At 66.4% G+C, this 57671-nt stretch carries 51 protein-coding genes (2 of these 51 running past the window's edge); 22 read left to right on the forward strand and 29 right to left on the reverse strand.

Annotated features, from left to right (window positions below):
- The 3 genes in view from V3G39_00895 to V3G39_00905 are tightly spaced (each overlapping or abutting the next) and all read left to right on the forward strand, a layout consistent with a single transcriptional unit that may run on beyond the window.
- Window positions 1-169: the final stretch of a (Fe-S)-binding protein gene (locus V3G39_00895; GenBank protein ID XAS76618.1), read on the forward strand. The gene continues 569 nt to the left of window position 1, outside the view; the window shows 169 of its 738 coding nt (coding positions 570-738); its start codon lies off the left edge, out of view; it ends in the stop codon at window positions 167-169.
- Window positions 166-1671 carry a LutB/LldF family L-lactate oxidation iron-sulfur protein gene (locus tag V3G39_00900; protein ID XAS76619.1) on the forward strand — a complete coding sequence of 502 codons (1506 nt, stop codon included), beginning with the start codon at window positions 166-168 and terminating at the stop codon, window positions 1669-1671. The genes V3G39_00895 and V3G39_00900 overlap by 4 nt, the downstream gene beginning before the upstream one ends.
- Entirely contained in the window at window positions 1668-2273 is a 606-nt protein-coding gene (locus V3G39_00905; GenBank protein XAS76620.1) for an LUD domain-containing protein, read from the forward strand. Before V3G39_00900 ends, V3G39_00905 begins: the two co-directional genes overlap by 4 nt.
- On the opposite strand, the gene V3G39_00910 is transcribed toward V3G39_00905, so the two are convergent.
- Complete coding sequence (locus V3G39_00910) at window positions 2274-4121, reverse strand: NHL domain-containing thioredoxin family protein (protein XAS76621.1); 1848 nt, start codon at window positions 4119-4121, stop codon at window positions 2274-2276.
- Window positions 4122-4344: 223 nt separating this feature from the next.
- Here V3G39_00910 and V3G39_00915 point away from each other — a divergent pair, with 223 nt between their 5' ends.
- A complete protein-coding gene (locus V3G39_00915; protein ID XAS76622.1) occupies window positions 4345-5310 on the forward strand; it encodes a type IV toxin-antitoxin system AbiEi family antitoxin domain-containing protein in 966 nt (321 codons plus the stop codon).
- A 99-nt stretch (window positions 5311-5409) separates the two neighbouring features.
- On the opposite strand, the gene V3G39_00920 is transcribed toward V3G39_00915, so the two are convergent.
- Both V3G39_00920 and V3G39_00925 read right to left on the reverse strand, forming a co-directional pair.
- Window positions 5410-6249, reverse strand: coding sequence for a carbon-nitrogen family hydrolase (locus V3G39_00920; protein XAS76623.1), 840 nt, complete (start codon window positions 6247-6249; stop codon window positions 5410-5412).
- Window positions 6246-8255, reverse strand: a complete 2010-nt coding sequence (locus V3G39_00925) for a cytochrome c oxidase assembly protein (protein XAS76624.1) — start codon at window positions 8253-8255, stop codon at window positions 6246-6248. Before V3G39_00925 ends, V3G39_00920 begins: the two co-directional genes overlap by 4 nt.
- 69 nt (window positions 8256-8324) lie before the next feature.
- On the opposite strand from V3G39_00925, the gene V3G39_00930 reads away from it, so the two are divergent.
- The 4 genes from V3G39_00930 to V3G39_00945 all read left to right on the forward strand — a co-directional run bounded on the left by V3G39_00930 (window position 8325) and on the right by V3G39_00945 (window position 14665).
- A complete protein-coding gene (locus tag V3G39_00930; protein ID XAS76625.1) occupies window positions 8325-9212 on the forward strand; it encodes a maleylpyruvate isomerase family mycothiol-dependent enzyme in 888 nt (295 codons plus the stop codon).
- Window positions 9213-9312: 100 nt separating this feature from the next.
- Window positions 9313-9840 carry a MarR family transcriptional regulator gene (locus tag V3G39_00935; protein ID XAS76626.1) on the forward strand — a complete coding sequence of 176 codons (528 nt, stop codon included), beginning with the start codon at window positions 9313-9315 and terminating at the stop codon, window positions 9838-9840.
- Entirely contained in the window at window positions 9837-11705 is a 1869-nt protein-coding gene (locus tag V3G39_00940) for an MDR family MFS transporter (GenBank protein XAS76627.1), read from the forward strand. The genes V3G39_00935 and V3G39_00940 overlap by 4 nt, the downstream gene beginning before the upstream one ends.
- A 116-nt stretch (window positions 11706-11821) precedes the next feature.
- Window positions 11822-14665, forward strand: coding sequence for an FAD-binding and (Fe-S)-binding domain-containing protein (locus V3G39_00945; protein XAS76628.1), 2844 nt, complete (start codon window positions 11822-11824; stop codon window positions 14663-14665).
- Window positions 14666-14729: 64 nt separating this feature from the next.
- On the opposite strand, the gene V3G39_00950 is transcribed toward V3G39_00945, so the two are convergent.
- The 11 genes from V3G39_00950 to V3G39_01000 all read right to left on the reverse strand — a co-directional run bounded on the left by V3G39_00950 (window position 14730) and on the right by V3G39_01000 (window position 27065).
- Window positions 14730-16172 carry a dihydrolipoamide acetyltransferase family protein gene (locus tag V3G39_00950; GenBank protein XAS76629.1) on the reverse strand — a complete coding sequence of 481 codons (1443 nt, stop codon included), beginning with the start codon at window positions 16170-16172 and terminating at the stop codon, window positions 14730-14732.
- 27 nt (window positions 16173-16199) lie between these two features.
- Window positions 16200-17183: an alpha-ketoacid dehydrogenase subunit beta gene (locus V3G39_00955; protein ID XAS76630.1), complete on the reverse strand. Its 984-nt coding sequence runs from the start codon at window positions 17181-17183 to the stop codon at window positions 16200-16202.
- A complete protein-coding gene (pdhA, locus tag V3G39_00960) occupies window positions 17183-18373 on the reverse strand; it encodes a pyruvate dehydrogenase (acetyl-transferring) E1 component subunit alpha (protein XAS76631.1) in 1191 nt (396 codons plus the stop codon). Before pdhA ends, V3G39_00955 begins: the two co-directional genes overlap by 1 nt.
- A 209-nt stretch (window positions 18374-18582) precedes the next feature.
- Window positions 18583-19785 carry an MFS transporter gene (locus tag V3G39_00965; protein ID XAS76632.1) on the reverse strand — a complete coding sequence of 401 codons (1203 nt, stop codon included), beginning with the start codon at window positions 19783-19785 and terminating at the stop codon, window positions 18583-18585.
- A 12-nt stretch (window positions 19786-19797) separates the two neighbouring features.
- On the reverse strand, window positions 19798-20847 hold the full coding sequence (gene hisC, locus V3G39_00970; GenBank protein XAS76633.1) for a histidinol-phosphate transaminase: 1050 nt from the start codon (window positions 20845-20847) through the stop codon (window positions 19798-19800).
- Between the two features lie 44 nt (window positions 20848-20891).
- The gene (locus tag V3G39_00975) at window positions 20892-21404 is read right to left on the reverse strand and encodes a general stress protein (GenBank protein XAS76634.1); all 513 of its coding nucleotides are present in this window, start codon (window positions 21402-21404) and stop codon (window positions 20892-20894) included.
- A 54-nt stretch (window positions 21405-21458) separates the two neighbouring features.
- Window positions 21459-22478 carry an NUDIX hydrolase gene (locus V3G39_00980; GenBank protein ID XAS76635.1) on the reverse strand — a complete coding sequence of 340 codons (1020 nt, stop codon included), beginning with the start codon at window positions 22476-22478 and terminating at the stop codon, window positions 21459-21461.
- Between the two features lie 143 nt (window positions 22479-22621).
- The gene (locus V3G39_00985; protein ID XAS76636.1) at window positions 22622-23389 is read right to left on the reverse strand and encodes a hypothetical protein; all 768 of its coding nucleotides are present in this window, start codon (window positions 23387-23389) and stop codon (window positions 22622-22624) included.
- A 39-nt stretch (window positions 23390-23428) separates the two neighbouring features.
- On the reverse strand, window positions 23429-24334 hold the full coding sequence (locus V3G39_00990; GenBank protein ID XAS76637.1) for a L,D-transpeptidase: 906 nt from the start codon (window positions 24332-24334) through the stop codon (window positions 23429-23431).
- An 84-nt stretch (window positions 24335-24418) separates the two neighbouring features.
- On the reverse strand, window positions 24419-24898 hold the full coding sequence (locus V3G39_00995) for a hypothetical protein (protein XAS76638.1): 480 nt from the start codon (window positions 24896-24898) through the stop codon (window positions 24419-24421).
- Window positions 24899-25097: 199 nt separating this feature from the next.
- Complete coding sequence (locus V3G39_01000) at window positions 25098-27065, reverse strand: S53 family serine peptidase (protein XAS76639.1); 1968 nt, start codon at window positions 27063-27065, stop codon at window positions 25098-25100.
- 363 nt (window positions 27066-27428) lie between these two features.
- Between V3G39_01000 and V3G39_01005 the strand changes: the two genes are divergently transcribed.
- On the forward strand, window positions 27429-28088 hold the full coding sequence (locus V3G39_01005; protein ID XAS76640.1) for a TetR/AcrR family transcriptional regulator: 660 nt from the start codon (window positions 27429-27431) through the stop codon (window positions 28086-28088).
- A 25-nt stretch (window positions 28089-28113) separates the two neighbouring features.
- Here the strand turns inward: V3G39_01005 and V3G39_01010 are convergent, their stop codons facing one another.
- Window positions 28114-28719 carry a DivIVA domain-containing protein gene (locus V3G39_01010; protein XAS76641.1) on the reverse strand — a complete coding sequence of 202 codons (606 nt, stop codon included), beginning with the start codon at window positions 28717-28719 and terminating at the stop codon, window positions 28114-28116.
- 91 nt (window positions 28720-28810) lie between these two features.
- On the opposite strand from V3G39_01010, the gene galE reads away from it, so the two are divergent.
- A complete protein-coding gene (gene galE / locus V3G39_01015) occupies window positions 28811-29833 on the forward strand; it encodes a UDP-glucose 4-epimerase GalE (GenBank protein XAS76642.1) in 1023 nt (340 codons plus the stop codon).
- A 17-nt stretch (window positions 29834-29850) separates the two neighbouring features.
- Here the strand turns inward: galE and argS are convergent, their stop codons facing one another.
- Window positions 29851-31614 (reverse strand): arginine--tRNA ligase, encoded by a 1764-nt coding sequence (gene argS / locus V3G39_01020; protein XAS76643.1) that lies wholly within the window; start codon window positions 31612-31614, stop codon window positions 29851-29853.
- Between the two features lie 121 nt (window positions 31615-31735).
- On the opposite strand from argS, the gene V3G39_01025 reads away from it, so the two are divergent.
- Both V3G39_01025 and V3G39_01030 read left to right on the forward strand, forming a co-directional pair.
- A complete protein-coding gene (locus V3G39_01025; GenBank protein ID XAS76644.1) occupies window positions 31736-32632 on the forward strand; it encodes an undecaprenyl-diphosphate phosphatase in 897 nt (298 codons plus the stop codon).
- A 113-nt stretch (window positions 32633-32745) separates the two neighbouring features.
- Window positions 32746-32967, forward strand: coding sequence for a hypothetical protein (locus tag V3G39_01030; GenBank protein XAS76645.1), 222 nt, complete (start codon window positions 32746-32748; stop codon window positions 32965-32967).
- Window positions 32968-33018: 51 nt separating this feature from the next.
- Here the strand turns inward: V3G39_01030 and V3G39_01035 are convergent, their stop codons facing one another.
- Entirely contained in the window at window positions 33019-33273 is a 255-nt protein-coding gene (locus V3G39_01035) for a hypothetical protein (GenBank protein XAS76646.1), read from the reverse strand.
- A gap of 59 nt (window positions 33274-33332) precedes the next feature.
- Window positions 33333-34634 (reverse strand): C45 family peptidase, encoded by a 1302-nt coding sequence (locus V3G39_01040; protein XAS76647.1) that lies wholly within the window; start codon window positions 34632-34634, stop codon window positions 33333-33335.
- A gap of 94 nt (window positions 34635-34728) precedes the next feature.
- Between V3G39_01040 and V3G39_01045 the strand changes: the two genes are divergently transcribed.
- Window positions 34729-35640, forward strand: a complete 912-nt coding sequence (locus V3G39_01045; protein XAS76648.1) for an NAD(P)-dependent oxidoreductase — start codon at window positions 34729-34731, stop codon at window positions 35638-35640.
- 122 nt (window positions 35641-35762) lie between these two features.
- On the opposite strand, the gene V3G39_01050 is transcribed toward V3G39_01045, so the two are convergent.
- Both V3G39_01050 and V3G39_01055 read right to left on the reverse strand, forming a co-directional pair.
- Entirely contained in the window at window positions 35763-36473 is a 711-nt protein-coding gene (locus tag V3G39_01050; GenBank protein XAS76649.1) for a spermidine synthase, read from the reverse strand.
- A 101-nt stretch (window positions 36474-36574) separates the two neighbouring features.
- Window positions 36575-36877, reverse strand: coding sequence for a DUF427 domain-containing protein (locus V3G39_01055; GenBank protein ID XAS76650.1), 303 nt, complete (start codon window positions 36875-36877; stop codon window positions 36575-36577).
- Between the two features lie 315 nt (window positions 36878-37192).
- Here V3G39_01055 and V3G39_01060 point away from each other — a divergent pair, with 315 nt between their 5' ends.
- Window positions 37193-38098 (forward strand): EamA family transporter, encoded by a 906-nt coding sequence (locus tag V3G39_01060; protein ID XAS76651.1) that lies wholly within the window; start codon window positions 37193-37195, stop codon window positions 38096-38098.
- Window positions 38099-38208: 110 nt separating this feature from the next.
- Window positions 38209-38826 carry a DedA family protein gene (locus tag V3G39_01065; GenBank protein XAS76652.1) on the forward strand — a complete coding sequence of 206 codons (618 nt, stop codon included), beginning with the start codon at window positions 38209-38211 and terminating at the stop codon, window positions 38824-38826.
- 4 nt (window positions 38827-38830) lie between these two features.
- Here the strand turns inward: V3G39_01065 and V3G39_01070 are convergent, their stop codons facing one another.
- From V3G39_01070 to V3G39_01090, 5 genes are all read right to left on the reverse strand, one after another.
- Complete coding sequence (locus V3G39_01070; GenBank protein XAS76653.1) at window positions 38831-39736, reverse strand: haloalkane dehalogenase; 906 nt, start codon at window positions 39734-39736, stop codon at window positions 38831-38833.
- 5 nt (window positions 39737-39741) lie between these two features.
- A complete protein-coding gene (locus V3G39_01075; GenBank protein ID XAS76654.1) occupies window positions 39742-40707 on the reverse strand; it encodes an FAD-dependent oxidoreductase in 966 nt (321 codons plus the stop codon).
- A gap of 91 nt (window positions 40708-40798) precedes the next feature.
- Window positions 40799-40987, reverse strand: a complete 189-nt coding sequence (locus V3G39_01080) for a hypothetical protein (GenBank protein XAS76655.1) — start codon at window positions 40985-40987, stop codon at window positions 40799-40801.
- 270 nt (window positions 40988-41257) lie between these two features.
- On the reverse strand, window positions 41258-41881 hold the full coding sequence (locus tag V3G39_01085; GenBank protein ID XAS76656.1) for a response regulator transcription factor: 624 nt from the start codon (window positions 41879-41881) through the stop codon (window positions 41258-41260).
- Complete coding sequence (locus V3G39_01090) at window positions 41878-43113, reverse strand: sensor histidine kinase (protein ID XAS76657.1); 1236 nt, start codon at window positions 43111-43113, stop codon at window positions 41878-41880. Before V3G39_01090 ends, V3G39_01085 begins: the two co-directional genes overlap by 4 nt.
- A 233-nt stretch (window positions 43114-43346) precedes the next feature.
- On the opposite strand from V3G39_01090, the gene V3G39_01095 reads away from it, so the two are divergent.
- The 6 genes from V3G39_01095 (at window position 43347) to V3G39_01120 (ending at window position 51426) form a co-directional block, all read left to right on the forward strand.
- The gene (locus tag V3G39_01095; GenBank protein ID XAS76658.1) at window positions 43347-44366 is read left to right on the forward strand and encodes an ABC transporter permease; all 1020 of its coding nucleotides are present in this window, start codon (window positions 43347-43349) and stop codon (window positions 44364-44366) included.
- A gap of 26 nt (window positions 44367-44392) precedes the next feature.
- Entirely contained in the window at window positions 44393-45082 is a 690-nt protein-coding gene (locus tag V3G39_01100; protein XAS76659.1) for an ABC transporter ATP-binding protein, read from the forward strand.
- A 103-nt stretch (window positions 45083-45185) separates the two neighbouring features.
- Entirely contained in the window at window positions 45186-46652 is a 1467-nt protein-coding gene (locus tag V3G39_01105) for a cytochrome ubiquinol oxidase subunit I (GenBank protein XAS76660.1), read from the forward strand.
- Window positions 46653-46680: 28 nt separating this feature from the next.
- Window positions 46681-47769 carry a cytochrome d ubiquinol oxidase subunit II gene (cydB, locus tag V3G39_01110; protein XAS76661.1) on the forward strand — a complete coding sequence of 363 codons (1089 nt, stop codon included), beginning with the start codon at window positions 46681-46683 and terminating at the stop codon, window positions 47767-47769.
- Window positions 47769-51065 carry a thiol reductant ABC exporter subunit CydC gene (gene cydC / locus V3G39_01115; protein ID XAS76662.1) on the forward strand — a complete coding sequence of 1099 codons (3297 nt, stop codon included), beginning with the start codon at window positions 47769-47771 and terminating at the stop codon, window positions 51063-51065. The genes cydB and cydC overlap by 1 nt, the downstream gene beginning before the upstream one ends.
- On the forward strand, window positions 51034-51426 hold the full coding sequence (locus V3G39_01120) for a BlaI/MecI/CopY family transcriptional regulator (GenBank protein XAS76663.1): 393 nt from the start codon (window positions 51034-51036) through the stop codon (window positions 51424-51426). The genes cydC and V3G39_01120 overlap by 32 nt, the downstream gene beginning before the upstream one ends.
- An 82-nt stretch (window positions 51427-51508) precedes the next feature.
- On the opposite strand, the gene V3G39_01125 is transcribed toward V3G39_01120, so the two are convergent.
- The 4 genes from V3G39_01125 to V3G39_01140 form a co-directional block, all read right to left on the reverse strand.
- On the reverse strand, window positions 51509-52456 hold the full coding sequence (locus V3G39_01125) for an alpha/beta hydrolase (protein XAS76664.1): 948 nt from the start codon (window positions 52454-52456) through the stop codon (window positions 51509-51511).
- A 46-nt stretch (window positions 52457-52502) separates the two neighbouring features.
- A complete protein-coding gene (locus tag V3G39_01130) occupies window positions 52503-53369 on the reverse strand; it encodes a M56 family metallopeptidase (protein ID XAS76665.1) in 867 nt (288 codons plus the stop codon).
- 78 nt (window positions 53370-53447) lie between these two features.
- Window positions 53448-54164 (reverse strand): phenylalanine--tRNA ligase beta subunit-related protein, encoded by a 717-nt coding sequence (locus tag V3G39_01135; GenBank protein XAS76666.1) that lies wholly within the window; start codon window positions 54162-54164, stop codon window positions 53448-53450.
- A gap of 207 nt (window positions 54165-54371) precedes the next feature.
- Window positions 54372-56759, reverse strand: coding sequence for an MMPL family transporter (locus V3G39_01140; GenBank protein XAS76667.1), 2388 nt, complete (start codon window positions 56757-56759; stop codon window positions 54372-54374).
- 258 nt (window positions 56760-57017) lie between these two features.
- Here V3G39_01140 and V3G39_01145 point away from each other — a divergent pair, with 258 nt between their 5' ends.
- A protein-coding gene (locus V3G39_01145) for a DUF4282 domain-containing protein (GenBank protein XAS76668.1) crosses the window boundary here: on the forward strand, window positions 57018-57671 show its 5' portion. Its footprint extends 306 nt past the window's final position; the window shows 654 of its 960 coding nt (coding positions 1-654); it begins with the start codon at window positions 57018-57020; its stop codon lies beyond the right edge, outside the window.

The following is a 57671-nucleotide window of genomic DNA, read 5'->3' on the forward strand; positions in this document are numbered from 1 at the left end:
GATGCTCGCCGACAAAATACGCGCGATCCAGTCGACCGATGCACAGATGTGCGTAGCCGGCGACGCGTCCTGCCTGATGCATATCGGCGGCGGAATGTCGCGCCTGAGCATCGGTACAGAGACTGTCCATCTGGCACAAATTCTTGCTTCGACCAAGGACGCGCGATGACCACCTTCCTCGGCATGCCGACCGCCTCCCCCACCACGCATCTACGGACCAGTGAATCATTTCCGCAAGCCGCGCGATCCGGGCTCGCCAACTCCCAGCAGCGCCACAACCTGCGCGCCGCAACGACCACCATTCGCGCCAAGCGCGCTGATGTCGTGGCCGAGCTCGATGACTGGGAAGAACTACGGGCGGCGGGTGCCGCGATCAAAGACCACACCCTTGCCCAACTGCCGCACTACCTCGAGCTGTTCGAAGCTGCGGTGATCGCCAACGGTGGAACCGTGCACTGGGCACGCGACGGCGACGAAGCCAATGAGATCGTCACCCGTCTCGTTCGGGCTACCGGTGAAACCGAAGTCGTCAAGGTCAAATCGATGGCTACCGAAGAGATCGGGCTCAACGAAGCGCTGACCGCCGCCGGTATCACCGCCACTGAGACCGACCTCGCGGAGCTGATAGTCCAGCTCGGCGACGACCGACCCAGCCACATCCTGGTGCCCGCAATCCACCGCAACCGCAGTGAAATCCGCGACATCTTCCTGGGGAACATGCAAGACGTCGACCCAGCTCTCACCAACGACCCAGAGGTGCTGGCGGGCGCTGCCCGGGTGCACCTGCGGCGCAAATTCTTGTCCGCAAAGGTCGCGATCAGCGGCGCGAACTTCGGTGTCGCGGACACCGGCACCCTGTGCGTGGTGGAATCCGAGGGCAACGGACGGATGTGCCTGACGCTGCCGCGCACTCTGATCACCGTGATGGGCATCGAGAAGCTGGTCCCGACCTGGCGCGACCTGGAGGTCTATTTGCAGCTGCTGCCGCGGTCCTCCACCGGTGAGCGGATGAACCCGTACACCTCGATGTGGACCGGCGCCACCGAAGGGCAGGACTTCCACGTCGTCCTGCTCGACAACGGACGGACCGCGACGCTGGCCGACCCACGCGGCCGTTCGGCGCTGCGCTGTATCCGCTGCTCGGCCTGCCTCAACGTCTGCCCCGTCTACGAGCGGGCCGGCGGTCACGCCTACGGATCCGTCTATCCAGGGCCGATCGGTGCTGTGCTGTCCCCGCAACTGACCGGCGTGAAGGACAATCCGTCGCTGCCGTTCGCATCGTCGTTGTGCGGCGCCTGCTACGACGTCTGCCCGGTAGCGATCGACATCCCGACCATGTTGGTGCATCTACGCGAAGAGGTTGTGTTGTCGAAACGGACGCAGCACCGGTTGCCGACTGCTGAGTCCGCGAGCATGAGTGCCGCCGCGTGGACGATGACTTCCAGGAGACGGTGGACCGCCGCGTTGCGGGCGATGTCTCTGGGCCGGTCGGTGACCCGGCTACCCGCTCTGCCTCCGCCACTGTCAGCCTGGGTGCGCTCACGGGACCTGCCACAACCGCCGCGGGAGAGCCTGCGGGACTGGTGGGTACGCGAAGGGTCGACCGACTCGGCAGCCGACACCGCTGCCGACCCGGATGCAGGAACGTCGGATGCGCGGGGTCCGCGATGAACGCGCGCCAGGAGATTCTGCAGCGCATCCACACCGCCCTGGCGGACCGACCCGAAGCGGTGAGCATCGTGCGCGACTACCACCTGGCGGGCTCGCGGCCGGTGGATGTGGATATTTTCGCCGAGCGGGTGGCCGACTACCGCGCCACCGTCTACCGATGCGCGGCAGCCGACGCCCGGGACTGTATCGACGAGATGCTGCGGTCTCACTCGATCACCGAAGTTGCCCTGCCGCAGGGATTTCCCACTCACTGGGAGCCGTCGGTGCAGCTCACCGCCGAACCGGTGAGCGTGCCCGAGCTGGACCGGATCTCCGCCGTGATCACCACCTGCAGCGTCGGCATCGAGCAGACCGGAACGATCGTGCTCGACGCCGGGCCGGGTCAGGGCGCGCGAATGCTCACCCTCGTGCCCGACTACCACCTCATCGTGATCACAGAGGATCAAGTGGTCGCGGCGGTCCCCGACGCGATCGCAGCACTCGATCCGACTCGCCCACAAACCTGGATCAGCGGCCCGAGCGCCACCAGCGATATCGAGCTACGCCGCGTGGAAGGCGTACACGGCCCCCGCACACTCGACGTCCTGCTCGTCGCCCGCTGATCAGACGCCGCGTAGGTCCAGGTGCAGCTCGGTGGACGCGCCGGCTGCCAACACGACAGGGATGCCCCAGTCCTGTTGATAGAGATGACAAGCCGCGTATTCCGGGAACTCCCCGGTCACCGGGTCTCCGTCGCAGGCTGCCGCCCGCACCGAGATGTGCAGGGTGCCATCGCCCACCGCTGGGTCGAGCACGAGCGTCCTTGTCAGGCCGGGAGCGGTGCCATCACCTTCCCGGATCAGCGCCTGCGGGGTCGCAGACACCATCAACTGCGTCGGATCGCCATATCTGTTGTCGAGTTTCTGTCCGGTAGGCGGTTCGAACGCGATCCGCAGCGTCACCTCGCCCGGTGCCAGCAGCGTCACAGGTCGCTGAGTGCGGTGCGCCCCTCCCTGCACCTGCTGGGCCTGTGCGGGTACCGCTACCCGGGTCACCTGGTGCGCGCCGGACTCGACAACGAGTAGTCGCGTTCCCTCGTCACCTCGCTCGATGAGCACGTCGCTCGGCTCAGCCAGATCCGTGGCCAGCGTGCTGACCTGGCCGGTCTCCGGGTCGTAGCGTCGGATCGCCCCGTTGTAGGTGTCGGCGAGCGCAACGCTGCCGTCGGGTAGCTCGGTGACCCCGAGCGGATGCTGCAGCAGCGCCCGGTCGCCGGGTCCGTCGACGTGACCGAAGTCGAAGAGGCCCTGACCGATATGAGTCAAGACCTCGAACCCGCTGTCCTGCAGCGTGATCGAGCGAAGAGCCGATGATTCGGCATCCGCGATCCAGACCTTCGTGCCATCTGCGGAGGTCGCCAGGCCAGAGGGCTGCGCGAACCACGCGTCGTGCGCTGCACCGTCCCGCACGCCCTCCGCGCTGGTGCCCGCCAACACTGCGACAGTGCTGTCTGCCGGGTCCGTGCCCAGGTGCAACACCCACAACTGGTGCGTGCCGGCCATCGCGATCACCGCCCGGTCGATCCACCACGTGATGTCCCACGGTGTCGAGAGGTCCTGCCTGCTCGCTGCGCCCCCACCGGAACGCTCCCGCAACTGCCGACCGGTGCCCGCTTCCACGCGAATTCGTGCATCCGACAATCGGATCGATGCAATCTGGTGGTGGACACTGTCAGCCACCAGGACGTCATAACCGACTCGCTGCGCCACCTCGGGCGGGAGCACGCAGAGGCCTTGTGGCTCGGCGAATACGTCGGGCCCGCCATACCTCGCGCGCTCGGTCGTCAGGTCGCTCTCGAGATGGACGACTTCGTGGTGAGCCGTGTCAGAGATGAGATAACTGCCGTCATGCAGGACCTCCATCTTGCCCGGGAAGCGCAACGCCGTAGGTGCTGCTGACGGAGCGACATATGGTGAATCTCCGCGCGTCAGTGTGCCTTTGGCGTCATGCTCAACGATCAGTTCGTCGATCAGCACGCGGAGCCCGTGCGCGTGCCCCTCACCCGACAGTTGAGCGACGATGTACCCCTGCGGGTCGATGACCACGAGCGTCGGCCACGCGCGCGCCGCGTACGCCTGCCATGTCGTCAAGTCGGGATCGTCGAGCACCGGGTGCTCGACGGAGTACCGCTCGACGGCCGCTTCCACTGCAGCGGGCTCGCCCTCATGCTCGAACTTGGGTGAATGAATGCCGAGGAGCACGACTTCATCCGCGAATTCGCCCTCCAGTGGGCGCAGTTCGTCGAGCACGTGCAGGCAGTTGACACAGCAGAACGTCCAGAAGTCCAGGACGACGATCTTGCCGCGCAGGCTTTTCAGGGTGATGTCGACTCCCCCGGTGTTCAACCACCGTCGGCCGGCCAACTCCGGCGCCCGCACCGCTATCTTCGACCTTCCCACTGCTTCGCTCACAAATCCCTTAACGCACCGAGGGCGCACTGTCATCCCGCCGGATTCTCAGCTGGGCGGGCGGTTTGCGTTCGTGACCCTCCCTATTGCAACGGCCACCGACGTAAACCGGCCACCTCGCCCGGAATCGTGCACCTCGTCCACACCCCGTTTCCGCGACCGCAACCATCCACACCCCGGGTGCATCGGCGCCGCGCCTTCGCCGGCGGCAGTGCAGGGTCCTGCAATGAGCACCGAAATGCGCGAGCAGCAGTCACACCTTCCGATGACGATGAGTTATCCACTGCGCCTTCGGGTGCGCCATCAGGGCTACGTCTTCTCGCGTCGCGACGCACGTGAGTTCGGGGTTGCCGATGAACAGCTTCGCGCCTGGACCGCGAGTGGCGAGGCAGTCCGAGCAACACAGGGCGTCTATTACATCCCGTGCGAATCACTGACCGATGCCGCCTTCGACACCGAAACCGGCCGCCGGAAGGTTCGCGCCACCCTGCTCGCTATCGGTAAAAGCCATTTTGCCACCCATCAATCGGCACTGCTGGCCTGGGGACTACCGTTCGACGCTTCTCGCGACGCGCATGATGTGCACGTCGGGCGCCAGGCTGATCGCCATTGGTCGCGGCGGCGCGGCGTTCGACTGCATCGCGTGCCACCGGGCGCGACCATCGCCGAATGCTATGGGATCAGCGCAATCTGCCCTGCCTTCGCCATCGTTCAGGTGGGCGCAACCATCGGCATCGAGGCGGCTGTGATCGCTGCGGACTCTGCCCTCCACAACCGCCTGATATCGCTCTGCGATCTGAAGGAGGCAGTGCGATGGCTGAGTGGCACACCCGGTTGCGCTGCTGTCGCGCCGTTGTCGGACCTCGTCGACGCCCGGTCTGAATCTCCTGGCGAAAGTCGGCTACGGCTGATTCTCCGGGCGGCCGGGGTGCAGGTGACTCCCCAGGCCGTCATCCGCAACGAAGCAGGCACGTTCATCGCACGCGTTGACCTACTGGTGGACGACAGCTTGGTGATCGTGCAATTCGACGGGTTGCTGAAGTACCGCGGCGAAGCCAACCGGGAGGCACTCGTCCACGAGAAGCGCCGCGAGGTGGCCCTGCAGCGGCTCGGGTACCGCGTACTGCGCTTCGTCTGGGCTGATCTGTCCGACCCGCAGCAGATGTTGAGCTTGCTGCGCGATCTGACCTGACGTAGCCGGATTACGGTCGCGTGGTCATTTTGCGTCGTTGCCCTTCGCTGTTGCGAGGGATAACGACGCAAACCGCCCACCTCGTAGGGAAAGGGAAGGTCAGAGGCGGCGGTCGGTGAGGACGGGGAAGGACTCGCGGGTCGCGCGTACGAGATCAGGGTCGACCTGCACGCTCAGCACCTCTTCGTCGATGCCCGCCTCGGCGAGCACCTCTCCCGTCGGTGCTATGACGGCGGAGTGGCCGCCCATCTGCATCTTCGCGTGAGTGCCTGCGGTGTTACAGGCGAACACGAAGCACTGGTTCTCGATCGCCCGGGCCTGCAACAGCAACCGCCACGCTTCGACGCGTGGCATCGGCCAAGCCGCCGGGATGACGAAGGCTGTAGCGCCACGGTCGGTTTGCGCGCGGTACAACTCGGGGAACCGAAGGTCGTAACAAGTGGACAGTCCCGCTGACAGGACCGCCCCAGCACCAGCACCAGCACTGACATCGGTACGTGGTGCGGAAGGTATCTGCACCTGCACGAGTTCGGTGCCTGCGTCCATCAACTTCGGCTCACCGCCGGCGAAACCGAACCGGTGGATCTTGCGGTAGCTGGCAACGAGCCGGCCGGAGGGGTCGTAGACGACGGAGGTGTTCCACAGGTCATGGCCGTCGGCGCCGCGCTCACCGGACGCAGGCCGTTCGACCAGCGAACCGCCGTGCAGCCACACCCCGGCGTCGCGAGCGGCTGCGGCGAGAGCGGACCCGATCGGCCCGCTCACGTCCTGCGCTCGACTCGACCACTCACGGTAGGAGAAGCCGCCCGCGCCCCACAGTTCCGGCAGCACCACGAGGTCGTGCCCGGCAGCGGCGCGCACCAGGCCCGTCACGCGGGAGACCCGGGCCGACACAGACTCTTCGTCGTCGTACCCCAGTTGAATCAACGCAACCTTCACGATGTACTCCCTCCTCGCCCAGATCGGGTGGCCAGATAGTCGTTGTAGGCGCGCAGCTCGGCGTCACCGTCGCGATCGGCCTGTCGGGACTGCCGCTCACCTTCCGCAGTGTCCTTGCGGTACCACTCCCACGCAATCAGCATCGCGAGCATGAAGGTCGGAACCTCACCGGAGCCCCAGGCGATGGTGCCGCCACGTTGCTGGTCATTGATGACGTCGGTGACGTAAGGCAGGTGCAGCAGCGTGAAGAAGTCGCCGCCCAACAGCGCGGTTCCGGTCATCAGGGCGACCCCGAAGAACGCGTGGAAGGTGATCGCGATCAGCAGTACCGCCAGTCGGGCGGGCGGCGGCCAACGCTTCGGACCCGGATCGATCCCGACGAGCGCCCACGCGTACAGGTAGCCGGAAGACATGAAGTGCACGATCATCAGCAGGTGACCGGTATGGGTCGAGAGCGCGAATCGGAAGAGGGGGGAGTAGTAGAAGACGATCAGCGAGATGAAGACGAATGACGCTGCGACAGCTGGATTCGCGAGGATCGCCACCGGGCGCGAGTGCACGAGCAGGAGAATCACCTCACGCGGGCCGAGGGTGAGGTCATGGCGTTTGCGCAATGCCCGCAGCGCGAGCGTCACGACCCCACCACGCACCAGCAGGATGGGCACCAGCATCGATATCGCCATATGCCCGAGCATGTGCACGGAGAACATCACCGGGCCGTAGATCGCGGGGGCGCCGTCGACCATGTAGAGAAAGATCAGCCAGCCCAGGCACCACGAAACCGTCCGGATGACCGGCCAGCGGTCGCCACGCCGCGCAAGTCGCACGACCCATGCCAGGTAGACGGCGATACCGACCACCGCGACGGCGGTGAACAACCATTCCACCCGCCATGCGCCGACCCACGTCGAGATGTGCGGTGCGGGCGGGGTCGCGTACCCCGTCAGGTTGTAGGCGATGTCCGCCTTGCCCAGGTCGACCTGGACGACCGGCGGCGCCGACCGCGACAGCGCAACACCTGCAGCTATCGCCGCTCCCATCACCAGCGACTCGACACCGGCGAGACGCGCAAAGAGCATTCGCCCCGCAGAGGCGCCCCCGTCGTCCAGGCGCGCGATCACCCGGGCGCGGTACACAGCGCCGAACGTGCCGAGTCCGACCAGCAGCACACCCTTGAACAACACGAGCACGCCGTACCGCGACGCCAACCCGGAGAAGCTACCGACCCGTAAGGCGGCGTTCAGCACACCGGACCCGGCGACCGCGACGAAGCACCAGAGCGCGACAGAGGAGTAGCGGCGCACCACAACGGCAGTCCCCTTACCCAGGCGTCCCCACATCAGGAGCAGAGCCAGCAGCCCGCCAACCCAGATCGTGACCGCGAGCAGGTGGACCAGGAGGGAGTCGACGGCCACCTCATGCCCGTCGGAGCCCGCCGCGTGGCCGATGAGCGCGAGGGGGTACAGCGCGACGAGGGAGAGTCCGAACAGCCACGCCATGCCCTTCGCCTCGGGCCCCAGATAGGCCAATACCGCGATGACCGCGGCTATCAACGCCATGATTGCGGGAGCGCGCAGTAGCTCGATCTGCCAGATGGCCGCCCACGCCTGCTGGGTGAACCCCGCCGCGCCGAGCGGCGTGCCGGCCACGTCGGCGAAGGAGAGCACGACGCCTGCTGCGCCGATGAGGGCCCACCCCGTCGCCGCCCAGGCCGCGTAGCGGGCCAGCCGCGCGCGCCGCCTGGACGCGGCACCCTCCGGGACGAGGAAACCGCCCAGCAGCAACGAACCGACCGTCAACGCAGCACACAGATCACGCAGGACATTGGCGACGGGAATACCCCAGCGCACGAACGCGCCGGGGTCGCCGAGCTCGAGCGGTGCGGCTGCGCGGGAGAAGAACAGACACCCCACGACGACCGCGAGAGCTACCGGCGCGACCGCCCGCACCCAGTACGCCCGCACCGGCGCCGCCGGCGCGGGGTTCGCGTGCTGCTCGACAGACATACCCCAAGGGTAGGCAGTGCCGGTGACGGACCCGCTGCCGCAGGCGGGCGCGCCCACTAGATTGGGTGAATGCTGACCCATCCCAGGCCCCCGGTTGAACTGCCCGAGCTGGTCGACGCGTACGCCGAGACCGGTCAGGCGATCCTCGATCTGGGCATGACCTGCCACCCGGACGATTTCGACAAGCCGTCGCCACTGCCCGGCTGGAGCGTCAAGGACGTCCTGTCCCATGTCACCGGCACCGAACACCTGCTGAACGGCGGTCAGGACCGCCAGGTTCAGGTGCCGGACTACGAGTGGCTGCACAGCGATTTCGCCCGGTTCATCGAGCAGGCGGTGGAGGTGCGGCGCTCCCGCTCCGGCGGCGAGGTCGTCGGAGAATGGCGCGACCTGCTCCCCAAGCGCATCGCGGCCTTCGCCGACCCCGCGCTGGCGCCGGACGCAGTCGTCCAGGGACCGTTCGGCCCGACTGAGCTGACCAACCTGCTGCACCTGCGGGTGGTCGACATGTGGTGTCACGAGCAGGACCTACGCGATGCCCTGCACCGGATCGGCAATCTGGACTCGGCCGGGGCGGCCGCGTTCACCAGCGACATCCTGGCCGCGTTCCCCGCGCGGGCGGCTCGACGCGCCGACCTGGCGGCGGGAAGTGTGGTCATCATCGACTGCACCGGGCCGATCATGGCCCGTCAGGGGATCCGGATGGTCGAAGGCAGCGACGGGCGCCCATACGCCGAATCGCTCTTCTCCGGCACCGCGCACGTCGACAAGGTCGATGACGACACCGGTGAGATCATTCCGCTGCCGCTGGGCAAGATCACCACGATCCGCCTCAGCACCGAGGCGCTCACCCGACGGGGTGCGGGCCGGGTTTCGACAGCCGATCTGCGTTACACCGTCGAGGGCGATGAGGCTGCGGCCGTACGGGTGCTGGACTCCCTGGCAATCACCCCCTGACGTCGCCCGAGTGTCTGTGACGGACACCATATAAAACCAATTTGATTGATGGTCAATCTATTCATATAGTTGTGTGCTGCAAGCAACTAAGGAGTAGTCAATGCCCGTCAGTCTCAACGTCGCGTCACAGGTCGGGGAAGACCTGGTGCACGTGGTGAAGACCTTCAGCGCCCTTCGCCATCACCTGAGTCGGCTACACCCAGATGTCGAAACCACCGCGTACCCGTTGATCTTCACGCTCGCAAACGGCCCGATGCGGGTCGGTGCCATTGCCGAACGCATCCATTCCGACATGTCCACGGTCAGTCGCCAGGTCAGTCACCTGGTGCAGGCCGACATCCTGGCGAAGATCCCGGACCCCAACGACGGCCGCGCCCAGATCATCGCGCTCGCCCCGGACGGCGAGCGACTTCTGCAGGACATCCACCGCAACAGGGGTCAGATGTTCGCCTCGGTGATGTCGGACTGGACCGATGACGAGGCGCGTGACTTCGACGGCTACCTGAGCCGCCTGCATTCGGACCTGACCAACGACTTCAGCAACCACTGCGCCGCAGCATCGACCGGATGGGCCGCAGGCGCCGGCTCACCTATCAAGTCCCCACTCATCGGAAAGGAGTCGATGTGACTGCCACCACCAAGGCCGCACCGACTGCCGGCTCGGGAACGAAGTATTCCCACCAGCAGATCTTGCGCATCCTGAGCGGATTGATGCTCGGAATGTTCCTGGCCGCGCTCGACCAGACGATCGTCGCCACGGCGATCCGCACCATCGGGGATGACCTGCACGGACTTTCGGTCCAGGCCTGGGTCACCACTGCCTACCTGATCACCTCCACCATCACCACGCCGATCTACGGCAAGCTCGGTGACATGTACGGCCGTAAGAAGCTGTTCATGTTCGCCATCACGGTGTTCATCACCGGCTCGGCCGCCTGTTCGTTCGCCACCTCGATGTACATGCTTGCGGCGTTCCGGGCGTTCCAGGGCATCGGTGCCGGTGGTCTGTTCACCCTCGTGCTCGCCATCATCGGCGACCTCGTCGCACCCCGGGAGCGCGCGAAGTACACCGGTTACTTCATGGCCGTCTTCGCCACCTCCAGTGTTCTCGGCCCGGTCGTCGGCGGCCTCTTCGCCGAGACTCCGCTGATCCTCGGCATCTCCGGGTGGCGCTGGGTGTTCCTGGTCAACGTGCCGATCGGCATCGTTGCGTTGTTCGTCGTGTGGCGCACGCTGCACCTGGACACCGTGCACCGCAAGGCCCGCATCGACTGGTGGGGCGCTGTGGCTCTGGTGCTCACCCTCGTGCCTACTCTGACGGTCGCCGAACAAGGCCAGTCCTGGGGTTGGGGATCCGGCAAATCAATTGCTGCGTACGCCATCGCCGCGTTCGGTCTGGCAATGTTCATCACCGTTGAAACCCGGATGGGCAACGACGCGTTGATCCCGCTGCGCATCTTCAAATTGCGAGCCGCATCGGTGACCATCGTCGCCAGTGTCATCGTCGGTATGGGCATGTTCGGTGGCATCACGGTGCTCCCGCTCTACATGCAGATCGCGCATGGAGCCTCGCCGATGAAATCCGGCTTCCTGATGCTCCCGCTCGTGCTGGGCCTGATGCTCGCCGGGATCATCTCCGGTCTGATCACCTCCCGCACCGGTCGGATCCGCGGCTTCCCGATCCTCGGCACCGCGCTGGCCACGATCGGCCTGCTGCTGATGTATCTCTTCGTGACGGCAACCAGCAACCTGGTACTGGTGTCGTTCTTCATGTTCATTCTCGGCTACGGCCTCGGTAACTGCATGCAGGCGCTGACACTGATCGTGCAGAACGCGGTCCCGCCCAGGGAAATCGGAGTCGCCACCGCGTCTGCGACGTTCTTCCGCCAGATGGGTGGAACCCTCGGTGTCGCGGTCTTCCTGTCGATCCTCTACAGCACTCTGGGCAACAACGTCCGGAACGCCATCGAGGCGGCACCACAGGCCGTTCAAGGTCAGATCATCGCCAACAAGGGCGCCGTTTCTCAGTTCGCGAACGATTCGACGGTCATCAGCAAGCTTCCGAAGGAGGCGCAGCTGCCCTTCAAGGTCGGCTTCACCGACTCCATCCACCTGATCTTCATCGTGGCTGCCGCCGTCATGGCAGTCGGATTCCTGGTGCTGCTGCTGATGCCGAAGGTCGAGTTGCGTAACGAATCCGCAGCCGACGCGGTCAAGTCCGATGCTGCGCGGGCTCAGGCCGCCGCAGATGCCAAGAGCGGGAAGGACACATCGGGCGAGCCGGCCGAAGGCGACCGGTTCAGCGATTACGACAACGAACCGTCTGCGAGTGACCTGGTATCGACACCGGCACACGGCGCACGGCAGGACGAACCGGCGCGCCACCACGGCTCCGATGAAGCCCTGCTGAACGTCACCGGTGAAACCAGCCACGACGGTGCCCGGCACGCTGCAGCGGGCGGGGACTACCACCCGAGGCACGTCTCGGACTGACCGGCACCCGCCGCAACTTCGAGCCTCCAGTGCGCGCTCCGCGACCTTCACGGGTCCGCGGGGCGCGCACTTCGTTGTTCACACCGAAGTGCGCCGCCGAATACTCGTGCGGGATCATGGGATACGTGGACGAACTCGTGAGGCGCCTCAGCGCAGCCGGCCTGCACGCTCGCAGTGATTCCCTCACTCGGTCGCTCTACACCTCTGACGCCTCGCTCTACCGCGTCGCTCCGCTGGCAGTGGCCTTCCCCCGTGACGCCGAGCAGGTGCGGGCAGCGTACGGCGTCGCACGCGACCTCGGCGTGCCGCTCACCACTCGCGGCGCGGGCACCTCGATCGCCGGCAACTCCATCGGCGCCGGCCTGGTGCTCGACTTCTCCCGTCACCTGAACAAGATCATCTCGATCGACCCGACCGCGCAGACCGCCATCGTGCAGCCGGGCGTCGTACAGAACGACCTGCAGGTCGCGGCTGCAATACACGGGTTGCGTTTCGGACCCGACCCCTCCACCTCAAGCCGCTGCACGATCGGCGGGATGCTCGGCAACAACGCCTGCGGCTCACGGACCCTCAGCTACGGCCGCACGGTCGACAACGTGACGGGCCTGCGCGGCTTCTGGGGCACCGGCGAGCCGTTCGACCTGGTCAGCAACGGGGCACGGGCCACCGGACCTGCACCCGAGGCGCTGACCGCTCTCGGCGCGGATCACCTGGAGCTGATACGTACCTCGTTCGCGCGCTTCGGCCGCCAGGTCTCCGGGTACGCGATGGAGCACCTGCTGCCCGAGCGCGGCGTCGATCTGGCCCGATTCCTGGTCGGCTCCGAAGGCACGCTCGCGGTGATCACCGAGGCCACCGTCCGCCTTGTCCGCGACCCTGCGGTACGGGTGATGGTCGTCCTTGGGTACCCCGATATCGCCGCCGCCGGAGACGCATCGCCGGCTGTCCTCACGCATCACCCGACCGCATGCGAAGGGTTCGACCAGCGGTTGCTGGATGTGTTGCACAGCCGCGGCGGCAGTTCGCCGCCGCTGCCCGACGGCCCCGCATGGCTCTTCACCGAGGTGTCCGGCGAGGACGCCGATGAGGTTCTCGCCCGCGCGCAGGCGCTCGCCGGTGATGCCGCGCTCGGTGCTCATTCATCCCTGGTGGTGACCGATATCGCCCAGGCCGCTGCGCTGTGGCGAATTCGGGCCGACGGAGCCGGCCTGGCGGGTCGCTCCCCCGCTGGCAAACCCGCGTGGCCCGGCTGGGAGGACGCCGCCGTACCGCCGGCCCGCCTCGGTGACTATCTGCGCGATTTCGAAAAGCTGGTGCAGTCCCACGGGCTGTCCAGCGCTCCGTACGGCCACTTCGGCGACGGTTGTATGCACGTACGGCTCGACATTCCGATCGATGCACCTGGTGGACCCGGCTACCTGCGGTCCTTCATGGTGGATGCCGCGAAACTCGTTGCCACCTATGGCGGCTCACTCTCCGGTGAGCACGGCGACGGTCGCGCGCGCAGCGAGCTACTACCGCTGATGTACTCGCCCGAGGTCATTGACCTCTTCGGCGCCGCCAAGGCGATCTGCGACCCGGACAACCTGCTGAACCCGGGAGTGCTCGTCGACCCGGCGCCGCTGACCGCCGACCTGCGCTTCCCCGCTCGTAAGACCCCTACGCCGCTCGCCTTCGCCTGGACCGCTGACGGGGGCGATTTCAGTCAGGCCGTGCACCGCTGCACCGGCGTCGGTAAATGCCGCGCTGACAACACCGCCAGCGGTGGCGTGATGTGCCCGTCGTACCTGGCAACACGCGAGGAGAAGGATTCCACTCGCGGGCGCGCACGGGTGCTGCAGGAGATGCTCAACGGCTCGGTCGTGCAGGGCGGCTGGCGCTCACCGGAGGTGCACGACGCACTCGACCTGTGCCTCTCGTGCAAGGGCTGCGCGTCGGACTGCCCGACCGGGATCGACATGGCGTCCTACAAGGCCGAGGTCCTGCACCAGTCGTACAAGGGCCGACTGCGACCGGTATCGCACTACGTGCTCGGCCAACTGCCACGCTGGGTGCGTGCCGGCGCGCGGGTACCGCGAATCGCGAACATCGCACTGCGACTGGGTGACCGGGTCCCGCTCGCGAAGTCCGCAGTCGGCGTCGATTCCCGGCGCAGCATCCCCGCCATCGCCGCCGACCCGTTCCGCAGCTGGGCCCGCACGCACGACCTGGCGCCGTTCGATCCCGCGAGCAGCACCGGAAACGAGGTCGTGCTGCTGGTCGACACCTTCACGGACAACTTCTCCCCCGCCGTCGGTGCAGCCATGGTCGCGGTGCTCCGCGACGCGGGATACACGCCCAGGCTTCCCACGGCCTCAGGATGCTGCGGGTTGACCTGGATCTCCACCGGTCAGCTCGACGGCGCACGCAAGCAACTCGAGCGCACGATCGCGGGGCTCCTGCCGGCCGCGAGCGCCGGCGTGCCGATCGTCGGGATCGAGCCGTCGTGCACCGCGGTGTTGCGGCATGACGCAGCCGAACTGGTGCCGACCGCCGATGCGCGAGCTGTGCGTGATGCGACCGTCACTCTGGCCGAACTGCTCGCTCGCACGCCGGGCTGGACACCGCCGTCACTGGCCGGGGTGCGGGTGATCGCCCAGCCGCACTGCCACCACCACGCGGTGATGAGCTGGGCTGCCGACGCCGCGCTGCTCGCAGACGCCGGCGCCGACGTTCAGCGCCTCGGCGGATGCTGCGGACTAGCAGGAAACTTCGGTGTCGAGAAGGGCCACTACGAGGTCTCTGTAGCGATCGCGGAGCAACAGCTCCTGCCCGCCGTACGCGCAGCACGGCCGGGCGATGTGGTGCTCGCGGACGGCTTCTCCTGCCGCACGCAACTGGATGACCTGCTGGGCGCAATGCCGGACGGTACGTCTCGTGGGACACATCTGGCGGAACTACTGGCCGCCCACCTGCACTGATCGACCTCGCGACGTTGGTAGCAGCCGCGCGCCCTCTCGAGCGCGTAGCTGCTACCAACTCGCCTCAGCCCCAGATAAGCGCGCGCGCCGGATCCTCCAACAGCGCGGCGATATCGGCCAGAAAGCGTGATCCCAGGTCGCCGTCGATCAACCGGTGGTCGAACGAGAGTGCCAACTGGGTGACCTGACGAGGCACGATCGTGTCGGTACCGTCGGCGGCGGTGACCACCCACGGCATCTTGCGAATCGCACCGAAGCACAGGATCGCGGCCTCACCGGGATTGATGATCGGAGTGCCCGTATCGACACCGAAGACCCCGACATTGGTGATGGTGATGGTGCCGCCGGACATGTCGGCGGGCGGGGTACGGCCCTCACGCGCCGTCGCGGTCAGTCCGCCGATCGCTTCGGCGAGCTCACGCATCGACATGGTGTCCGCGCCCTTGACGTTGGGCACCACCAGTCCGCGCGGAGTTGCTGCGGCGATACCGAGATTGACGTAGTGCTTCGTGACGATCTCAGCAGATCCGTCATCGACGTCCTGCCAGGTCGCGTTGACGCCGGGATGACGACGGATAGCGAGGCACATCGCCTTGGCCAGCACCGTCAGAGGCGTCACCTTCAGTCCGGTGAACTCCCGATCGGTCCGCAGCCGGGCAACCAGATCCATTGTCGCGGTGACATCCACCGTCACGAATTCCGTGACATGCGGAGCGGTGAAGGCCGATGAACGCATCGCGTCGGCGGTGAGCTTGCGGACACCCTTGACCGGCGTCCGAGTCTCCCGCGAGCCGGCATCAGCCGGCGCCGGCTGCACCGAATCATCGGGACCAGCAGCGTCATTCGCCAGGTACCGCTGCACGTCTGCGCGCGAGACAATGCCTGATTCTGCACTCGGCGTGACCTGCGAGAGATCGACCCCGTGGTCTTTGGCGAACTTTCGCACCGGTGGCTTGGCCAGCGCCTTGCCGCCGGAGACCGGTGCAGCTGCGGCCGGTGTTTCAGCCACGGGCACGGGGGTCACAGGTACGGAGGCAACAGGGGCCGGCGGCTGCGGGGACGAGGACGGCGCAACAGGTGCCGGGGCGGCAGGCACAACGACTGCTGATCGACGCGCCCGACGGGCGGTCGGTGCGGGCGCAGAGCCGTACCCGACCAGATGCGGAACGCGTTCCTCGGGCTCGTCAGCCTTCTGCGTGTCGGCCTTCTCCTCCGGAGCCAGCGCCGTGGGCGTAGTCACCTCGTCCGGGTCGGTGGTGGCGGCGCCGGCTACCTCCACCGACACGATCGGGGTGCCGACCTCGACGGTGTCGCCCTCCTGCACAAAAAATTCTTTGATGGTGCCCGCCCAGGGGATGGGTAGCTCCACCAACGATTTCGCCGTCTCGATTTCAACAACGATGTCGTTGGTGGCGACCTCGTCGCCGACCTTCACCTTCCAGGTGACGATGTCGGCTTCGACCAGTCCCTCACCCGGGTCGGGGAGTTTGAACATTTGCAGAGTCATGCGGAAAGCCCCTCGGTGCTATCAGTGTCAGTAGGCCAGCGAGCGGTCGACGGCATCCAGGATGCGGTCGAGCCCGGGTAGGAACTCTTCCTCGAAGCGGCTCGGCGGGTAGGGGATGTTGTAGCCACCGACCCGCAGCACCGGTGCCTCCAGGTGGTGGAAGCACTCCTGCTGGATCTCGGCGGCGAGCTCGGCGCCCATCCCGAGGAAGGTGCTGGCCTCGTGGACGACGATCGCCCGGCCGGTGTCCTTCACGACACGGGTGATCGTGTCGACATCCAGCGGCGAGAGTGAGCGCAGGTCGACGACTTGCAGCGAGATCCCGTCCTGCTCGGCAGCCGCGGCGGCCTGCAGGCACGTCTTGACCATCGGGCCGTACGTCAGCAACGTCACCTGGGTGCCCTCTCGGACCACCCGCGCATCGTGCAGACCGAGGCGTACGCCCGCGTCGAGATCGACCTCTGCGCGCTCGTGGTAACGACGTTTCGGCTCGTAGAACATGACCGGATCATCGCTCTCGATGGCCTGCTGGATCATCCAGTAGGCATCGGCCGGGTCGGAGCAGGCCACGACCCGCAGCCCCGCGGTGTGCGCGAAGTAGGCCTCGTTGGACTCGCTGTGGTGCTCAACAGCGCCGATACCGCCGCCGAACGGCACCCGGATCACAATCGGCAGTCGCAGCGACCCCCGCGAACGGGCATGCATCTTGGCCAACTGGGCCACGATCTGGTCGAACGCCGGGTAGATGAACCCGTCGAACTGAATCTCGACCACCGGGCGGTACCCACGCAGCGCGAGCCCGATCGCAGTACCGACGATGCCGGACTCGGCCAGCGGGGTGTCGACGACGCGGTCCTCGCCGAAGTCCTTCTGCAGGCCCTCGGTGATCCGGAAGACACCGCCGAGCTTGCCGACGTCCTCCCCCATCAGCAGCACCTTCGGGTCGTGCTCCATGGCTGCGCGCAGCCCGGAGTTCAGGCCTTTCGCGAGGCTCATCTTCTGCATCGCCATCAGTGCCCACCCTCCTGATCGAACCCGGCCTGGTAGGCGAGGAACGTCGCTTTCTCGCCATCGACCAACGGGTGTGGATCGACGTAGATCTCGTCGAACATCCGCGACTGCTCGGGCTCGGGCATGTTCTGACAGGCACTGCGTACCCGTACGGCGAGCTCGTCGGCTTCCTTGTCGACGCCTGCGAAGAACTCTTCGTCCGCGTACCCCTTCTGGGTGATGAACCCGCGCATCCGCTTGATCGGGTCCTTCTCGCGCCAGATGTCGACTTCGGCCGCAGAGCGGTACTTGGTCGGGTCATCGGAGGTGGTGTGCGCACCGAGACGGTAGGTGAATGCCTCGATCAACGTCGGTCCCAGCCCGTTGCGCGCATTGTCCAGCGCCATCTTCGTCACCGCATAGACCGCGAGGACGTCGTTGCCGTCGACCCGGATGCCGGGGAAGCCGAAACCGAGGGCCCGCTGGTAGGGCGGCACCCGGAACTGCTTGTAGTTGGGCTCGGAGATGGCCCACTGGTTGTTCTGCACGAAGAAGACGACCGGAGCGTTCGCGACGCCCGCGAAGACCATTGCCTCGTTGAAGTCACCCTGGGCGGTGCCGCCATCGCCGGTGAATGCCATTACCGCGGTGTCGCGCTCGGGGTCGCCGGTGCCGACTGCGCCGTCGCGCTGCACACCCATCGCGTATCCGGTCGCGTGCAGCATCTGGTTGCCGATGACAATCGTGTACAGGTGGTAGTTCATCTCCTGCGGCGACCAACCACCGTGGTCGACTCCGCGGAAGAGTGCCAGCAACTGCTCCGGCTGGATCCCACGGCACCAGGCCACACCGTGCTCCCGGTAGCCCGGGAAGGCGTAGTCGTGCGGGGCCATGGCCCGCGCGGAACCCACCTGCGCGGCCTCCTGACCCAGCAGCGAGGGCCACAGGCCCAACTCGCCCTGGCGCTGCAGCGCGTGCCCTTCGGCGTCCAGGCGCCGTACGAGCACCAGGTCGCGGTACATGGAGCGGGCATCGGCCGGCTCCATCGCTTCGACGATCTCGGCATAGGGGGTGTTGGCGGGGGTCCGCTCGAGGCGGGTGCCCTCCCCGTCGACGAACTGGACCATGTCGGGCCCGCCGTCGGTAATGTCCAGTGGCGTCCCGGCCACGACGGTTTCGTGGTGTACGACGACATCGTGAGTGTCGGTCACGTGTGCTCCTGTTCCCTGCGGCATCGGTGGTGCCTGTGGTCGGTCAGCTGGTCACCGCGCGCCAGGGTCGCTGGCAGGCGGTGAACGGTGCCACGTCGTTGTGGCGCCAGTCACAACGACGCACATTACCGCGCTCGCCTGACTGCTCCGCCCACTGGCATACATATCTTGCGAATGCACTACTTATTACTACGCCGCTCGCGGTGTTGCTATGCCACTCGGGGGCCGGGCTTGGGGCGCAGGATGCGGTGGCAGGCCAACCCGAGCAGCGCGCCCAGGCCCGCGGCCACGACCGGCACGGCGTACCCCGCGTGCGGGCTCACGCTCTCGACCACGATCCCGCCGAGCGATGACCCGCCTGCGATACCGATGATCATCGCGGTCGAGACGAGGCTGAGCGACTCGGTCACCTGGTTGGGTGGCACGAGCGCGCTCGCGAGCTTGATGGTGACGATCAATGTGGGGGCGGTGGCGATTCCGGCGAAGGTCAGGGCTACCGCGAGAAACGGCACGCTGCCCACGAACAGCACGGGCGCCTCCAGCAGGCACATGGCCAGTGCGCCGCCCCACAGCGCACGATTCAGCGGGATCGCGTTGTCCCGCAGGCCGTAAACCACGGCCGCGATCGCCGATGCCAATGCATAGAGGGCCAGGATGAACGCGGCCGCCTCCGGGTGGCCGAGCGACGAGGTCGTCGCAATGGTGACAATCTCGTTCGCGCCGAAGATCCCGCCGATCATGAAGGCGACGGCGCACACCACCAGGACCGCGGGGATACGCAGCACGGATTTGGTCTGCTCGTGGGAGAGCCGGTCCACCGGGGGTTCGGTATCGGTGCGGGCCAGGAAGATCAGGCTGCCGATTCCGAAGAAGAATGCCGCGGCGATCAGGCCCGCTTCGGGCAGCACCGTGGTTGCCAATACGACGGCCAACGCCGGACCGCCCACGAAGGTCAACTCGTCGATCACCTGCTCCAGCGACATGGCCGAGTGCAGCAACTTAGGTCGCTCGGACAGCAGATAGGACCACCGGGCGCGACTCAGATTGCCTGTCGTCCCGGTCACGGCCGACATCGAGTAGGCGAGGAACAACGTCCAGATGGGCGCACCGAGCAGGGAGACCAGGACCGTCCCGATCGACCAGAACGTCGACCAGGCCACCAGCGGCAGCGTGACGCGGCGCTGCCCGTAACGATCGACGGCGCGTCCGATCAACGCACCGGAGACCGCCAGGACGACCAGCGCGCCCGCGGACACCGCGCCGGCGAGGGAGTAGGACCCGCGACGGCTCGCGACCATCGCGACGACGCCTACCCCGAACATCGCGCCGCCGAGTCGCTCGACGGCGGACCCGATCAGAAATTGGCGGGCTCCGGTCACCCGGAGTACGTCGCCGTACCCGTGCGTGCTCATCGACGTCGTCGGTCAGCCGGCGCGAAACGCTGCAGCGACCTGGATCAGTCGGTCGTTGGCTGCGGTCTCGGCGATCGTCGCGCGCACGCCGTCGCCGGGGAAGGGCCGCACCGTCAGACCCGCGGCCTCGGCTGCGGTTGCGAAGGACAGGGCATCGTCGCCGAGCGGGAACCAGATGAAGTTCGCCTGGGTCACCGGCAGCTCCCAGCCCTGCGCGATCAGTGCTGCGACCACGCGGTCGCGTTCGGCGACCAGAGCGTTGACCCGCTCCAGCAGCTCGGCCTCGGCATCAAGGCTCGCCACGGCAGCCCGCTGGGCGATCTCGCTGACCCCGAAGGGTGTCGCGGCCTTGCGTAGGGCTTCGGCGATCCGGGGCGCCGCGACCGCGTATCCCACGCGTAGCCCGGCCAGCCCGTACGCCTTGGAGAAGGTCCGCAACACGGCGACGTTGGGGTGGGCTGCGACGACTTCCATACCGCGCACGGCGTCCTGGTCGCGGACGAACTCCAGGTAGGCCTCATCCACCACGACCAGCACCGAGGACGGCACCCGGGCGAGGAAGTCCTCCAGCTCCGCCGCGCCGACGGCAGGCCCGGTGGGGTTGTTGGGGGTGCAGACCAGCACGAGTCGGGTGCGGTCGGTGATCGCATCAGCCATCGCCGACAGGTCGTGCCGAGCCTCGGCGTCCAGCGGCACCTGCACCGAAGTAGCGCCCGCGAGCGCGATCACGATGGGGTAGGCCTCGAAGCTGCGCCACGCGTAGACGACCTCGTCGCCCGGGTCGCAGGTGATCTGCAGCAGTTGGGCGAGCACGCCCACACTGCCGGTTCCCGTGGCGATCCGGTCGGGGCTGACACCGAGCGCGCGACCGATCCGCTCGGTCATCGCTGTAACGGCCATATCAGGGTAGCGGTTCAGATTGGCAGCGGCATCTGCGACTTCGGCGAGCACCGACGGCAGCGGCGGGTACGGGTTCTCGTTGGAGCTGATCTTGTACGCCGTGACGTCGGTGCGCGTAGTCGCCGGTTTCCCCGGACGGTAGGCGGGTACGGAATCCAGCACGCGCCGTAGCGCTACCTCAGGTGGATCGTTCTCGGACGGGTGCGTCACAGCCGTGGGCCCTGCAGACCGGAGTCCAACTTCTCCAGCATTTCCCGACCCTGCTGGGCGAACTTGTGCTCGACGAGTACTTCGTAGCGGGTGGCGACGATGGTGCTGACGGAGGTGAAGTCGCGGCGTCCCTGCGACATCGAGTAGCCGATCGCGGCGTAGACCACACCGAAGACCGCACCGAAGACGATGCCACCGAAGATCACCGCAGCCTTGTTGCTGTTGGCGTCGAAGACCGACAGCAGCAACCCGATGAGCAACCCGATCCACGCGCCGGAGGCGACGCCACTACCGATGACCCGACCCCAGGTGAGGCGGGCGGTGACGCGCTCAACCTGTTTGAGGTCGGTGCCGACGATCATGCAGTTCTGTACGGGGAACTCGTTGTCGGAAAGATAGTCGACCGCGCGCTGCGCGCCGAGGTAATCGTCGTAGACCCCGAGGGATTGGGGGTAGTCCAAGGCCAGCAGGGATGCGCGGGCAGCCTGCATCGGGTTCTGATTGCTCATGACCCCAGTCTCTCATCGAGCGGTGGACGTCGCCGCTCGATGAGAGGGCACCGATCACCAGGCGGGGTCTTGACCGTTTTCCAGGTAGACGGTGCCGGTGCCCTCGTCGATCGCCTGCACGGAACGCTCGATGATCCGTGCCGTGTACTCGGCGGTGTGTGCACCGACGTCCTGCACCGCACGCCAGTGCGTGGCCGCGATCTCACGCGGCTGCAAGGCCCCCGGCTCCGACGTCACCCGCACGTCGAAAACGAAGAGCGTGGCGTCGTCCCAGCCGCGCCACGGTGGCAGCCAACTGACAGCGGCCAGCGAATGCACCGTGCCGTGCAGTGACAACTCCTCGGCTACCTCGCGCAGAACGGCGGTCGCCGGGGATTCGGCCGGGTCGACCACTCCCCCGGGTAGATCCCAGAACCGTTTGTACGTCGGCTGGCACAACAGCACCTCACCAGCTTCGTTACGGATGAGCGCCTGGGCAATGGCGCGCTTGGTCGGCAAGGTGGAGTTGAGCACCCGCGCGAACGAACCCCGGTCAGTCACGCTCGGGTCGTCGGCCAGCCGCGCGAAGATCGCCTGGTCGATGCGCGCACCGTCTATGGAGCCCGAGGGCAACGCGCCGCGGGCCGTGCCCTCCTTCAACATCCCTGCCCGCGCCGCGACACGACCGGACGCAGTGTCGCTGTCGGCAAGCCGGGTCTCGACCCGGGCAATCCCGAGGTTCTCGAAAGCATGCCGCAGGAGCAGCTGCAGGGCCCCCGCCGCGACCAGCTGGGTATCGGCCTTGAACAACTGCCACGAGACGACGGCGGTGTCACCCAACGCTTCAGCAGTGGCGCCGGCTAGCAGCAGCCCACCGATCACGACGTCGCTGTGCTCAATCGCCAGGCTGACCTTCGACCCGTCCTCCTCCTGGTCGGCCAGCCAGCGTTCCAGGCCTTCATCCAGGCCCGCATCGGTTTCGAACCAGCCGGAGGCCACAGCGCTCTTCTTCAGTCCGTGCAGGTCATCGGAGGTCCACGGGCGCAGCACCAGAGGTCCGTCGCGCAGGGTCGGCGTCGAGGCAGCAATCGGCATATACCGACTCTACGACGGCCGGCTCGAGGGCCGTCCACCTGCGCACGGACCACGCCTTCCTGGTACGGGCACAACGGCCCATCACGACAAAGCGGCGCATCCCCTGTCGGGGATGCGCCGCTACGCGACTGCAGAAGCAGACGTCAGCCGGTGACGGGCAACGTCGTGGTGGTGGCCGTCGGGGTCGGCGGCTGGGTGGCGGTGCTGGTCGGGCTCGACGTCGGGCTCACCGGACCGGTGGGGGTCGTGGTGTTCGTCGGCCCGGTGGTCGGGCTCGTCGTGCTGCTGGAGGAGCTCGAGGGAGGCGTGGTCGGGCTCGTCGTGCTGCTGGAGGAGCTCGAGGGAGGCGTGGTCGGGCTCGTCGTGCTACTGGAGGAGGAGCTCGAGGGAGGCGTGGTCGCAGTCGCGCAGCCGGACACCCCGCCGATCTCGACGTACTTACCCGTACCCGAAGCGGTCAGGTCGTAGTACGCACCAACAGTGATATCTCCTGCCGAGGCCAGGAAGGTGACTGAACCTGCCGCGTACTTGTTGCCGGTGAACTTGGCCGCCGAGACGGTCGTCTTGGTGGTGTAGGTGCCCGAGGCACCACCACCCTTGACGGCAACGACCGGCTTGCCGTTCTCGCAACCGGTGGCCACACCGATGGGGCCGGTCTTGAGTAGCGGCATCTCATAACCCACCACCGAAATGCCCTTGACGACCTCTGCCTTGGCAACGAATACGCCGTCCGGGTCGACGATGTTGCCGAACGCGAAGCCCGCCGATCCAGTAGTCGTGCTGTAGGCGACGCCATACAACGTGGGTTTGGCGGCTGCGGCAGAGCTGGTGGCACTGGTCATGATGAGGCCTGCTGCTGCGGTGAGTCCTACGGCGGCTGACGCGCCGAAGAGCGCTGTATTGCGCTTCATCGAAGGTTCCCTTCTAGCTGTGAATGGGTTGTAAATAAGTTATGAGGCAGTGATGTCGACTGGAGTCCCCGTAGGCAACTTAGCGAACATTGCCAGTGCCGCGCTCGGTACCCGCACACATCCATGTGAAACCTGCCCGCGACGGCCGTCCGCAGTGGGCCATCCGTGCACGGCAACCGTCCCCGGTCCGCCCCCGAACGAGTCCAAAGTCTCCGAATGCGCGCCCAGAGCGTAGATGACCGGGGAGAACTTCTGGGTCGGATCCACAAAACCCGCGAGCAGGAATGTCTGCCCGGTCGGAGTCGGGTCGGCGGACTTCCCGTGGCCGACCGTCCAGGTGCCCTTGCGCACCACTCCCTGCATGATGCTCATCGTGCCGCGTGCCAGCGAGATCTGTACCCGCCAGTTGGTCTGTGCGGTGCGCGCTCCGGAGGCCGGGATCCAGGCGAGCGAGCCGTTGGGCCTGGAGGGAAGTCTCACCTGTATCCATCCCGAACGGCGATCCACGATCGGCAGCCAGGTGTCCAGGCCGAGCTGGGTGGACGGGATCAAGGTCTTCGCCTGACCGCCGGGGGTCGCGAAACCCGGCTGATCCCGAGCTACCCGCACGACGTTGCCGTCGCTGTTGGCAGTCGCGGAGACCGGCAGTCCCGCTATTTTGCCGAATGTCGTGGCCTTCGGCAGCGCCGCGAGCTGCGCAGCGCTCAGCTTCGGGACTGGGATCGTGGGGGACACACTCGGCCCAGCCTTTGACGACGAAGGCGACGAGGTGGAACCGGATGAGGCTTTCGATGTAGGCGGTCCATCGGCAGTGGAGCCCGATCCACCCAGCACCTTCACCCCGACGACGATGAGGGCGAGGATGACGAATCCCGCTACGACCCCGGCGACGCGCAGACCCATCCGCTGCGCCATGCCGCTCCCGCGGCCGAACTTGCCTGCCATGAACCCCTCGAACTACCCATGCCGCGCGTATCGCTGGCGCGGCTGATCGTATCCGCCCTGGTTGCGGGCGGCGGCATTCCAGCGTTACTGGGGGCCGATGGACGCCACCTTCGCAGACGTCACCAGGAAGGTCGACAGGTTGCAGGTGCTCTTCACGCCGGCGACGACATGTCCGATGATCGTGAGAGTCGCGATCTGGGGCGGGCTGGGCTGGTCGCTCAAGGAGGTACGACGCCCGAGGGAACCGGCCACATCGCGCACCTTGCTCGGCAGGCCGGGGCCGGCGAGCGCGTACCGGGACCCGTCTGTGGCCACGAAAGCGACGCAGGTCAGGCCGTCGCCGCGCACGGTCCCCCGCAGGGTGACGTCGCCCGATGAGCTCGTCGACGGGGATTCTCCGGGCGCACTGGGCGGGCTCGGTGTGCTGCTGGGTGTGTTCGACGTGCTGGTGCTGATGCTGGCGGGCGCGCTGCTGCTGGGTCCGGTCGCATTGTTGCCGCACCCCGCGATGAGTACGAGACCCATCACGCTCCCACCGATCCAACGGCTGTTGATTCGTGTCATGGCTGTTCCTCCCGGCGTTCTGCTGTGTGCCTTCTCCCCTTCAGACGTCCGACCGGGCGCCTCGGTTGGGCTCGGCCGGATATGAAGAGACGCGGAAGGGCCCCGCAGTCTCCTGCGGGGCCCTTCTGCGATCGAGTCATCGACCAGTACTACGTCACGTCACCACAGGCAAGGGAAACGGGACGCTACTGAACGGGTTCTACTTGAACGCCTTGATGAAATTCATTCCGTTCGGCTCGCCGACACCGGTGACATTGTCCCAGCCCTTGGTGGTGACCAGGTTCTGCGGCTTGCTGTCGACTCCGATAACGATCCCACCGTTGGGGCCGCCGTACTGAGGCTTGCTGCTTGCCGCGAACACGCCCATCGTGCCTGCCCCGTTGATGTCGGTGATCGCCGAACTGTTGCGCAGCGCGTAGAGCTTCGGCGCAGCATTACCGACCTGCACGTTGTTGTACGCCTTCGCAAGCGCGACGATCGCGGCCACGATCGGCGACGCGAGGCTGGTGCCACCGTATGCGGCGTAGTCGACCTGGGTCGACACGAGCTTCCCGTTCTTGTCAACCGTGTTATCGGTCTGACGGATCAGGAACGGCGTGTACGGGTTGGCCAAACCGGCAACGTCGGGCACAGCGCGCATCGTCGAGGACGTGGTGACAACACCCTTCTGCCAGGTCGGGATCTTCGAGACTTCGCTCACGCCGCCGCCCGCACCGTCAGTGCCGAAGCCGGTGTAGAGGGAGTACTGCGCCTTGGCCGGGTCCTTCTGCACGAAGTACAGGTTTTCCCAGCCGGCTGCTGCAACAACACTGCCGGTCTTGGTCAGACCGATCGAGGTACCACCGACAGCCGTGATGTAGGCGCTGGAGGCGGGGTAACCGATGTGCGGCTTGCCGTCGGGCTTGCAGACGGTCTTGTCAGCATTGCAACCACCGAGGTCGTTACCGGCCGCGTATGCGTTGTTGCCGGAGTCGCCACTGGAGCCGAAGGTGCTGATACCGGTCAGTGCAGCCTGCTGCAGCGGACGATCCCAGGCAGCCTGGTCGGCCTTGCTCATGCCCTTGTCGTAGGCCTCACCGAAGGACATCGAGATGGTGGAGACCTTGTGCTGGTCAACCATCAACTGCAACTGACTGGTCAGTGCTGCGTCGGTGCAACTCGCCGCGCCGTAGTAACGGATCGGGGAGTTCGGGGAGATCGAGTGCGAGGACTGCACGTCGATGGACTGCTCGGACACGACACCGTAGGGGTCGCAGGCCGGCAGGTCCTTGTCCGGGGCAGCCACGGTGGCGGTGTAGTCCTTCAGCGTCGGGTAACCCGCCGCCGTCATGTACTCGTTGGTGATCTTCAGCATGTTCGGGTCGTTGCCCCAGAGCAGTACACCGATGGTCGGCGCCTTCGTCTGCGCTGCCTTGACGCCGTACATCTGAGTCAGATCCTGCGGGAAGTAACCGCAGATGTAGTTGGACTCCTTGCCGTAGCGGGAGACCGTGGGGTAGAGGTGATCGCCCCAGTAGTTGGCGCACTCCTTGTTGCCGTCGGAGCCGTTCGCGGCGCGCTTGACATTGCCGGCCGGGGCGCTGCGCTTCAACGTGGAGCGAGTCGACCCGGCCTGCTTGGCATTGTCGACGCGCGCCTTGCGCACGGTGTTCAGACCTGAAATGCCGGACAGGCCGAGGTTGCTGGGCACCACGGGGGTGCCGACAGCAGCGAGGCCACGACTGCCGTTGGCCGTTGCGGACCGCACGCTCACTCCGAGCGCACGGTTGATCCGCGAGACGGGCGCACTGACCCGGATCTGACCGGAGGAGGTGCTGACCTGGGTCACCTTCATACCCTGGGACGCGGCCCAGGCCTTGACCCGGGAGACCTGCGCCTTCGAGGGGGCAAAGAACGCCGCGTACTGCGCGGGCGTCAGGACGGTCCCCTTGGCCAGCAACCGGTCGGCAAGGGCCTGGTTACGCAGCGGCAGCTGCAGGCCCAGCGTCATGCTGGTCGATGCCGGTGCCGAAGCGCCGAAATTCAGTCCCCCTGCGCTCGTTACCGCTGAACTTGTGAGTGCGGTCTTGCCGCTGGCACTGGACGGACTCGCCAGTGCGGCAGCAGCCGGCACCACCGCAACCGTTGTCAAAGCCGCTGTAGCAGCGGCCAGGGTGCGACGCTTCATGCGTTCACTTCTCCTTGGCATTTGTGCGAAACCTGCATGGTGTTCTCCCCTTGGCCGCTCGACCGAGTTGTGGGGCGAGGCTGTGGCAAAAATGTGCCACGACTGGCGCAACCTTAGCGCCCTATCGGCGACTTTGGTTGCGTTCGCCGGACACCCTTTCTGCAGCTCCAGATCACTGCCGAAACAAGGCAACTTCGGCAGTGCCCACCGGACTTTACTGAATCCATATACGAAATTTACTAAGTCGCATATAGTAAAAATATCAACAGGTTGGTACAGCAGTTCAGTTGCTGGTGGCCTCGCGGGGTCGATGATGTTTCCGCGTCTGTTGCACAGTTCATCCTTCAACCAACAAAGGGCGAGATGACGACTCAAACCGCGCAGAATTCCTCCGAAGTCACCGGGCGGCCGTACTCGGGAAAGACTGCGCCACAGCGCGACTTCGAGCGGCGCGAACGCCTTCTGGAAGCCGGCCTGAATCTGTTCGGTTCCAAGAGCTTCGCCAAGACCACGGTCGAAGAGCTGTGCGGTCGCGCCAAGGTCTCGACCCGGCACTTCTACCAGACCTACGACAACAAGGAGGGGCTTTTCGCTGACGTGTACGACGCCGCCACGACCGGCTCTTCCGACCGCACGCAAGCGGCCCTGGCGGCGACCAGGGGCAAACCGATCGTGGAGCGCATCACGCCCGCCTACCTGGCCTATGTCTCACCGATGATCGAGGACCCCCGGATCGCGCGGATCATCTTCGTCTCGATCGTCGGCGTGAGCCCGACGCTGGAGAGCAAGCGACTTGCCTTCCGCGAGCAACTCGTGTCGCTCATCTGCAACGAAGCCACCCAGACAAGTGAACTCAGCGCCGACACCGCGCTCCAGCTGCGCTTCAGGGCACTCGCACTCGCCGGCGCGACCTCCACCATCATCTACGACTGGGTACTGCAGCCCGGAGCACAGACCGTGGCCCAGTTGCGGCAGGCTCTGGCCTCGATCACCACGCTGCTGCTGACCACCTGGCCGCGCTGACCCGAGTGCGGCTGCGGCACAGGTATCAATGCAGGATCGGGCGGATCGTGCCCAACTGGTCCAGAAAGACGTCGACCGCGATCGCGTCGTACCCGCCTCGGGCACGTTTGGGCGGGTAGAACCGCACGCTCTGGATCGGCGGCAGCTCCTCTCCCTTGGCCATCGCGGTGAGCACGCGGTTCAGGAATCCGTCGACGTCGCCTTCGTCGTAGGCGCGCGTGCCGGTGCGGCGGGCGAAGCGCATCTCCCGCACCCAGTCCTGCTGGGTATGGGTCCATTCGCGTTGCGCACCGGCCCGGTCACTCGTTTCTGACGTACCCGCGCGGGCACCTGACCCCGGCTTCGCGGCCGGGGTCAGGTTGGGCGGCGGTGCTGCATGGTCGAAGTCCTGCTGCCAGGAGGCGACATGGGCGAACAGGGCCTCCACGGCCGCCGATGCGTACCCGTCACGCAACCGAGAACGGCGCAGGGACAACACGGAGATCGGCGGTACCGGTCGCTGCTGGCGCATCAGGACGGCCATCCTGGCGATCTGCCGGTCGACGTCCTCGGTGTTGTAACCACCGCGCTCGTGGGGCAACCGGGCGGCGCTCACCGTCTCGACGTGCGTCGCAGTCCACGGGGTACTCATGCGCCCTATCCCATCAGTAGTGGTCAGCGACGGACGAGTCGACCGCATCGCCGAACCGCCGGCTCAGATGCCCACCATAGGATCGGCTCCCATGCGCGTTCTCGTCTCCGGGGGTGCGGGCTATATCGGCTCGCACACCGCCGTCCAGTTGCTCGACCACGGTCATGATGTCGTGCTGGTCGACGACTTCGTCAACAGCAAACGCACGGCCGTTGCGGCGATCGGGCAACTCAGTGGTCGCGAAGTGCCATTGCACGAGGTCGACCTGTGTGACGCGGCGCGGACAGATCAGGTGTTTGCCGAGCAGAACATCGACGCGGTCATTCATTTCGCCGGGCTCAAAGCCGTCGGCGAAAGCGTCGCCAAGCCGCTGGAGTACTACCGCAACAACCTCGACGCGACGTTCTCCCTCCTCGCGGCGATGCGTCGCCACGGCGTGCACCGGTTCGTGTTCTCATCTTCAGCGACGGTCTACGGCGACACCGCACCCAACCCGTATCACGAGGACTACCAGCCACTTTCGGCTGCGTCGCCGTACGGGCGAACAAAGGTGATCATCGAGGCGATCCTGAGCGACGTGGCCGCCGTCGACCCCGGCCTGAAGGTCGCGCTGCTGCGTTACTTCAACCCGGTCGGCGCGCACCCGTCGGGGCGGATGGGCGAGGACCCGTCCGGCATACCGAACAACCTGATGCCCTTCATCGCCCAGGTCGCTGTGGGACGCCGGGAGAAACTGAGCATCTTCGGCGGGGACTACCCCACCGACGACGGCACGTGCGAGCGCGACTACATCCACGTGCAGGATCTCGCCGCCGGCCACATCGCAGCGCTGGAGCACCTGGACTCGATGGCAACGCCGGTGCGCGCCTTCAACCTCGGCACCGGCACCGGCACGTCGGTACTGGCACTGCTGCATGCCTTCGAGCGCGCCGTGGGTCACGAGTTGCCGCACGAGATCGTCGGGCGGCGGGCAGGTGACCTGCCGGCGTACTGGGCGGACTCGACCCGCGCCGGTACCGAACTGGGCTGGCGGGCGAAGAACACGATCGATGACATGTGCGCCGATACGTGGCGCTGGCAGTCGCAGAACCCGCAGGGCTACCCCGGGTCCTGAGGCCGCAGACCGGAAAGTTACATCTGGTCGGGCGCCGTGATACCGAGCAGCAGCAGACCTTGCACCAGTACCGAACGGGTCAGCTCCAACAACGCGAGACGTGACTCGCGCACGGCATCGTCCTCGGCCTTGATGACCGGGCACTGCTCATAGAACGAACTGAAGGTCTGCGCCAGATCGGACAGATAGCTGCACAGCCGGTGCGGCTCAAGCGTCTCCCCTACCGCGACCACGACCCCGCCGAAGTCCAGCAGCCGCAGCGCGAGCGCCCGTTCAGCCGGCTCCTGCACCACGATCGGTCCGACCGGGTCGACGACGCCGGCTTTGGCCAGGATCGAGCGGATCCGGGTCGTCGCGTACTGCAGGTAGGGGCCCGTGTCACCCTGCAGCGCGACCATCCGGTCCAGGTCGAAGGTGTATCCGCTGTCGTGCGAAACCGACAGGTCGGCGTATTTCAACGCGGCGATGCCGACCTGGTGAGAGATCACGTCGCGGGTGTGCTGGTCCAGGTCGGGGCGTGAGGCCGCGATGACCTCTGCCGATCGCGCGAACGCGGCATCGACCAGACTCTGCAGCGATACGAGGTCACCGGAACGGGTCTTGAGGATCTTGCCGTCAGCGCCGACCACATTTCCGATCTGCACGTGAATCGGAGTCAGGCCCTGCACCCACCCGGCCAACCGTGCCGTCTGCCAGCACATCGAGAAATGCAGCTGCTGCGCCGCTCCGACCACGTAGAGCGCACGATCGACGTGCAGGTCGAGCGCACGGTGCCTGATGGTGGCGATGTCGGTCACTGCATAGCCGTAGCCGCCGTCGGACTTACGCACGATCAGCGGCAACGGTTTGCCGTCACGACCCTGCACACCGTCCAGGAAGACACACAGTGCGCCCTGGCTGATCTGAGCGATGCCCTTCTCCTGCAGAGCATCACAGATGCCGGGCAGCTCGTCGTTATAGGAGGACTCACCGTCGATGTCGTCGTCGGTGAGGGTGATGTCGAGCTCGGTGTAGACCCGGTTCAGGTAGACCCGGGACAACTGCAGGATCTCCTCCCAGAAGCGCAGGGTCTCGGGGTCCCCGGACTGCAGGAGCGTCACCCGATGGCGCGCGCGAGCATCGAAATCGCCGGCGCTACCTGCGGGCTCGGCTTTCTCGGCAGTTGTGAACTTGCCGCGGGCGGCACGGTAGAACGTGTTGGGGTCGCTCTCCAGCAGCTTCGCCTCGTCGCTGTGCTCACCCACCTCCAGCAGATGCTCGATCAGCATCCCGAACGGCGTGCCCCAGTCACCGAGGTGGTTCTGCCGGATCACTTCGTGACCGAGGTACTCCAGCGTGCGTACCAGCGCATCACCGACCACGGCACTACGAAGGTGGGCGACGTGCATCTCTTTCGCGGCGTTGACCGAGGAGTACTCCACGATGACCCGTTCACGCGCAGGTTCAATGACACCGAGGTGGTCATCCTGGCGCAGCGCGTTGAGGGCACCGGAAATCCACTGCTGGGACAGCGTGACGTTGAGAAATCCGGGACCGGCAACCTCAACCGCCTCGATGATGTCGCCACGGTCGAGGTGGTCCACAATCGACTGGGCAACCTCCCGCGGCGGGCGGCCGAGGCGCTTACCGGCGGCCATCGCGGCGTTCACCTGCAGGTCGGCGGCGGTCTGCCGTTTGTTGGCCGCACGGATGACAGGGTCGACGTCGGCCCACGCAGGCCCGAACGCTGCGGCCATCGCCTGCTGGATGTGCGGGGTGAGGGCGGTAGTCGGATCAGGCATGAGGCCAAGGATATCGACGCAGCACGGCCATCCCGAACCGATTTCCGTGTCGTCTCAGCTCCAGCTCAGCTGACATCGATACGGTCCGCACGCTCCGATCCGCCACCTGGAAAGTCGAACCTTGAGTCACCTCACCTACCTGCAGGCCAGCGTGATGGGCCTGTTGCAGGGCGTCACCGAGCTCGTCCCCATCTCCAGTCTCGGGCACTCACTGCTGGTGCCGGCCTGGATCGGCGGGTCCTGGGCGGACCTGGTGACCCAGCAGGGTTCGAAGAGCGCAACCCCGTTCCTCGCGTTCATCGTCGCGCTGCACGTGGCGACTGCATTCGCGTTGATCGCGTTCCAGTGGCGCGACTGGCTGCAGGTGCTCGGCGGGGTCGGCGACGTGGCGCGAGATCGCCGGATAAGCACGCCGCGCGCCCGCCTGCTCGCACTCCTGGTCGCCGCGACGATCCCCATCGGGATCATCGGGCTGGTGCTGGACAAACCGTTGCGGCATCTTTTCTCCCACCCCATTGCGGCCGCGATCTTCCTCACCGCGAACGGCCTGGTGCTGTTGACCGTCGAGTTGCTCACGCAGCGAACCGGCCGAAAGTCACGCGGATCGCACTCTGCAGGTGAGGGCGGCGCCGAACTGGACTTCTCGCACACCGGTTTCGGTGAAGCGATTGCGATCGGCACAAGTCAGGCCCTTGCCCTCCTTCCCGGCATCTCACGATCCGGGGTCACCATCTCGGCCGGCCTGCTGCGCGGATGGAGCCATGAGCGCGCGGTGCACTTCGCCTTCCTGCTCGCCACCCCGATCATCCTCGCGGCCGGAGTACTGAAGATCCCCGAGCTGTTCGGTCCGGAAGGTAAAGGGATCGGCGGTCAGGTGCTGGTGGGATTCGTCATTGCCTTCATCGCGGCGTATGCAGCTGCCCGCTGGCTGACCCGCTTCCTACGCACCCGCACGCTCTATCCCTTCGTCATCTACTGCCTGATCGCCGGCGTCGCCAGCATCATCCGCTTCGCCTGAACAGGATATTTTGGGGAATTGCGTTGCGGACGTAGACGATTCGTCATCGACCGACCTTAGTTACGATACCGTGGGGTTTCAACACGCCCCCCACGCGCGCATAATGAGAGGTAATGGCAACCTCATCTCACCACCCGCGCCCCCGTCTCGCCAACAGCCCGTTCCAGCCTCACCAGGAGCCGGATGTCGAGCACTTCGAGCTCAACGACCGCGTCTCGCACGACTCCTACGGAGTGGGCAAGGTCATCGGGGTCGACGCCAGCGGACTCACCGTCGATTTCAGCAGCAAGACGGTCCGCATCACCACGCCCTTCCGGAAGATGACCAAGATCTAGATTCTCCGGTCGGCGGCTGGTCGGTTTTGCAAAACTAGGCCGGTGAGCCGCCTACGACGTGGGACGGCTCCACTTGGACCACGCCGCCTGTTTGGTGGTGCCTGACAAGTCAGCCACCTGGCTCCACGAGCCTGCGACAGCAAGTGAACGGGCCGACTGTGCCACGCAGGTACCTGCGTGGCCGGTCATCGACAGCAGCTCTGTGAATGATTCACGACTGTCCCGCAGGGCGAGTTCGGACATCGCATGACGGGCGACCTCGGCCAGCTGTGCCGTGGGAAGTCCTTTGAGGTCTTCGGGCGACATTGCCACCACGCTCTCTCTCGCGAATATGCGCTAACTCCGGCGTTGCCTCTGACGCTGGCTCACGCTACGGCAGTGGCGTCGGAAGCCGGGGTGGCACGCAGGACGAAGTCCAGCTGGGCCGACGGATCATCGAAGGTGCGGATGAAGGACCGGTCCGGCCAGCGGTATTCCACGCACCGCTCGTCAGGTCGGTAGATGGCGGTGTAGAGCGTGCCGAAACCGCCCGCGAAATTCTCCGCCCGCACGGGCGCTTCCATGAAGACCTTCGCGAGTTCGTCCCGATCGGGTCCACCGTTAATGAGGTCCAGCAGCAGATCGTGCCGCTCCACGCTACGCAGTTGGCGCGCATGCTCGGGGAATTCCGGCGTCCTTCCCCGGTGGTTCGTCGCCGCCTGGAGCGGCCGGTATTCCGGTGCGGCGTCCTGGGCTACGTACGCGGTGACCGCCTTGCCGTGCGCGTCAGCAATGGTCAGGTTGTAGGCCATGGCCATGGGGATGGTGTCGAGCTTGGCCTTCGCCTCCTGCACCGTCGCGCAGGTCTCCAGCACGTAGCGAACGACCATCGGCACTGCGAATCCCTGCCCCGAGCCCGGTCGTCCACCGAATGCGAGGGACACCATGAGCCCGGCGTCGTTCATCCCGTCCAGCAGCCCCCAGAGGCAGTCGCTGGTACCGATGACCTGGTAGGGACCGAACCCGGTGGACAGCACCACGCGCTCCCACAGATCGGGGTTGTAGTCGTAGTTGCGCACCAGGGTCGGCCGGTCTCCCGTCAGTACCGCCTGCGAGCACCCCGGCGCGAACTGCGGTAGATCCCATCCGGTCAGGAAGCGCGCGAGAAGCTCGTCGCCGCCACCCAGCTGGACCATCCGCTGCCACGTCGGCAGCAGCTCGGGCATGTGCTGGGCCAGCAGCTCGGAGCAGATCTGCAGGCTGGGGCGGCGTGCCTCGCCCTCGCTGAGATACCAGGCCCGGTAGGCCGGCCAGGTGGCGTCGAGCAGCCCCTTCCACTGTGCGCCGGGCCGCTGTTCCCGGATGGCGAACATGGTCAGCTCACGCTCGTAGGTGGGGCGCGGCTGATGACCGACCGGCTCGCCGATCGCGGCGGGCCATTCGGCGGACCAGCCAGTGCCCACCCCATCATCGGCCCAGTGCTGCTGAGCCGGCAAAGGCTGCCATGCCCAGCTTCGACCAATGGCACTACCAACCTCGACAATCCCGTGCGACAGGGCCGCCTGAGCAGCCGGATCGCGGCGGCGGGACAGCTCCTGAGCCACTGCCCTCAGCAGTGACCCGAGGTCATCGGAGGTCGCGAGGGTGAGGTCGGTTGGTGCTTCAGCATCGTTCGTCAAGGTAAACATGACGTCAAGATTAAATTGACGACCTGGACGCCGTCAAGCCAGAATTGACTGGTGCCCGTGCGTGGCGGTACCTGTGGCGGGGTACAACAGGGTCATGCGTATCTTCTTCACCGGAGGCAGCGGTAAGGCCGGCCGACACGTCGCGCCCTACCTCGCCGATCAGGGCCACCACGTCACCAATGCCGACCTCGTACCGCTGGGCCACCCGGCGGTCACCGACCTGCGGGTCGATCTCACCAGTGCCGGTGAGACCTATTCAGCGCTCGCCGGGCTGGCGAATCTGGACGAGTTGGACCTGCCGGAGGCCCCGCGGTACGACGCCGTGGTGCACTTCGCGGCAATACCGCGCATCGCTCTCATGTCCGACGCGACAACGTATGCAACGAACGTGCTCAGCACCTACAACGTGCTGGAGGCCGCGACCCGACTGGGCGTGCGCAAGATCGTGTTCGCCTCCTCGGAGACGACCTACGGAATCTGCTTCGCACAGGGCGAGCGCCGCCCGCTCTACCTGCCCGTCGACGAGGAGCACCCGACCGTCCCCGAGGACGCCTACGCCATGTCGAAGGTCGCGAGTGAGGCCACAGCGCGGTCGTTCCACGCCCGCACCGGAGCGGACATCTACGGGCTGCGGATCAACAACGTGATCGAGCCGCACGAATACACGCAGTTGTTCCCCGACTTTCTCCAGGACCCATCGCTGCGACGCCGCAACATCTTCGCCTACATCGACACCCGCGACCTGGGCCACCTGGTGGCGCGCTGCCTGCACACCGATGGGCTGGGCTACGAGGTGTTCAACGTCGCCAACGCCGATATGTCCGTCGCGGCCACGAACGATCAGGTCCGTGAGCGCTTCTACGACGGCGTGCAGGTGCGCCGCGAGATGGGCCGCGACGAGACGTTCTACTGCATCGACAAGGCACGCGATCTGCTCGGCTATGCACCCACCCACTCCTGGCGCGATGAACTGACCGACCCCGGCGCCGAGGAAGTCCGAGCATGAAGCCGGGTCGATGAACATGCACTTTCGCGAGCATTGCTGCTGCAGAACGCCGTCGTTCCGGGGTCTGCACAGCGCGCGACCAGCAGAGTGCATGTTGGCCGCTGCGCGCGACGCTCCGCGCGTCAGCCGGCGACGTAGATCGTGTTGGTCGACTCGCCACCGGTCAGGAAGTTCGCGAAGCTGACGACATGCGCGTCGCAGGTATCGAAGACCTGAGCCAGCAGCGCGTTGAAGTCCTCATCCGGCGGGTCGTCCGACCACAGAGCGAAGACACCGCCGGGGGCGAGGTGCCGTTTCAGTTGGCGTAGCCCGTCCAGGCTGTAGAACGCGGCGTGGCTGGGGTGCAGCACGTGCCTTGGGGTGTGGTCGATGTCCAGCAGTACGGCGTCGAAGACACGGCCGGGCGCGTCGGGGTCGAATCCACGCTCGGATGCGGACATCGCGAAGAAGTCGTCGAAGACCAGTCGAGTGCGAGGGTCGCCCACCAACTCGGCGGCGCCGGGCAGTAACTCTTTTTCGTGCCACTCGATGACCTCGGCCATTGCGTCCACGACGATCATCGAACTGACGCGGACATCCTCCAATGCGGCCCGCGCCGTCCACCCCAGGCCAAGTCCGCCGACCACGACGTCCAGATGTGCGCCACAGGCCTGTGCGAGACCCAGCCTGGCCAGCTCCACCTCAGCGACGGTGAACAAACTCGACATCAGAAACTCGTCGCCGAGCTTCACTTCATAGACGTCGACCTTGAGCGTGGGCTCCACCCGGCGGCGCAGGCTGATCTCGCCGCGGGGGGTCGCACTGAAAGCCAGCTCTTCGAATCGTGCACTCACCCGACGAACGTAGTGCAGCCCCCGTGGTTAAGGATCAGGGTGGGACCCCGGCGATGGCGCTTATCTGGAGACCAAGGAGGCGCTGACCGGGCGAATGACCCTCAGGAAACCGTTACCTGCGACCGGTCGAAGGCGAGGTAGCCCGCGAAGTCACGGCCGACGCGCTTGGTCGCACCGTCGTAGAGGTCGGGGTAGCTCCAGGCCGCGTCCTTGTGGGCGCCGCCAGGCGTCGTGACGTCCCAGTACTGGGCGGCGCCCTTCCACGGACAGGTGTAGGCCGTCGAGCTGGTCGTGAAGAGCGCCGCATCGATGGAACTGGGCGGGAAGTAGTAGTTCCCCTCGATCGAAACGACCTCGTCCTCCGTGGCGGTAGCGACGACGACATCGTTGATGCTGACCTGCATGATCTGCTCCCTTGATTGCGGTGCTGACTCTTACGGTGAGTAGCGCCTTTCGAGCCTACGTTCCCAATCGTTGCGATCGACATGCACGTCGGCAACTCGAGCTCCGAGTACCCCGTCGTCGCCGGGGGTACGGGTAGCCGAGTCCGACGAAGTGCATGTCCGTCGCTGCACGAAACCGCCGACGCCCGTAGCCGTCAGACCGGCTCGAGCAACGGAGTACCCGCCTCTTGAGCCAGGGCAGCGATCTGTTGCGACACAGTCGACGTGCCGGTGCGCAGTGGACACGAATAATCGGCAACCGATTGACTTACCCTCATGAATTTCCTGAGCCGGATGCCCCCCGCTCGGCTCGGTGCCTGCGGTGCGCTGCTGTCGATGACGACGGTGCAACTGGGCGTCGCGGCATCCGTGGGCTTCTTCGACCGCATCGGCGCCCGGGGCACTGCATGGCTGCGCCTGGTCTGGGCAGCGGTGATCTTCCTGATCGTCGCGCGACCCTGGCGCTCGACGTGGACGCGAAAGAATCTGCTGACCTGCGCCGCGCTGGGCGTCGTCACCGCGGTGATGACGTTGTCATTCATGACCGCCGTCTCCCGGATCCCGCTGGGTACAGCGAGCGCGTTGGAATTCCTCGGCCCGCTCACCATCGGTGTGCTGCGGGGTAAGGGCTCTGCCCGGCTCTGGGCGGTGGCCGCGGCGGCCGGCGTCCTGCTGATGACGGGGCCGTGGGCCAGCAGCGCCAACCTCGTCGGCGTCGGTTTCGCGCTGATTGCCGGGCTGTGCTGGGGTGCGTACATTTTGCTCACCCAGCGCGCGGGCGATGCCGTGGAGGGGGTGCAGGCGCTGGCCATCTCGATGCCGGTCGCTGCGCTCGTTGCCACCATCATCGTCGGGCCATCGACATTCGGCCGGCTCAGCTGGTCGGTGATGGCCAGCGGCATCGGCCTGGCGTTGCTGATGCCGGTGATCCCTTTCACCCTCGAACTACTGGCGTTGCGTCGTCTGCAGACCGCGGCCTTCGGGATCCTGATGAGCATCGAGCCCGCCATCGCCCTACTGATCGGTGTGGCGCTGCTCGGGCAGGTGCCGCAACTGACAGCGGCTCTCGGGGTACTGCTAGTAGTCAGCGCAGGCGTCGGCGCGGCGCGCTCCGGCGCTCGCGACGGGGCCAGCGAGCCGGCCTGGAACACGTCCGAACTCATCGACCAGGCCGTGCGGTGATCGACACGTTCGGCGTACGCCTTCTCACGATGCCTTCAAGCAGGCTCCGTAGGCTCAGGCCGGGCAGTTGGACGGCCCGAATGCCCGCAGCACCCTGAGGAGGACAGTTCGTGAGCAGTCTGGTCGATCGGCTACTGACCCTGAACGCGATCCTGGTGTACGTCGTCGTCGGGCTTCTCGTGTTCGCCGAGGACGCGCTCTTCGTCGGCTTCGTGCTTCCCGGCGAGACTGCGGCGGTGCTCGGCGGGGTGGTCGCGAGCCAGGGCCGGATCTCCATCGTGGCGATGATCGCCATCGTGGTGGCTGCCGCGATCGTGGGGGACACCGTCGGATACGAAGTCGGCCGTCGTTTCGGACCGCGTCTGCTGAATTCCCAGGTCCTCGCCAAGCGTCAGGAACGACTGAACGACGCGCAGGACTTCCTTCGCCGACGTGGTGGTTGGGCGGTCCTACTGGGTCGGTTCGTCGCGTTCTTCCGCGCGGTGATGCCTGCGTTGGCCGGAACATCCCGGATGCCGTACCGCCGGTTCCTGGCTTTCAACGCGGTCGGCGGAATCCTGTGGGGCATCGCGTTCGTCATGGTCGGTTACCTAGCCGGCAACTCGTACAAGACCGTGGAGTCCTACGTGGGCAAGGGCGCGGCGATCGCGGTAGCGGCCGTCGTCGTGATCGCCCTTGTCGTGTGGCGGATCCGCAAGCACCGCGCCGAATCCGGCGCGGGAGGTTGACGGGTCAGCTACGGATGAAGTCCGCGACGACCCGGCCCAGTTCTGCTCCAGCATCCTCCTGCAGGAAGTGCCCGGCGTTCTGAATGGTCGGGTGGTTGCGGTTCCGGGCGCCGGGAATCAGCTTCTGCAGGATCGGCCCCATCGCACCGGTGATCGGATCGCTGTCGCTGAACGGGAGCAGAAACGGCAACTCGCTCGTTGAAAGCACCTGCCACGCAGCGCGGTTGGCCTCACTGGCCGGGTCGTCGGGGCGGGTCGGCACCAGGGACGGCATAGCTCGTGGTCCTGCTTTGGAGCGCTCGTCCGGGAAGGGCGCGTCGTAGGCCGCGCGGATCCCCTCAGCCACGGGGCGTGCACAGCCACCGGCGACCAGCCGCCCGATGTCGAGCAGCTCAGCATTCTCGACCGCGCGGCGGAACGCCCACCAGACCGGCGGCATGTCGAAGTCACCCGTCGGCAGGCCGGTATTGGCGGCCACCACCCGGGCAAAGCGGTCGGGGTGCTCGGCGACCAGCCGTAGCCCGACGAGCCCGCCCCAGTCCTGCCCGACGAGGGTGACGTCGTGCAGGTCGAGGTGATCGAAGAGCAGTTCCCTGGTCCACTCGACCAGCCGGGCGTAGGAGTAATCGCTGCGATCGATGGGTTTGTCGGAGCGGCCGAAACCGACGAGGTCGGGCACCACGCACCGTATCCCACTCTTTACCAGCACCGGGATCACGTGCCGGTAGAGGAAGGACCACGACGGCTCACCATGTAGTAGCACTGCCACCGGCCCGTCCGCCGGCCCCGCATCGACGTACGCCACACGCAGGGTGCCACCGTCGGGGTCATTGACCTGCGCGTAGGACGGCTCCCACCCGAAGTCGGGCAGGTTCTCGAAGGCTGAGTCGGGGGTGCGATAGGTCTCCATCTCAATCAGTCTGCACTGTGCCGCTCCAGGATGGTCTGGCCGAGCAGCATCCCCGAGAGCCACGCCGCCTCCACCCTGGGCTTGCTGGACCACGAGTCGCCACACAGTCCGATGCCGTCGTCGCCGAGGTGAAAGGCGCGCTCACGGGTACCGGCAGGGTGGGCCACCGACCACCGGTGCACCCGTGACCAGGTCGGCTGATCGCGGATGCCGAGCAATCTCGTCAGCGCCGCGCGCATTGCCGGCTCGGCGCCTTCCGGGTGGTCGAGGTGCTGCTTCGCGAGCGCCTCACTCGAGTGGGCCACCAGCACCGGGGCGCTGTCACCGCGGCGGCCACCGTCGTCGGCGATCCAGGTCAGATGCGGGTCACCGTTGACGAAGGCACCCTCGAAACCTTCACGCCACGAACGGGTTTCCCACCCGGCGAGCAACGCCATGGTCGGCACGTAGTTGTCGGTGAGCTGCTCCCTTGAGGCCAGGGACGCGTCGAGCAGACGTCGGGCCTGCGGGTCGGGCATCGCGAGCACCACCGTGTCAGCTGACCGCCCGTCGACCTCGAGGATGCCAGTGCGTCCATCACGGGTCACCACCTCGACGGCGCGGTGTTCTGTTGCCACCCCCGAGGCCAGGTCCTCGACGAGCGAGCGCAACCCACCCTGGGCGGCCCAGCGCATCGATCCCTGCTTCGGCTCGCCGCGCTCGCCGTCGTCATACACATCGAAGGTGTCGGTCCATTCGCGGGCCAGACCTCGCGCCTGCCAGTCGTCAACGACCGCGGCGAACCGGTCGTCGCTGACAGTGAAGTACGACGCACCGGTGTCGACGGGGTGTCCGTCAACGGTGCGCACGGCCATCCGCCCGCCGAGTCGACGGCCTCGGTCGACCAAGGTGACGTCGATACCGCCGTCCGTCAACACTCGGGCGCACGCAACGCCCGAGATACCTCCACCGACGACAACCACAGGATCCATGCACTCATCCTGCCTGCCCATCGGTTCGATGTGTTCGAGGGTCCGACGGGCATAGGCCATGACGTCGATCGCCGACCCGACCGGTGTCGCGTCACGCTGCGGTGCGGCTACCGCTCAGCACGCAGAAATCTCGCCGGGTAGTTGTTGCGCGCTCACCAACTGCTTGGTCGGGAAGGCATGCATCGGACAGATAGGACGCCGTCAATGTCGGGCTCTTCACGCCATCGCTCACGACTCCCTGCGACCACCCAGCCTCACCCAGCAGGTATTCGAATTGCACCTCGGGAGTGTCCCTGCCCAGAAACTGCACTGACCACCACAACTGATGTGGGTCAGGGCCCGTGGCCGAAGATCTCGCTATCCGGACACTTTTGAGTCCTCAGATTCGCTTGAATCGCGGTGTGGTCCACTGTTGTTGGTAGCGTTGGTACCAGCGCGACATCAACGGCGCAGCCTTCGCTGATCATTGGCAATGGGCCGGCGCCACGATGACAGTCACGTACTGCGGAGTCCAGTAACCACTCTGAACCGACAGTTGCGCGGCAGCTCGTCAGCGGATCAGGCCGCGCGCTTTCGCGGCGGCGACGGCTGAGGTGCGCGAGTCGACTTCGAGCTTGTCGTAGACATGCACCAGGTGGGTCTTGACGGTGGCCTCGCTGAGGAAGAGTCGCTTGCCGATATCCCTGTTGGACAGCCCTTCTGCGACGAGGCCGAGTACCTCGGTCTCTCGATTGGACAGCGACGTCGCGGGCGCGCGCATCCGGCCCATCAGTCGATGCACGATCGCTGGCGCGAGCGCGGACTGCCCGGCCGCCGCCGTCCGTACGGCTGCGGCCAGCTCTTCCGGTGGAGCGTCTTTGAGCAGGTACCCCGAGGCGCCGGCTTCGATCGCGGCCAGGATGTCGGCGTCGGTTTCATAGGTCGTGAGGATGAGGACCTTCGGGGGGTTCGGCCCCGCGCTGATCGCTGCAGTGGCCTGTGACCCGTGCATACCGGCTCCGAACTGCAGGTCCATCAGCACCACGTCGACGGGTAACTCGGCGGCGAGGCGGACGGCCTCTTCGGCGGATGCTGCCTCAGCGATGATCTCGAAATCCGACTCGGTGTCCAACACTGCCCGGAGGCCGGCGCGGACGACGGGGTGGTCGTCCGCGAGGAGTAGCCGGATCGTCATCTGCGGCTCACCGAAGGCACTGCCGACGTGCGGGTCTCTTCCGTTTCCGGTCCGATCGGGAAACTGGCGGCTACCGTGGTGCCCTGGCCGGGCTCCGAAGTCAGCGACCAGGTGCCGCCGAGGGAACGAATGCGCGAGCGCATGGCGGTCAGGCCAAATCCACCGTCGGCGCTCGCGGGCCGCAAAGGCACCGTGGCCGGGTCGAACCCGACGCCATCGTCCACCACATCGAGCGCAATACCGAGATCCATGTAGGTCAGTGTCAGCTCGGCGCGACTGGCGCCGGCATGCTGCACGGCGTTGGCGAGCGCCGACTGGGCGATCCGCAGCAGCCCGACTTCGTACGGCTTCGGCACCTCCCGCGGTTCGCCGACGAGATGGAAGTTCACGCTCAGCCCATCACGCTCCCGGGTGGTCACAGAGAGTCGGTCCAGAGCCGCGGGCAGCGAGGCGCCATCGAGGTTCATCGGCGTGAGCGCCCGCACCACCCGTCGCGCTTCGGTGAGGTTGTCCTGCGCGGTCTCCCGGGCGAGCACGACATGCCGGGCCGCAGTTTCGGGCTGATCGGGCAGCGCCCGCTCGGCGGCGCGCAGTAGCAACTGGATGCTTGACAGGCCCTGCGCGAGCGTGTCGTGAATCTCACGGGCGAGCCGCTCCCGCTCGGCAAGGACACCGGCTCCGCGCTCAGCGACAGCGAGGTCGTTGCGGGTCTCGCGTAACTGCTCGATCAGCCGACGTCGTTGCTCACTCTCACGGTAGAGGGCTTGATAGCCACGCACGACAGCGATGGCGACGGCCGCGCCGAGTACCGGACCGATGATCGCACCGAGCGCGAAACTGCCCAGGTGCCAGATAAATCCGACAATCGCGACCACTGTGGTCGCGACAACGGCGGCCAGACCCCACTTCCCCGGCAGGAGGTGCAGTTGCAGGAAGAAGAGCGGGAACGCGATCCAGACACCATCCGGGGTCAACACGAGCAACACCAACCAGGCCGCTCCCAGCGCGGCCAGCCAGTAGGCCGCAGCGGTGCGCGAGCTTCGTACTGAGGGCAGCAACGACCCGGCCGCGTAGACGAGGCCCATCAGCGCAGCCGCGCCGAGGACCGCCGGGGCTCGACTCGCGCCGTCGGCGAAGGCTCGCGCGACGGCGAGTATCAGCAGTCCCGCCAGCAGCAGGTGCAGGCAGATACGCAGTAGCTGAAGCGGCTTGTCCAACGTCAGTGGAGTCACGGCTGAGGACACCTCCCGGGCCAATTCTGCCGTGGCATCGAGGCAGGCGCATCCATCGAAAGGTGGATTCTCACATCGTCAATTCGTCACTGCGAGATAGATCTGCCGCGCGATGGAACCGGCTGCGAATCGCAGCAGAGTGGAGGGCACACCAATCATCGAGCGAAAGGAACCACAGCCTCATGTTCGTCGCGTGGAGGGATTTACGGTCTGCCAAGGGGCGGTTCGCACTGATGGGGACCGTCGTCATCCTGATGACGCTACTGGTTGTGATCCTGTCGGGCCTGACGGCGGGGTTGGGCAAGCAGAGTACGTCGGCGATCACCGGATTGTCGGCGGACCACATCACCTTCGCCGTGCCGTCGGGAAGTGGCGGACCGTCGTTCACCGAGTCGATGGTGACGCAGGCGCAGTGGCAGCAGCTCGCGAAGGCACCCGGCGTGCGCAGCGCGCATCCGCTCGGCATCACTTCGGTGAAGGCGAGCACGACCGGCGATGCGCGCACGGCTGGGCTGTCCGCGTTTGGCGTACAACCCACGTCCGGTATAGCTCCGGGCCCGGTCTCCCCCGGCAGCGTGGTGTTGTCCACCGGGGCGGCAGAGGCGCTGTCGGTGAGTCAGGGTGACCAGATCGTGGTGTCCGGGCGCGCGTTGACGGTCGCCGCGGTCGCCGGGGATGCCTCCTTCAGTCACACGCCGGTGGTGTGGATGAGCCTGGTCGACTGGCAGCGACTCTCACCAGGAGCGGGTAACCGCGCCACGGTGGTCGCGGTGACCACCGACTCGACCTCGAGTCTGGCGGCGACTGACAAGCGGCTGGGCACGGACACCATCGCCAAGAGCGACTCGCTGGCGGCGATCGGCTCCTACTCTTCGGAGAACGGGTCGCTGCAGATGATGCGCGGGTTGCTCTTCGCAATCTCTGCCCTGGTGATCGGCGCGTTCTTCACGGTCTGGACAATCCAGCGCAGCCGCGACATCGCCATCTTGAAGGCACTCGGCGCGACCACGCGCTACTTACTCCGTGACGCACTCGGTCAGGCAGTGGTGCTGCTCGTCGGCGGCACATTGGTCGGTTCCGCGTTGGCAGCAGGGCTTGGGGCGCTGGCCTCCGGAACGGTGCCGTTCGTACTCAGCGCAAGCACCGTGCTCTTCCCTGCGGCGGTGATGATCGCGCTCGGTGCGGTCGGCGCAGCCCTGTCCGTACGTCGCATCACCTCGGTCGATCCGCTGACCGCCCTGTCCGGCCACTGACCCTGACTCTCCCGAAAGGCACTCGCATGAGCTTGCACCTGTCCGACGTCACCCTGACCTACCCCGACGGCGATTCCCGCCTGACCGCGCTCGACAATGTGAGCCTCGACGTACCGGCAGGACGCGTCACTGCCGTGATCGGCCCGTCCGGCTCCGGTAAATCGAGCCTGCTGGCAGTCGCAGCCACCCTGGTCACCCCCGACAATGGAAAGGTCGTCATCGACGGCATCTCCACCGCGGGCAAGGACCGCAATGAGCTGACTGAGCTGCGCCGCCGCAAGGTCGGAATTGTCTTCCAACAACCCAACCTGCTCGCGTCGCTCACCGCCATCGAGCAGTTGGAGGTGATGGCGCACATCGACGGCCGGTCCCCTCGGGAAGTTACTGCTCGGGCGCGGGAGCTGCTGGACCAGGTTGGGTTGGCGCGCAAGGCGAACAGTCGCCCCGGGCACCTCTCGGGTGGGGAGCAACAGCGGGTGAATATCGCCCGCGCGCTGATGAACAATCCTGCCGTGCTGCTCGTCGATGAACCGACCAGCGCGTTGGACCAGGAACGCGGCGCCGAGATCATCGACCTCTTCACCACGATCACCCACCGCGACGGAATCGCGACCGTCCTTGTCACCCACGACCGGGCCCACCTGGGCGGGATGGACGCCATGTACGAGGTAGTCGACGGCCGGCTTCGCGCACTCACCGCTGCGTCGAGGTCCTAATCCGCCAACTTCAGTGCCTGGACGACAAGTACTGAGGCTTGAGTACTACAAACAGTAGTAATGTGGTGGTGCACCCACAACCGCATGCCGAGAGGGCACACCCGTGAGCAACCTGGACCTCGCACGGTGGCAGTTCGCCATCACGACCGTCTACCACTTTCTCTTTGTTCCCATCACGATCGGCTTGTCAGCGATGGTGGCCGGCTTCGAGACTCAGTGGCTGCGCAAGCGGAACCCCGAGATGCTGCGGCTGGCCAAGTTCTTCGGCAAATTGCTGCTGATCAACTTCGCGCTCGGGCTGGTGACCGGCATCGTGCAGGAGTTCCAGTTCGGCATGAACTGGTCGGCGTACAGCCGCTTCTACGGCGACATCTTCGGCGCGCCGCTGGCGTTCGAGGCGCTGCTCGCATTCTTCCTCGAGTCCACGTTCCTCGGAATCTGGATCTTCGGGTGGGGCCGGATCCCGGAGAAGCTGCACGCCGCGTGCATGTGGCTGGTGCACATCGGCACGCTGCTCTCGGCCTACTTCATCCTCGCCGCGAACTCCTTCATGCAGCACCCCGTCGGCTGGAAGTACAACCCCACAACCGGCCGCGCCGAGCTGACCGACTTCGTCGCCGTGCTGATGAACAAGGTGCAACTGGTGACGTTCCCGCATGTCATCGCCAGCGCCTACCTCGTCGGCGGCGGCGTCGTGATGGGCGTCGGACTGTGGCTGCTGCACAAGCACCGTGGCACCAAGGATTCGCAGATGTACCGCAAGGCCGCCCGCATCGGCGCAGTCGTGACGCTGATTGCGGGGGTCGGGGTCGCGGTCAGCGGGGACATCCAGGGCAAGATCATGACCGAGGTCCAGCCGATGAAGATGGCCGCGGCCGAAGCGCTCTACACGACTCAGAACAGCTGCGCCCCCTTCTCGCTCTTCACCGTCGGCTCCCTCAACGGACAGTCCGAGAAGGCCTCCGTCAAGGTGCCGTGCGCCCTGTCCTTCCTGGCCACCGGCAGCATCAACGGCAAGGTCGACGGCATCAACGACCTCAAGAAATCGCTGCCCGCACAGCTACAGAGGCAGGCTCGCGCTGACGGCATCCCCGCGCAGTACAGCCAGCCCGCCGACGCGGTCTACACCCCCAATATCCCGCTGGCCTATTGGAGCTTCCGGCTGATGATCGGCGTCGGGATGGCGTCCACCGTCGTCGCGCTCGGCGTCCTGTGGATCACCCGCAAGGGCCGCACCACGCTGGCCAAACCGTGGGTTTGGGTGGGCATCCTCGTGCCGCTGCTGCCGGTCTTCGGCAACTCCTTCGGCTGGATCTTCACCGAGACCGGGCGCCAGCCATGGCTGGTCTACGGGGTGATGACCACCGCGACCGGCGTCTCGAACGTCGGCGCAGCCACCGTGCTGACCTCGATGGTCGTCTACACGCTGCTGTATGCCGCGCTCGCTGTCGTCGAGATCAAGCTCTTCCTCGACTACACGCGCCGCGGTGCCGATCCTGCGCCGCCGGAAGATGGCAGCGCCTCCGACAGCGAGCACGACGCACCCGCACCCGTCTCCTTCGTCTACTGACCCGGCAACCGGAAAAGGACTACGACACATGTCTCTGGAAACGTTCTGGTTCATCCTCATCGGGGTGCTGTGGACCGGCTACCTGGTGCTCGAAGGCTTCGACTTCGGCGTCGGGATGCTGCTCGGCATCCTCGGCCACGACTCCCCTGCCACCCCGAACTCACCCGGCGAAGACGCGGGCACCCGCAAACGAGTGCTGCTCAACGCGATCGGTCCGTTCTGGGATGGGAACGAAGTGTGGCTGATCACCGCCGGCGGTGCGACGTTCGCCGCGTTCCCCGCCTGGTACGCCTCGATGTTCAGCGGCTTCTACCTCGCGTTCCTGCTGCTCGTCGTCGCGCTCATCCTGCGCAACATGGGCCTGGACTACCGCCACAAGCGCAGCGGCGCTACCTGGCAACGCCGCTGGGACATCATCATCATCACCTGCTCGGTGCTCGCGCCGCTGCTGGTCGGCGTGGCGCTGACCAACCTGGTGCGCGGCGTCCCGTTGGACAAAGCGGGCGACTTCACCGGCACCCTGCTCACGCTGCTCAACCCGTGGAGCCTGCTCGGCGGGTTGACCATCGTCGCGCTCAGCCTCACCCACGGCTGCTTCTTCATCGCGCTGAAGACCGACGGCCAGATCCGCCACGACGCCCGCGCGCTCGGCACCAAGGCCGGGCTGGTCTCCGCCGGCCTCGCAGTCGTGTTGCTCGCCTGGGTCAACGTGCACACCGGCACCACCTGGTCGTGGATCACCGCAGCCGTCGGCGCTGTCGCTCTGCTCGGTGCGCTGGCCGCAAACCTGCGCGGGCGGGAAGGATTCGCCTTCTCCGGCACGATGCTCACCATCGGTTTGGCAACCGCCACCTACTTCCTCGCGCTCTTCCCCGACGTGATGCCGAGCACGACGAACGCGGCCTACTCCCTCACCGTCACCAACGCCTCCAGCTCGCACTTGACGCTGCAGATCATGACCGGCGCCGCCCTGGTGATGACACCGATAGTGATCGTCTACTCAGCCTGGAGCTACTGGATCTTCCGCAAGCGGATCACAGCGGACACCATTGGGGTCAAACACGATCCTCTTACCCCGCTAGCTCCGTCAGAGCCACTCGCCGAAGCCCCGCACTGATGGCCAAGCCGTTCAACCCGCGCCTGTTGCGTCAGGTGCCGCAAGCACGGCGTCCCGTGGCGGCGCTCGGCGCACTCGGGGTGCTCAGCGGCGTTGTCGCAATCTCCCAGGCGATCGCCGTCGCGCACTTCGTGGTGGCGCTCGTCGAGCGACGCTCACTCACCGGATGGGCGATTACCGTGTTGGTGCTGCTCACCCTGCGTGGGCTGTTGTCCGCGGCGAGCGAGGTCACCGCCGCGTGGGCAGGCACGCGGGTGGCGGGGCTGCTGCGCCGCCGGGTGCTGACCGCCTGGTTGAGCCGTCCGATCGATCAGTCTCCCTCCGCGACAACGATGCTGACACGGTCGACCCAGGGCGCCGACAGCGTTGAGCCGTATGTCGCGCGCTACCTCCCGGCCCTGGTCAGCGCTGCTGTCGTGCCGCCGATGGCGCTGGTGGCGATGATCTGGACCGACTGGGTGACGGCGTTGATCGTGGTGCTCACCGTGCCACTGCTGCCGTTCTTCGCAGCGCTGATCGGAATGCACACCCGTGACGAGACCAACGACCGCTGGGCCGAATCACATCGCCTTGCAGGGCATTTCATCGACGTCATGCGCGGCCTGCCGACGCTGGTCAACTACCAGCGGGCCGACGCCCAGGTCGGCGTCGTGGCGGACGTTGGCGACCGGCACCGGCGCGCAACCGTCCGCACGCTGCGTACCGCGTTCCTCAGCTCCGCCGCGCTGGAGCTGCTCGCGACCATCTCGGTCGCGATCGTGGCGGTCTTCGTCGGTCTACGACTGACCTACGGCACGATCTCGCTCACCGTAGCGCTGACCGCGATCCTGCTTGCGCCAGAGGCGTACTGGCCGATCCGGCGAGTCGGTCAGGAGTTCCACTCCGCCGCCGACGGCGTCGAAGCCATCGACAACCTGCTGGATGAGTCGGCATCGATGCCGACTTCCGACGCGTCCATGACCGCCTGCTGCGCTGTGATCGACCTCAGCTATACCTACCCCGGCACTGCCTCATCGGTACTGCGCAACGTCACCTTCGCGCTGCCCACCCGTGGCATCACCGCGATCACCGGTCCGTCCGGATGTGGCAAGACCACCCTGTTGGAGTTGCTGGCCGGGCAGCGCACGCCGACTGCAGGAGACGTGTCCGTACCTTCGTCACATCTAGTCACTCAACGTCCTTTTGTCACACCTGGATCATTGCGCGAAAACCTCGGCACGGCAGCTCTGCCCGACGGCATCGATTGGCTACCGCAACCGCTGCACGACCTGCCCGACGGCCTTGACACCCGCCTCGGCGACGACGGCTACGGTCTGTCCGCCGGCCAGCGCGCTCTCCTCGCGCTGACCCGAGCGCAACTGTCCGACGCGCCGCTGACTTTGCTCGACGAGCCCACTGCGCACCTCGACGCCGACTCGGCACGCAACGTATACGCGATGATCCGCGAGTTGGGCGCAGACCGCGCCGTCGTGTTGGTCACTCACGACCCCGACTTGATGGCGATCGCCGACCAGCGCGTCGACCTGCCCCACCACGACGCCGATTTCCCTGCCCATCGAAAGGTAGCGGAACCGTCGAAAGTGAGCGTTATATCCACGCCGCTCACCGATATGCCTACCTCTCGATGGAAGAAACGCGGGCTGCTTCGGCCTGCTCCCGGCGTGCTGCGCGCGTCGTTCATCGGTGGCCTCGCCGCCACGTGCGGTGTTGCGCTGACCGCGACCTCCGGCTGGTTGATCGTGCAGGCCAGCACCCGCCCGGTCGTTCTCACCCTGCTGACCTCGATCGTGGCCGTACGCGCGTTCGGCATCGGACGGCCGATCTTCCGGTATGTCGAGCGAATCCGCTCGCATGATGCCGCGCTGCACATGCTCGCCCGGCGTCGCACCGACCTGTTCGCCACCCTCATCCCGCTCACTCCGGCACGCCTGGGCCGACGTCGCCGCGCTGACCTGCTCGGCGCCGTCGTACGCGATATCGACGACGAGGTCGACGTCCAGGTGCGCGCCATCGTGCCGCTGCTCGCCGCCACCATGACGTGCGCGATCGCCACCATCGCGGCAGCTGTGCTCTATCCACCGGCCGCGCTGATCGTCCTCGCGATCGCCACGATCGCCGGCCTGATCGGCGCGCTCGACTGGGCGCTGGAGCGCTCCGGCCAGCATGAGAGCCTGCACGCCCGCGCCACCGTGGCCTACGGTGCCACGTCCATCAGCCTGAACAACTCCGGGCTGCAGGCAATCCGGGGCGGGGATGCCGAGCTGAGGCGCCTCGACATCGCACATCTCGCGTTGGAACGCGCGGTACGACACCAGGCACGCGGGCGCGCCGCCGGGCTGGCCTTGAGCTTCCTGCTCACTGCCGCCGCCGCGATCGGCATGGCGGTACTGCTGCGTGCACCGCTCGCCGATGGTGACATCGCTGCACCCTTCGCGGCCCTGCTGGTGCTCGGACCGATCGCGCTGACCGACATCCTCGGATCGATCCCCGACGCGGTCGGGGCGCTGGCTCGGGGCCAGGCCGCCCGCCGGCGCCTCGACGTGATCACGGGACAGACACCCGCCGTGCACGACAACGGCCGCCAGATAGTCATCAGCACCCCGGCCGCCCTGGAGCTCTCCGGGATCACCGCATCGTGGACCGACGGGCCTCCCCAGATCAACGGCGTCGACCTGCGTGTCGAGCCTGGCGAACATCTCGCGATCACCGGCCCCAACGGCGTCGGCAAGTCGACCGTGCTGGCCGTACTGGCCCGCCACCTCGACCCGTCCGACGGGCGGTATGAGGTGGGGGGTCGCGACGCGCTCGGCTACTCCCCGGAGGCCGTACGCCGACACATCGCCGTAGTGGATGACGAACCGCACCTCTTCGCGGGGTCAGTGCGCGCCAACCTGCTGCTCGCACAACCCGACGCGACCGATACCCAGGTCGCGACCGCGCTGGTGGATGCCGGGCTCGGTCGGTGGCTGGCCGGCCTACCGGACGGGCTCGACACATCGCTCGGGTCGGACGCGCGCGGAGTATCGGGCGGTGAGCGCACCCGCATCGCGATAGCCCGTGCAGTGCTCGCCGAGCGCAGAGTCATACTTCTGGACGAACCCGTGGCTCACCTCGATCACCCGACCGCCGCAGCCGTCATGCGCGATCTGCACGCTGCGACGCGTGATGCGGCCGTGATTGTGGTCAGCCATCAGCAGATCGGCACTCAGGGATGCGACCGGGTGATCGAGCTGCAACAGATCACGACGGAGAGGGATGAATCGAATGCCTGCGAACGGCCGAGCCGAGCTCGGTGAGCTGGAGAGTGCCGTCATGGCGTGCCTCTGGGCAGCGCCGTCCGACGCGCCGGTCTCCGTGCGCGATGTACACGAATCGCTCCTCGCCGAGCGCGGATCCGCGTACACCACCATCATGACGGTGCTCGACCGCCTGACCAAGAAAGGGCTCGCGAGCCGGGTGCTCGACGGGCGCGCCTGGCGGTACGCCGCGACGTCCACCCGCGAAGAGCTCACCGCCCGCGCGTTGCACCAGACGCTGTCGCCGCTGGATGGCGGCGAGCGCCAGGCCACGTTCGCGCATTTCCTGGACGACGCCTCGGCCACCGACCTCACCGCGCTACGCGCCGCCCTGGCGGAGTTGGAAGCCAAGGAGGGCTGACTGCACCATCGAGCGGCTGGGTCCGAGCGCGAGCGGCGGCGGTATTTCGCCGCCGCTCGGGACGTATCGCCGCCGCTCGGTGCTAGTCGCTGAAGATGTCGGCGGGGGCTACGAAGGCCCTTACTTCTTCGCCGACCACCCGGTGCCGCCACAGGGTCAGGTGATCCGCGCCCTCCACCGGCACCAGCCGGGCACCAGGGACACGACGAGCGACCAGCTGGGCCTGCTCGAACGGTACGTCGGTGTCCGCGGTCCCATGGATGACCAACGTCGGCGCGCTGATCTGCTCGAACGGGTAGTCCGGGACGTCTTCGAAAAGTGCCATATCGACCTCGTAACCAGCTTGCCGCAGGTCGAACCGAGCCGAGGAGGAGATCACGGCACGGGTCGCATCGGTAGCAGGCGCCACCAAAAGGTAGGCGGCGATGACGCCGTCGTGCTGCGACATCTTCTCTCCGAACCACTTGCCGACCCGCTCGGTGGGCCGCAGCGCGGCGTACATCTCCCGCTCGGTGAAGGTCGCCACCAACGCTTCCAGCAGGACCAACCGGGCGCACCGAGCCGGATGCCGTAACGCGAACTGGATCCCGACCGGCCCGCCGCCGGACACGGCCACGATGATCGCCTCTGCGGCGCCGATCGCATCCAACACCTGCGCGTACAGATCGGCCTGCGCCTCCGGCGTCGGACCCGAGGTCAGCGGCGTGCGTAGGTAACCCGGCCTCGACACCGACACGACTCGGTAGGCCTGCAACTGCAACCCTGCAGCCATCACCCGTGCCTGGTCGTAACCGCCGGGCGTGCCATGCACAACGAGCACGACGGGTGTCTCCTCGGCGCGTACCCGGGTCTGTAGCGGACCGGAGTCACACACTTCGACAATCCCGCAGGCCAACTCCAACAGCTGCGAACCTGCTTCGAGTCGCCGACCGCTGGCCGCCCGCCAACGGCGCAGTCCCACCGTTGCACCAGCCGCTGCAGCAGAAACAACCCCGCCACTGGCCGCCGCAATGTAGTTGCGCCCGATCATCGTGCTCCCTCACCTCTTGCATCCACAGCATCCACCTGCATGTCGCTCACTTCCACACCGTCATCGCCGCCAATACCAACGGCGCCATGAGTGCGGCCACTCCTAGCGACCCGGCCAGACCGGCGAGCAGTGGCCGACCATGAGCGGCGGTCAATTCTTGCAGGCGGATCTGTGCGAACTCTGCGTGCCCGAGCGTGCCACTGGGGTGTTCAGCACGCGCCAGCGCCACCAGGGCACGCGCGACCGGCACCCGGCCGACCTCGCGCGCAGCGGTGCGATCGGCCAGCAACTCGATCAGCAACGTCACGGTCTCCAGTGCGCGGTCACTGCGTAACCGGGAGGGCACGGCGGTGTGCCATACCGTGAAGAACTCCAACACAAGATCGTGGCGCTGTCGTAGATGCGTCACCTCGTGCGCGAGGACGGCCTGCAGCTCGTGCGGTGCGAGGGCGGCCACGGTGCCGCTGGTCAGCACCACCCGGTGCGAAAGCCCCGGCACGCAGTAGGCCGTCGCGGTGGGGTGATCGAGCACCCGCACGTCGCCGTCCAGTTGCCCGGCGTCGCCGAGCAGGTCGACCAGTTCGCGGTGCTCGCGCCGCACCCTGCGCAACCTGCGCCCCACGATGTGCGCCCGGGTGAGCAGCCGCACGATGAGCAGTCCCGAGATGAATGCGGCGAGTACCGCGAGCACGACGTGGTCAGCAGGTGACGGCAGACCCCTCGGCCTGCCGATGAAGGTCAGGATCGCCAGCGGAGCCAGCGCCAGGCAGGCGATCACCGCGCCGAGTGAGATGCACTGCCACAACCAGAGCGCCGGTCCGGGCACCGCGCGCAGTGCGACCCACCGCGGCAACAGCCGTGGCGCAGGCCAGGCAAAGGCGATCGCCAGCGCAATCAGGCCGAACAGGTACACACACACCATCCTCCCGCGCGCTCAGCCACCCGGTTTCCCGCCACTGGACCGGCGAGTCGTCAACCCGTTTTCAGACCGCTACTGAACGGGCTCCACACGGATGATGCGGCGCGCTGAGCGCACGTCGGGCCCGAGCTCAGCCAGCAACTCGTCCGCAGCAGCCTCAGCCGCCTCGTCGCTCATCGGCTTCAAGATGTCGAGGATGAAGAGTGCGGACGTGGTGTCCTCACTCAGTGCGGTACGACGACCCTGCCGCCAGTTCCAGCGGCGGCATGTCACGCCGGTGTCATCGCGCCAGATCACTTCACCTTTGTCGGGGTGCTCGATCATCTTCATGCCCCCGACGACGGTGTCGAAAGGCTCGTTGCCGGCCGACCGGACCAGTCGCGGCGACCCGTCGTACTGCTGCAGGTCCTCCCCACCGATCGGAATCTGATGGCGCACGCTGATCGAGTTGTAGATGTCAGTCAGGCGGTTGACGCGCGGCAACCCCTCCTCCACGCGTCGCAGCATTGCTTCGAGGCTGTGTCGGGTGCGCTGCGGCTTCACGCCGAAGCTGCGGTAGGCATCCCGCCAGGCCGCCACATGCGGCAGCTCTTCGATCGGGCAGTCGGTGATCGCCTCGTCCGCTGCGGTCTCGGCCGCCAGGAGCAGCGCCTCGCTCGCGTCGTCGCTGGGCCCGGGGACGACGCCGTCCACCGCGAGCAGCAGCGCCCGATAGTCCGGTCGCAACGCAAACACGGCGTCATCGACAACCGCACCCGCCAGAAACTGCTCCAAAGCGTCCTGCGTCATCGATAAAACCTTCCGTTCGAGGGGACCCACGCGAAAAAATGTGCCGTCCGGGAGGAATCTGCGCACCGGACGCCCCCATTCTCGCCGATAGGAGACCGACCTTCCTCCCGGACGGGACGGAGCGAGTCGGCGAACCGGACACCAGACGCACACTGCCCCGATGCGCGACCAGTAGGAGCACATCGGGGCAGTCAGCAGACAACGGACTCAGGCGGAGGCGTTCTCCGGCTCCGCCAGATGCCCGGGCTGACGCTGGGCCTGCGGTGCGTCCCCTCCGGTGGCGTCCTCCGGCTCCGCCAGATGCGCAGGCTGACGCTGGGAGTGCGGTGCGCCCGCTCCGGTGAGCTTCTCACCCTCCACGTCGACCCTCGGCAGGATCTTGTCCAGCCACACCGGCATCCACCAGGCCTTCTCGCCGAGCAGATACATCAGGGCCGGTACGAGCGTCATACGCACAATGAACGCGTCGAAGAAGACCGCGATTGCGAGCGCGAACCCGATCGACTGGATGAACGCCGCGCCTTGCAGGATGAACGCCGCAAAGACCGAGATCATGATCGTCGCAGCAGCCGCGACGACACGACCGCCGTAACGGAATCCGTCGACGATGGCCTCCTGCGCGGACATCCCGTGCACGTGCGCTTCACGCATGCGGGTGACCAGGAAGACCTGATAGTCCATTGCCAGCCCGAAGACGATCCCGATCAGGATGATCGGCATGAAGCTGACCAGCGGGGCTCCCTCGACAAGCCCGAAGAGACCTTTCTGGAAGACCTCGACGGTCGCGCCGATCGTGGCGAGCACCGACAGCAGGAATCCGAGCGTCGCGATCAGCGGCACCAGAATCGACCGGAAGACGACCATCAGCACCAGGAACGCGAGCACCACGACAACCGCCAGGTAGAGCGGCAGCGCGTTGGTCAGTCGGTCGGACACATCGGTCTGGATGGCCACCACACCTGTCACACCGACCGTCGTCCCGGTCTGCTGCTGGATGCCGGCCTGCGTGTCACGCAGCGCGTGCAGCAGTGTCACCGTCGCGTCATCGTCGGCGCCGGATTTGGGTGTCACCAGAATCTGAGCACCGGTGCTGGCCTTGTTCACGCCGATGATCTGGGCGTTGAGCACATCGTTCTTGGTGGCTGCCCACTGCACGACCTTGCCGTATTCGGTCGTGCGCGCCTTCGCGTCGCCGTTGATCTTGGTGCCGTCCACCACGATCAGCAACGGAGCCGCGCGGCCGGGGCCGAACGCCTGTGCCTGCAGGTCCGCAGCCTTGCGCTGGGTGGTCGACTTGGCAGCGGTGGAGTCGCTGGGCAGCGCCAGGTGCAGGCCGGCTGCCGGCACGGCGATCACGCCCAACACGACGACGACCAGGGCGACAACGATCGCCGGCTTGCGACCGACGAGACCGGCCCATCGGGTGCCGTTGTTGACCGAGCGACCGTCGGCGTCTTCCTTGTCCTCACGCTTGCGGATGGCACCGCCGAACGCCTTGGACTTGAAGATGCCGAGGATCGCGGGCAGCAGCGTGAGGGCGACCAGTACAGCGAAGAACACGGTTCCGGCGGCGGCCAGACCCATTGCGGTCAGGAACGGGATGCGTACCACCGACAGTGCGACCAGGGCGATGATCACGGTCAGCCCGGCAAACGTCACCGCGGTGCCGGCCTTGCCGACGGCCAACCCCATTGCATGCGCTCGATCGTCGGTATTCCGCAGCTCGGCGCGATAGCGGGACAGGATGAACAGCGTGTAGTCGATGCCGACCGCGAGACCGATCATCGTCGCGAGGATCGGTGTCGTCGTGCCGATCGTGAAGAAGGCGGTCGCCAACTGCACACCGATGGTGCCCATCGCAACACCGACGAACGCCGACACGATCGGCATGCCGGCCGCGACGAGCGAGCCGAAGGTGATGATCAGCACCAGGGCGGCGAACGCCACGCCGATCAACTCACTGCTGCCACCGGGATCGACGGCGGCCTGCATGCCGGAGCCTTCGACCTCGGCGGTCAACCCGCTCTTGCGGGCCGTGGCGAGGTCGGCGAGCACTGCGTCCTGAGTGGCCGGTTTGACGTCCGCTACGGTCGCAACCTTGAACGCGAAGTTGATGGTGCCGATCCGCGAATCCGGTGACAACGGCAGCAGTGTCTTGGCGTTACGGTCCGCGACGGCCTTCGGGGTGCCCTGTTTGGCGGCACCTTCGGTGGCCTGCTTGTACTGCGCAGCCGACGCCTTGACCGGGTTGAGCAGCGTGGCGTCACCCGTCTGTGGGGCCTTCTCCAAATTCGCGATGAGCGCGTTGACCGCGTTCGTGTACTTCGCCTCTTTGAGGGTGTGCCCCTTCGGCGCCGCAACCACGACCGTGACATCCGCAGAGTTCTCGGCGTTGCCGGTGCCAGGAAAGAGCTTCTGCTGCAACGACTGCGCCTGCAGCGACGGGATGCCCGGGATCGAGAAGGAGTCGACCAACGGCTTGCTGATCACCTGGGACAGTCCACCGAAACCGACCAGCACCACCAACCAGCCGATGATGAAGTACGGCCACTTCCGGTATGCCGTGCTACCCAGTCGATACAGCGCGCTCGCCATGAGGTCCCTCTCGCAGAAAAAAAGTGGTGCAGAGCCTCGCAACGACTCAGCGACAGCCACCACCATGATGAACGTCCTCGCGTCTGGAATCCACTCGGTACAGGGGTAGTGCTTGTGATAGTGAACACTTTCACAAGCAGTTCGAACGGCGCGTCGAGCATTCGACGTCGTGAGCTGGTCGCGTATCGGGGCGACACTGGTGGCAATCACCGCAGTAATTGCGCACGATAGAGCCAGAAACCGATCCCAGGAGGTCCGATGTCACATCCAAGCAACGGCGACGAGTCCGGAAACCAGTCCGGCGGTTTCAACCGCCCCAACAGCCTCGGCCAGGGCTGGGAGCAGGACCAGCAGCAGGACGCCGACCAGCAGGTCGACGCGCCCTTCGACAACGAGTCCAACGTCCAAGGCGACGAGCAGAACGGTGCGTACGGAAACGGCCAGAGCGGTCAGCCGGACGACTTCCAGTCCGCAGGGCACGGGTACACCGATGGGGCGAGCGCAAACCCTCAGTTCTCCCAGCCGCAGTTCTCCCAGCCTGAATCCGCGCAGCCGCAATCCTCCGAGCCGCAGTCTTCGCAGGCCGGCGGATCACAGCAGTCAGGCTCCCAGCAGTCGGGCTACTCAGGTAGCTACGAGCCGGTGGCGCCCTACAGCCGCCCGGATCAGCAGGAGCCGGCCGGTTACGGACAGCCAGCCGGACACAGCGAAGCTCCCGAACACGTCGCGCAGGGCGGGCCGGACGATCGCCAGCAGCAGAGTCAGCAGGGCTGGGCTCAACCGCAGCAGCAGTCCGGCGGATATGCCGCCCCGCAGGGCAGCTTTGGACAACAGGGCACCCAGGGCCAACAGGGCACTCAGAACTCCTTCGGTCAGCAGGCGCAGGCTCAGGTCGGCCAGGTCGTCAGCGGC

The organism is Dermatophilaceae bacterium Sec6.4 (genome assembly GCA_039636865.1).
GTDB lineage: Bacteria > Actinomycetota > Actinomycetes > Actinomycetales > Dermatophilaceae > Allobranchiibius.

Coding starts and splice junctions, on each gene's coding strand:
- V3G39_01125 (XAS76664.1), bottom strand. CDS start 52,456: ATGATCGGGCGCAACTACATTGCGGCGGCCAGTGGCGGGGTTGTTTCT.
- V3G39_01085 (XAS76656.1), bottom strand. CDS start 41,881: ATGACGATCCGGCTACTCCTCGCGGACGACCACCCCGTCGTCCGCGCC.
- V3G39_00925 (XAS76624.1), bottom strand. CDS start 8,255: ATGTCTGTCGAGCAGCACGCGAACCCCGCGCCGGCGGCGCCGGTGCGG.
- V3G39_00955 (XAS76630.1), bottom strand. CDS start 17,183: ATGGCGATGCAGAAGATGAGCCTCGCGAAAGGCCTGAACTCCGGGCTG.
- V3G39_01010 (XAS76641.1), bottom strand. CDS start 28,719: ATGAGTACCCCGTGGACTGCGACGCACGTCGAGACGGTGAGCGCCGCC.
- V3G39_01060 (XAS76651.1), top strand. CDS start 37,193: ATGAATTTCCTGAGCCGGATGCCCCCCGCTCGGCTCGGTGCCTGCGGT.
- cydC (XAS76662.1), top strand. CDS start 47,769: ATGGCCAAGCCGTTCAACCCGCGCCTGTTGCGTCAGGTGCCGCAAGCA.
- argS (XAS76643.1), bottom strand. CDS start 31,614: ATGCCTGATCCGACTACCGCCCTCACCCCGCACATCCAGCAGGCGATG.
- V3G39_00995 (XAS76638.1), bottom strand. CDS start 24,898: ATGACACGAATCAACAGCCGTTGGATCGGTGGGAGCGTGATGGGTCTC.
- V3G39_00990 (XAS76637.1), bottom strand. CDS start 24,334: ATGGCAGGCAAGTTCGGCCGCGGGAGCGGCATGGCGCAGCGGATGGGT.
- V3G39_00905 (XAS76620.1), top strand. CDS start 1,668: ATGAACGCGCGCCAGGAGATTCTGCAGCGCATCCACACCGCCCTGGCG.
- V3G39_01005 (XAS76640.1), top strand. CDS start 27,429: ATGACGACTCAAACCGCGCAGAATTCCTCCGAAGTCACCGGGCGGCCG.
- V3G39_01075 (XAS76654.1), bottom strand. CDS start 40,707: ATGGATCCTGTGGTTGTCGTCGGTGGAGGTATCTCGGGCGTTGCGTGC.
- V3G39_01100 (XAS76659.1), top strand. CDS start 44,393: ATGAGCTTGCACCTGTCCGACGTCACCCTGACCTACCCCGACGGCGAT.
- V3G39_00965 (XAS76632.1), bottom strand. CDS start 19,785: ATGAGCACGCACGGGTACGGCGACGTACTCCGGGTGACCGGAGCCCGC.
- V3G39_00915 (XAS76622.1), top strand. CDS start 4,345: ATGAGCACCGAAATGCGCGAGCAGCAGTCACACCTTCCGATGACGATG.
- V3G39_00985 (XAS76636.1), bottom strand. CDS start 23,389: ATGAAGCGCAATACAGCGCTCTTCGGCGCGTCAGCCGCCGTAGGACTC.
- V3G39_01040 (XAS76647.1), bottom strand. CDS start 34,634: ATGTTTACCTTGACGAACGATGCTGAAGCACCAACCGACCTCACCCTC.
- V3G39_00980 (XAS76635.1), bottom strand. CDS start 22,478: ATGCCGATTGCTGCCTCGACGCCGACCCTGCGCGACGGACCTCTGGTG.
- V3G39_01030 (XAS76645.1), top strand. CDS start 32,746: ATGGCAACCTCATCTCACCACCCGCGCCCCCGTCTCGCCAACAGCCCG.
- galE (XAS76642.1), top strand. CDS start 28,811: ATGCGCGTTCTCGTCTCCGGGGGTGCGGGCTATATCGGCTCGCACACC.
- V3G39_01000 (XAS76639.1), bottom strand. CDS start 27,065: ATGAAGCGTCGCACCCTGGCCGCTGCTACAGCGGCTTTGACAACGGTT.
- V3G39_00975 (XAS76634.1), bottom strand. CDS start 21,404: ATGAGCAATCAGAACCCGATGCAGGCTGCCCGCGCATCCCTGCTGGCC.
- V3G39_00930 (XAS76625.1), top strand. CDS start 8,325: ATGCTGACCCATCCCAGGCCCCCGGTTGAACTGCCCGAGCTGGTCGAC.
- V3G39_01095 (XAS76658.1), top strand. CDS start 43,347: ATGGGGACCGTCGTCATCCTGATGACGCTACTGGTTGTGATCCTGTCG.
- V3G39_00945 (XAS76628.1), top strand. CDS start 11,822: ATGGGATACGTGGACGAACTCGTGAGGCGCCTCAGCGCAGCCGGCCTG.
- V3G39_01045 (XAS76648.1), top strand. CDS start 34,729: ATGCGTATCTTCTTCACCGGAGGCAGCGGTAAGGCCGGCCGACACGTC.
- cydB (XAS76661.1), top strand. CDS start 46,681: ATGTCTCTGGAAACGTTCTGGTTCATCCTCATCGGGGTGCTGTGGACC.
- V3G39_01070 (XAS76653.1), bottom strand. CDS start 39,736: ATGGAGACCTATCGCACCCCCGACTCAGCCTTCGAGAACCTGCCCGAC.
- V3G39_01120 (XAS76663.1), top strand. CDS start 51,034: ATGCCTGCGAACGGCCGAGCCGAGCTCGGTGAGCTGGAGAGTGCCGTC.
- V3G39_00900 (XAS76619.1), top strand. CDS start 166: ATGACCACCTTCCTCGGCATGCCGACCGCCTCCCCCACCACGCATCTA.
- V3G39_01055 (XAS76650.1), bottom strand. CDS start 36,877: ATGCAGGTCAGCATCAACGATGTCGTCGTCGCTACCGCCACGGAGGAC.
- V3G39_00935 (XAS76626.1), top strand. CDS start 9,313: ATGCCCGTCAGTCTCAACGTCGCGTCACAGGTCGGGGAAGACCTGGTG.
- V3G39_01135 (XAS76666.1), bottom strand. CDS start 54,164: ATGACGCAGGACGCTTTGGAGCAGTTTCTGGCGGGTGCGGTTGTCGAT.
- V3G39_01035 (XAS76646.1), bottom strand. CDS start 33,273: ATGTCGCCCGAAGACCTCAAAGGACTTCCCACGGCACAGCTGGCCGAG.
- V3G39_01140 (XAS76667.1), bottom strand. CDS start 56,759: ATGGCGAGCGCGCTGTATCGACTGGGTAGCACGGCATACCGGAAGTGG.
- V3G39_00950 (XAS76629.1), bottom strand. CDS start 16,172: ATGACTCTGCAAATGTTCAAACTCCCCGACCCGGGTGAGGGACTGGTC.